This window comes from Chryseobacterium sp. FP211-J200 (assembly GCF_001643375.1).
Taxonomy (GTDB): Bacteria; Bacteroidota; Bacteroidia; order Flavobacteriales; family Weeksellaceae; genus Epilithonimonas; species Epilithonimonas ginsengisoli.
This window is the reverse complement of sequence record NZ_LSHB01000008.1, coordinates 1-57,671: the sequence shown is the minus strand read 5'-3', so window position 1 is coordinate 57,671 and position 57,671 is coordinate 1. Positions and strand designations below refer to the sequence as shown.

At 38.4% G+C, this 57,671-nt stretch carries 43 protein-coding genes (1 of these 43 running past the window's edge); 20 read left to right on the top strand and 23 right to left on the bottom strand.

Features of this window, described 5'->3' with window-relative positions; genetic code table 11:
* The 13 genes from fabF to AXA65_RS02625 all read right to left on the bottom strand — a co-directional run.
* Positions 1 to 173 carry the start of a beta-ketoacyl-ACP synthase II gene (gene fabF / locus AXA65_RS02685; protein WP_063968592.1) on the bottom strand. It extends 1,063 nt beyond the left edge of the window, so the window shows 173 of its 1,236 coding nt (coding positions 1-173); it begins with the start codon at positions 171 to 173; its stop codon lies beyond the left edge, outside the window.
* A 253-nt stretch (positions 174 to 426) separates the two neighbouring features.
* Complete coding sequence (locus AXA65_RS02680) at positions 427 to 1,020, bottom strand: TetR/AcrR family transcriptional regulator (protein WP_063968591.1); 594 nt, start codon at positions 1,018 to 1,020, stop codon at positions 427 to 429.
* Positions 1,021 to 1,153: 133 nt separating this feature from the next.
* Entirely contained in the window at positions 1,154 to 2,770 is a 1,617-nt protein-coding gene (locus tag AXA65_RS02675; RefSeq protein ID WP_086048050.1) for a T9SS type A sorting domain-containing protein, read from the bottom strand.
* A gap of 186 nt (positions 2,771 to 2,956) precedes the next feature.
* Positions 2,957 to 4,054, bottom strand: coding sequence for a tetratricopeptide repeat protein (locus AXA65_RS02670; RefSeq protein WP_063968589.1), 1,098 nt, complete (start codon positions 4,052 to 4,054; stop codon positions 2,957 to 2,959).
* A complete protein-coding gene (locus AXA65_RS02665) occupies positions 4,051 to 4,281 on the bottom strand; it encodes a helix-turn-helix domain-containing protein (protein ID WP_086048049.1) in 231 nt (76 codons plus the stop codon). Before AXA65_RS02665 ends, AXA65_RS02670 begins: the two co-directional genes overlap by 4 nt.
* Positions 4,233 to 5,552, bottom strand: a complete 1,320-nt coding sequence (locus AXA65_RS02660) for a hypothetical protein (protein WP_063968588.1) — start codon at positions 5,550 to 5,552, stop codon at positions 4,233 to 4,235. The genes AXA65_RS02665 and AXA65_RS02660 overlap by 49 nt, the downstream gene beginning before the upstream one ends.
* Positions 5,553 to 5,672: 120 nt before the next feature.
* Positions 5,673 to 6,416 (bottom strand): T9SS type A sorting domain-containing protein, encoded by a 744-nt coding sequence (locus AXA65_RS02655; protein WP_165596556.1) that lies wholly within the window; start codon positions 6,414 to 6,416, stop codon positions 5,673 to 5,675.
* Positions 6,370 to 7,383 carry a tetratricopeptide repeat protein gene (locus AXA65_RS02650; RefSeq protein ID WP_131797746.1) on the bottom strand — a complete coding sequence of 338 codons (1,014 nt, stop codon included), beginning with the start codon at positions 7,381 to 7,383 and terminating at the stop codon, positions 6,370 to 6,372. Before AXA65_RS02650 ends, AXA65_RS02655 begins: the two co-directional genes overlap by 47 nt.
* Positions 7,361 to 8,620: a helix-turn-helix domain-containing protein gene (locus AXA65_RS02645; protein ID WP_063968585.1), complete on the bottom strand. Its 1,260-nt coding sequence runs from the start codon at positions 8,618 to 8,620 to the stop codon at positions 7,361 to 7,363. Before AXA65_RS02645 ends, AXA65_RS02650 begins: the two co-directional genes overlap by 23 nt.
* A gap of 388 nt (positions 8,621 to 9,008) precedes the next feature.
* Positions 9,009 to 10,376: a TolC family protein gene (locus AXA65_RS02640; RefSeq protein WP_228391609.1), complete on the bottom strand. Its 1,368-nt coding sequence runs from the start codon at positions 10,374 to 10,376 to the stop codon at positions 9,009 to 9,011.
* 181 nt (positions 10,377 to 10,557) lie between these two features.
* Positions 10,558 to 13,752: an efflux RND transporter permease subunit gene (locus AXA65_RS02635; RefSeq protein ID WP_063968584.1), complete on the bottom strand. Its 3,195-nt coding sequence runs from the start codon at positions 13,750 to 13,752 to the stop codon at positions 10,558 to 10,560.
* 86 nt (positions 13,753 to 13,838) lie between these two features.
* Positions 13,839 to 14,921: an efflux RND transporter periplasmic adaptor subunit gene (locus tag AXA65_RS02630; RefSeq protein ID WP_063968583.1), complete on the bottom strand. Its 1,083-nt coding sequence runs from the start codon at positions 14,919 to 14,921 to the stop codon at positions 13,839 to 13,841.
* A gap of 154 nt (positions 14,922 to 15,075) precedes the next feature.
* Positions 15,076 to 15,453 (bottom strand): hypothetical protein, encoded by a 378-nt coding sequence (locus AXA65_RS02625; protein ID WP_063968582.1) that lies wholly within the window; start codon positions 15,451 to 15,453, stop codon positions 15,076 to 15,078.
* 141 nt (positions 15,454 to 15,594) lie between these two features.
* Here AXA65_RS02625 and AXA65_RS02620 point away from each other — a divergent pair, with 141 nt between their 5' ends.
* Positions 15,595 to 16,206: a 4'-phosphopantetheinyl transferase family protein gene (locus AXA65_RS02620; RefSeq protein WP_063968581.1), complete on the top strand. Its 612-nt coding sequence runs from the start codon at positions 15,595 to 15,597 to the stop codon at positions 16,204 to 16,206.
* Here the strand turns inward: AXA65_RS02620 and AXA65_RS02615 are convergent.
* The 3 genes from AXA65_RS02615 to porU form a co-directional block, all read right to left on the bottom strand.
* The gene (locus AXA65_RS02615) at positions 16,182 to 18,437 is read right to left on the bottom strand and encodes an FUSC family protein (protein WP_063968580.1); all 2,256 of its coding nucleotides are present in this window, start codon (positions 18,435 to 18,437) and stop codon (positions 16,182 to 16,184) included. The genes AXA65_RS02620 and AXA65_RS02615 overlap by 25 nt on opposite strands.
* A gap of 155 nt (positions 18,438 to 18,592) precedes the next feature.
* Positions 18,593 to 19,723, bottom strand: coding sequence for a type IX secretion system outer membrane channel protein PorV (porV, locus tag AXA65_RS02610; protein WP_034975625.1), 1,131 nt, complete (start codon positions 19,721 to 19,723; stop codon positions 18,593 to 18,595).
* Positions 19,724 to 19,767: 44 nt separating this feature from the next.
* Positions 19,768 to 23,694 (bottom strand): type IX secretion system sortase PorU, encoded by a 3,927-nt coding sequence (gene porU, locus AXA65_RS02605; RefSeq protein WP_063968579.1) that lies wholly within the window; start codon positions 23,692 to 23,694, stop codon positions 19,768 to 19,770.
* Positions 23,695 to 23,854: 160 nt separating this feature from the next.
* On the opposite strand from porU, the gene gldJ reads away from it, so the two are divergent.
* Positions 23,855 to 25,465 (top strand): gliding motility lipoprotein GldJ, encoded by a 1,611-nt coding sequence (gene gldJ / locus AXA65_RS02600; protein ID WP_063968578.1) that lies wholly within the window; start codon positions 23,855 to 23,857, stop codon positions 25,463 to 25,465.
* Positions 25,466 to 25,549: 84 nt separating this feature from the next.
* Positions 25,550 to 26,821: a UDP-N-acetylmuramoyl-tripeptide--D-alanyl-D-alanine ligase gene (locus AXA65_RS02595; RefSeq protein ID WP_063968577.1), complete on the top strand. Its 1,272-nt coding sequence runs from the start codon at positions 25,550 to 25,552 to the stop codon at positions 26,819 to 26,821.
* Between the two features lie 21 nt (positions 26,822 to 26,842).
* Here AXA65_RS02595 and AXA65_RS02590 read toward each other — a convergent pair whose 3' ends face one another.
* Positions 26,843 to 27,454, bottom strand: a complete 612-nt coding sequence (locus tag AXA65_RS02590) for an NUDIX hydrolase (RefSeq protein WP_063968576.1) — start codon at positions 27,452 to 27,454, stop codon at positions 26,843 to 26,845.
* 37 nt (positions 27,455 to 27,491) lie between these two features.
* Between AXA65_RS02590 and AXA65_RS02585 the strand changes: the two genes are divergently transcribed.
* A complete protein-coding gene (locus AXA65_RS02585) occupies positions 27,492 to 27,878 on the top strand; it encodes a hypothetical protein (protein ID WP_063968575.1) in 387 nt (128 codons plus the stop codon).
* Here the strand turns inward: AXA65_RS02585 and AXA65_RS02580 are convergent.
* From AXA65_RS02580 to AXA65_RS02570, 3 genes are read right to left on the bottom strand one after another with little or no spacing between them, the layout of a single operon-like run.
* A complete protein-coding gene (locus AXA65_RS02580) occupies positions 27,875 to 28,933 on the bottom strand; it encodes an anhydro-N-acetylmuramic acid kinase (RefSeq protein ID WP_086048047.1) in 1,059 nt (352 codons plus the stop codon). The two genes, AXA65_RS02585 and AXA65_RS02580, sit on opposite strands and share 4 nt — an antisense overlap.
* A 54-nt stretch (positions 28,934 to 28,987) precedes the next feature.
* Positions 28,988 to 29,584 carry an LPS export ABC transporter periplasmic protein LptC gene (gene lptC / locus AXA65_RS02575; protein WP_063968574.1) on the bottom strand — a complete coding sequence of 199 codons (597 nt, stop codon included), beginning with the start codon at positions 29,582 to 29,584 and terminating at the stop codon, positions 28,988 to 28,990.
* A 20-nt stretch (positions 29,585 to 29,604) separates the two neighbouring features.
* Positions 29,605 to 30,891: a hypothetical protein gene (locus AXA65_RS02570; RefSeq protein ID WP_063968573.1), complete on the bottom strand. Its 1,287-nt coding sequence runs from the start codon at positions 30,889 to 30,891 to the stop codon at positions 29,605 to 29,607.
* 334 nt (positions 30,892 to 31,225) lie between these two features.
* Between AXA65_RS02570 and AXA65_RS02565 the strand changes: the two genes are divergently transcribed.
* The 9 genes from AXA65_RS02565 (at position 31,226) to AXA65_RS02525 (ending at position 41,120) form a co-directional block, all read left to right on the top strand.
* Positions 31,226 to 32,332: an ATP-binding protein gene (locus tag AXA65_RS02565; protein WP_063968572.1), complete on the top strand. Its 1,107-nt coding sequence runs from the start codon at positions 31,226 to 31,228 to the stop codon at positions 32,330 to 32,332.
* A 62-nt stretch (positions 32,333 to 32,394) separates the two neighbouring features.
* Positions 32,395 to 33,069 carry a hypothetical protein gene (locus tag AXA65_RS02560; protein WP_131797745.1) on the top strand — a complete coding sequence of 225 codons (675 nt, stop codon included), beginning with the start codon at positions 32,395 to 32,397 and terminating at the stop codon, positions 33,067 to 33,069.
* A 399-nt stretch (positions 33,070 to 33,468) separates the two neighbouring features.
* On the top strand, positions 33,469 to 34,101 hold the full coding sequence (locus tag AXA65_RS02555; RefSeq protein ID WP_063968570.1) for a TetR/AcrR family transcriptional regulator: 633 nt from the start codon (positions 33,469 to 33,471) through the stop codon (positions 34,099 to 34,101).
* A 34-nt stretch (positions 34,102 to 34,135) separates the two neighbouring features.
* Positions 34,136 to 35,437, top strand: coding sequence for a TolC family protein (locus AXA65_RS02550; RefSeq protein ID WP_063968657.1), 1,302 nt, complete (start codon positions 34,136 to 34,138; stop codon positions 35,435 to 35,437).
* Positions 35,438 to 35,508: 71 nt separating this feature from the next.
* A complete protein-coding gene (locus tag AXA65_RS02545; RefSeq protein ID WP_063968569.1) occupies positions 35,509 to 36,627 on the top strand; it encodes an HlyD family secretion protein in 1,119 nt (372 codons plus the stop codon).
* Positions 36,628 to 36,630: 3 nt separating this feature from the next.
* The gene (locus AXA65_RS02540; protein ID WP_063968568.1) at positions 36,631 to 38,211 is read left to right on the top strand and encodes a DHA2 family efflux MFS transporter permease subunit; all 1,581 of its coding nucleotides are present in this window, start codon (positions 36,631 to 36,633) and stop codon (positions 38,209 to 38,211) included.
* Positions 38,212 to 38,349: 138 nt separating this feature from the next.
* Entirely contained in the window at positions 38,350 to 39,369 is a 1,020-nt protein-coding gene (locus AXA65_RS02535; RefSeq protein WP_086048045.1) for a Dyp-type peroxidase, read from the top strand.
* A 94-nt stretch (positions 39,370 to 39,463) separates the two neighbouring features.
* Positions 39,464 to 40,267 carry a family 1 encapsulin nanocompartment shell protein gene (locus AXA65_RS02530; protein ID WP_063968567.1) on the top strand — a complete coding sequence of 268 codons (804 nt, stop codon included), beginning with the start codon at positions 39,464 to 39,466 and terminating at the stop codon, positions 40,265 to 40,267.
* Positions 40,268 to 40,556: 289 nt separating this feature from the next.
* Positions 40,557 to 41,120, top strand: a complete 564-nt coding sequence (locus AXA65_RS02525; protein WP_117590496.1) for a sugar O-acetyltransferase — start codon at positions 40,557 to 40,559, stop codon at positions 41,118 to 41,120.
* Positions 41,121 to 41,265: 145 nt separating this feature from the next.
* Here AXA65_RS02525 and ligA read toward each other — a convergent pair whose 3' ends face one another.
* The gene (ligA, locus tag AXA65_RS02520; protein WP_063968566.1) at positions 41,266 to 43,266 is read right to left on the bottom strand and encodes an NAD-dependent DNA ligase LigA; all 2,001 of its coding nucleotides are present in this window, start codon (positions 43,264 to 43,266) and stop codon (positions 41,266 to 41,268) included.
* Between the two features lie 125 nt (positions 43,267 to 43,391).
* Here ligA and AXA65_RS02515 point away from each other — a divergent pair, with 125 nt between their 5' ends.
* The 4 genes from AXA65_RS02515 (at position 43,392) to AXA65_RS02500 (ending at position 47,980) form a co-directional block, all read left to right on the top strand.
* Complete coding sequence (locus AXA65_RS02515; protein ID WP_063968565.1) at positions 43,392 to 44,540, top strand: CHAP domain-containing protein; 1,149 nt, start codon at positions 43,392 to 43,394, stop codon at positions 44,538 to 44,540.
* A gap of 94 nt (positions 44,541 to 44,634) precedes the next feature.
* Positions 44,635 to 46,197, top strand: coding sequence for a M20/M25/M40 family metallo-hydrolase (locus AXA65_RS02510; RefSeq protein ID WP_063968564.1), 1,563 nt, complete (start codon positions 44,635 to 44,637; stop codon positions 46,195 to 46,197).
* Between the two features lie 123 nt (positions 46,198 to 46,320).
* Positions 46,321 to 47,067, top strand: coding sequence for a glycerophosphodiester phosphodiesterase family protein (locus AXA65_RS02505; protein ID WP_063968563.1), 747 nt, complete (start codon positions 46,321 to 46,323; stop codon positions 47,065 to 47,067).
* Positions 47,068 to 47,266: 199 nt separating this feature from the next.
* The gene (locus tag AXA65_RS02500; protein WP_063968562.1) at positions 47,267 to 47,980 is read left to right on the top strand and encodes a 3-ketoacyl-ACP reductase; all 714 of its coding nucleotides are present in this window, start codon (positions 47,267 to 47,269) and stop codon (positions 47,978 to 47,980) included.
* A gap of 60 nt (positions 47,981 to 48,040) precedes the next feature.
* On the opposite strand, the gene AXA65_RS02495 is transcribed toward AXA65_RS02500, so the two are convergent.
* Positions 48,041 to 49,486 (bottom strand): FAD-dependent oxidoreductase, encoded by a 1,446-nt coding sequence (locus AXA65_RS02495; protein ID WP_063968561.1) that lies wholly within the window; start codon positions 49,484 to 49,486, stop codon positions 48,041 to 48,043.
* Positions 49,487 to 49,583: 97 nt separating this feature from the next.
* Positions 49,584 to 51,707 (bottom strand): Tex family protein, encoded by a 2,124-nt coding sequence (locus AXA65_RS02490; RefSeq protein WP_063968560.1) that lies wholly within the window; start codon positions 51,705 to 51,707, stop codon positions 49,584 to 49,586.
* A 259-nt stretch (positions 51,708 to 51,966) separates the two neighbouring features.
* On the opposite strand from AXA65_RS02490, the gene AXA65_RS02485 reads away from it, so the two are divergent.
* From AXA65_RS02485 to cas9, 3 genes are all read left to right on the top strand, one after another.
* Complete coding sequence (locus AXA65_RS02485; RefSeq protein ID WP_063968559.1) at positions 51,967 to 52,236, top strand: helix-turn-helix domain-containing protein; 270 nt, start codon at positions 51,967 to 51,969, stop codon at positions 52,234 to 52,236.
* Positions 52,237 to 52,457: 221 nt separating this feature from the next.
* Positions 52,458 to 53,099, top strand: coding sequence for a DUF6266 family protein (locus tag AXA65_RS02480; protein WP_063968558.1), 642 nt, complete (start codon positions 52,458 to 52,460; stop codon positions 53,097 to 53,099).
* Positions 53,100 to 53,322: 223 nt separating this feature from the next.
* Positions 53,323 to 57,663 carry a type II CRISPR RNA-guided endonuclease Cas9 gene (cas9, locus tag AXA65_RS02475; RefSeq protein WP_063968557.1) on the top strand — a complete coding sequence of 1,447 codons (4,341 nt, stop codon included), beginning with the start codon at positions 53,323 to 53,325 and terminating at the stop codon, positions 57,661 to 57,663.
* The last annotated feature ends 8 nt before the right edge of the window (positions 57,664 to 57,671 follow it).

Genomic DNA, 57,671 nt, shown 5'->3' with positions numbered 1-57,671 from the left:
TCAGGCGTGAAGTTTTTGACCTCAGCCGCAAACTGAACTTTGAATTTTTCAGGATCGAAGTGCGTGATAGTTGCAGCACCACTTTCTCCTGCTAAACTGTTTTTCCAAAAAGTGTCGACGTCATTTCCCAAAGGCGTTACGGCTCCCATTCCGGTAATTACAACTCGTTTCATTTATCTAATTTTAAATTTTAAATATTTAGAGAAGACTTTCATTTAAGAAAATTATCTTCTTGTATTCCTGTCATGATCTATGTTCCTTAATTATTATGTTAGGAATAAGAATCCGCAAATTTACACATTTGATTTCCTAATTTCAGTTTTAAATAGATTTGATGTTCCTGTGACGATCAATTCTGTTTTGTCGGCGTTCCAGACTTCGATTTATCATTAAGTACCAATCGGTATATTTTATTTAAAAAAATTTTTATTTGATCAATTCGGTATCAATGATTTTTTCGATTCTTTCCAAAGCCTGAAGGAGGTGAGATTGGCTATCTGTGGATTTGGAAAGCAGGATTCCGCCTTCTATCAGCATTATAAAAAGATAGGAATATTCGGAAATGTTTGTAGAATCCTTGATTTCATTTTTCGATTTACCTTCTTCCAAGATCTCAACTAATTTATCTGACCAGCCTTTGAAGCTTTTGACAACTTCTGCTTTCAGGAAAGGCATTGTGTCGTCTGCTTCGATAGCGGTGTTCATTATCGGGCAACCACCACGTGAAAAATTGTTGTCCCAGGAATTTCTGTAATAATCTAAAAAGGCCATCAATTTTTGACGGCTTGTCATTCCGGAATTCAAATTTTCATTAATTTCTTGTTGAAGACGTTTTGCATTGAAGCGGTAAACTTCTTTCGCAACTTCATCTTTGTTATCAAAATTGCCGTATATGCAACCTTTCGTCAAACCTGTCGCTTCAGAAATATGAGCCAGAGACGTTCCTGCATAACCTTTCTTGTTGAAAAGTTCTGCTGTACTTTCGATGATGAACTGTCTGGTTTTTTCTGCTTTTGACATTTTACAACTCAATTGACTTTGCAAATATAGATTATTTATATACCAGTCGGTATATTTTTAAGTGAATCTGATTTTATATAAAAAACCCGACAATCGAAATCGCCGGGTTTAAACTTAATAAAATGAAAAATTCTTACTTTTTGATAATTTTGAAGCTTTCAGTTTTTTTGTCTGATGTCACTTTCATAATGTAATTCCCTTTCGGAAGGAAGGATAAATCCAGTTTTGCTTCCTGTTTATCTAATGTTGTACTGTAAACGGATTTACCTGTCAGATCCAAAACTTCGACTTTGTTGATTTTCGTTTTTGAATTAAGATGAATGAAATCTTTAACTGGATTTGGCGCAACAATCGTTTTTGAAAGTTTAGTTTCATCCACTGCCATTACATTGTACTGCAGATCTATCACAATATCAGAATTGGTATAAGGACTCATCATTACGACGTAATAAGTTGTTCCAGATGTGATATTGATAGATTTCGTTTGGCTCATTTGGTTACAACCATTGCTGCTTTGCATTACAAAACTAAGGTCTTTAATAGCGATATTTTTATTTGGCGCAGTATAGAATCCAATGGTCTGGAATCCACCTTCGTTTGGCGTTTTAAAGGTTGCAGTAGCGGTACCGTCATCAGTTGCAGTGAATTTGTAAAACACATTCGGATACCATCCGCCACTCATATCACAACCTGTTTCCAGGAAGTCTGCCGTGTCGGTTTCTGCAGTAGCATTGATCAATGGAACTGCCACATCTGTGTAAGGCTGCTCGAACAGGTTGACATCTATCGCATCGGCGATCTCGTCATTTGTAGGCGCGCCGCTCAAGCAGTTGAATTTGTAGGAGAAATCACTTTTGGACTCTTCTGCTCCGAAAACCAAAATGTAATAAGGTGAGGTCCCATCATTATGGAAAGTGACTTCACTCAAGGTTCCGCAGGCATCATCATTGAAAGCGACAGGAAATAGATCAGCGCAGACACCTTTGTAAACAATGATCCTGCTATCAAAAACAGCATTGGTATCACACAAACTGAAAGTGACATCTGACTGATTGTCTATGTCAGAATATTTGTACCAAACACCATAAGAACCGTTAGGGTCAAGTCCTCCAAATGGAGCCAATTCATCTTTTACAGTTGCATTCACGGTAGAACCGTTGCCTGTAGCACCACAGTTTAACAGAACTGCATTCCAGCATTCAGAATTAGGAGCAGCTGTAGATGAGCCTTCCAAAAGAAAATTGGTAACACCAGCTCCCATAGAATACGAATATTCGTCATCGAAAGTAAAACGCACACTAAAAGCTGCATTTTTATATGCCGTTACATTGATCGGCGCAATGGTAATGGGTGCTTGGTCCTGATTGTAAAGGGCAACTTGCTGCCAACTTGAACCATCGTAAACTTCCACAGCAAGTGTACCACCTTCTCCGGCACGGTTGAGCCCATACTCATAGGAAAGCCAAACCGTATCATATCCGCCTACACTCCAAGTAGGTGAGGTGAGCACAGCCTTGTTTCCGAGTTCTCCTGTAATATCGTCATTGAATACCGCAGCTGGTTTTGTGAAAACAGATGAACCTGGCAATACCATTTCTCCGTAGTACCAGTTATATTCTCCCAAGAGAATTTCTTTTTCCCAACCAGTTGGTGGATTTGCTTGTGGGAAAGTGGTCGTGTAGATGGTTTGGTTTTGACCATGAAGCGCGATCATGAACATACTTAGGGCAAAGAATAAAAGTCTTTTCATTGATAAATAAATTAAAGTTAGAAATTGAAAGTAGATTGCAATTTAGTCACAGTATTTATCAATTAAAATGAAAGAATGCTCAGATTTCAGAAATATTTCAAGAATTTGATATTATTAATAATGATTTATGTAATTGATAATTAAATAATTATAATTTATTCTGATGTTTTTAATGGAAAACTATATTTACTGGTCTTTCATCCTTTTTTTCATGTTTTTGATTCTTAAAACAATAAAAATAATGGACAAGAGAAGTATGATAATGACAATGATCCCTGCAATCAAAGATTTGGAATATATTTTTTCCTGTTTGTTTTTGGAAGCATCTTTTATAATGTGGTTGATCGAACCTGCTTCCGTTTTGCTAAATTCCAATTGGCTTTTTTTATAAAGCTGGTCGTATAATTCGTAGTTTTTGGTGTCCTTTAGTTTGAGGTAATTGTAAGCCAAAAATTTATAAATGTCATTCAGAAGATGTTTCAGGTTTCCTTCTTTAGCTCTGCGTAATTGCTGAAGAAGAACTTTGTTTGATCTGGCATAATTCCCATGTAGCGTATCAACTCTTGCCAGGCCTGTGACCGCAAATATATTATTTCGCACGTCACTATTCTTTTCCGAATTTGAAATAGCAAGTTTGAGACTGCTTTCTGCCTCGGTCAATTGATTGATTTCCAATTCACAATAACCTTTTTGACTGTAGGCCAGTCCTAGATTTGTATTAGAATATTCATTTTTGATGGATTCATGATAAGCTTTGATTGCCTGGTCAAAATAATTGATGGCGTAGGCACAGTCCAATTCTTTTTGATACATAGAAGCTTTGGTGAAAAATAAATTGCCCTTCAAATAACTCAGAGAATCGGGTAGTGGTTTGGTTTTGATCGTCTGTTCCGCTTCGTCTATGTATTTCCAAGCTTTGTCTTGGATATTCAGCCGTTGATAGTGGTAGCCGAGATAGGCATATATTCTGATCTTATAACTTTGGTCTGACAGTTTTTCTGAAAGATCTTTGGCTTCCAATGCGTACTGTAGACTGCTTTCATAATTGGCCAGTAAAGCATCAGCTTGTGCCAAGATCAGTAATGCATTGATCTTCTGCGGACTATTTTCGTTAGCATCGTCATATAGTTTTTTAGCGATTTGCTTTGCCTTCGCCGGATCTTTGAAGATAAGGTGATTGCCTTCCCGTATCAATTTGGCAGCATCATTCTTTTGTCCTAGGTCAAAATAGAACAGGAAGATGAAGAGAAAGCTTAATAAAGATCTGGTCAGGTTGTTTCTCATCGATTTTTTTCACGTTTCAAAAAGTTGATAAACGATGCCGGAGAAAGTCCCGTTACAGAACGAAAAGCAGCCACAAATGTGTTGTGTGAGGCAAATCCGCATTCCTCTGCAAGGGAAGTCACTTTGTAGTTTCTGTATTTTTGTTCGGTCTTCAGTTTTATCAAAATGTAGTTGATCCTCAAATCATTGATGTACGAATTGAAGTTTTTCCCTTTGTTTTTGTTAATGACCTCGGAAAGATATTTGGTGTTGGTTTCTGTTTAGATAAAGTCGTTAATGATATTTTATGATTGAGATAATTGTCCGAGTTCTCAAATTTAGCCAATTTTTTAAGTAAGATCTGTTCTGCTTTCTCAGGAATGAAAGCTTGTTTTTCTTTGGTATCTTCTTCAATGTCAGTTTTTTGTTCAGGATTGATTTCCTTAATGACCTCAAGATATTTTTTATAATCTGACCTCGTTTTGAAGTAATAATAAATGATTGGAATTAGCAGGAGCATGATTACTAAAATAGTAATCAGTAAACTCTTCGTCCAGAAAGAATTAGGATTATTGTTGCTTTTATCTTCCTGTTGTTCAATATGTTGAATGACGTAATTTTCTGCCGGATCCTTGTTTTGATTGATCTTCAGTTCCAGAGAATCGACCTTGTTTTTGTATAATTCGTGCTGTTCGATATTTCCTGATTTCAGATATTCCCCGGAAAGTAATGCGAAACGTTGTTTTTGTGTCTGTACATCGGATTCCTGTTCTCGCAATAATATTTGTTCCGCATATCTCCAGTCTGATCTGGACGAGGCAACTTCGGCCAAGCCTAAACTACTTTGTGCAAACAAAATATCATTGGCTTTTGGAATTTTTGAAAAATAAAATTGAGCCGAATCTAATTTTTTTTCAAAGATAAAATTATGTCCCAATCCTATGTAATTGAGGTAGCGATTTGCTATTTTAAGATCAGACAATCCGTTCAGGCCATTTTTAAAGAAGCGATTGGATTTCTCAAAGTCTTTCTTCTCAGATTGATAAAGTCCATTCTCGTAATTGTAGATCTCTGAAAGTTGTCTGCTGGGATCGCTGATTGCAGCAAATGCTTTGTTAGCCTTGTCGAAATGAATCTCTGCCAGATCCAATATTTGAAGTTCCCGATAGATCTTTGCAAGAAAAAAATTAACTTTGACATTCCAAGTCGCTTTGTCGGTTGTATTTTCATTGAGTGATTCTATGGTGTACAAATTGGTAAGAGAAGATCTGTAATTCGCATTGAAATGGTCGATCTGGCTCAGAAGAAACAATGCCTCTGCCTTTTTATCAGCATCGGTATTATTTTCATAGACCAATTTTGCGATCTTCTCGGAGCGTTTTGGCTGGCTGTAGAGTAGTTCTGAAGCGGTCGCCAACAAGCCGTCTGCTTCTACCGCACTTTGAGCCGAAACTGTTGAGAAGCAAAAGATAACTACGATGATTTTTAAGCGAACAATTATCTGATCAATGAAAGCCAAATTGGGTAATTTGAATGTAAAATTAGTCAGAAATTAAGTTTTTTGAAAATAAATTTTGTTTAAACAAAAAAAGCCCGGAAATCGAAATTCCCGGGCTTCACCTTAAATAAAATGAAGAAATTATTTTTTGATGATCTTAAATGTTTCTGTGGTCTTGTCTGATGTTACTTTCAAGATGTAAACACCGCTTGCAAAAGTTGAAAGGTTCAACTGTACATTTTTAGCCTTAGCATTTTGAGAAAGGATATTTTTACCAGACAGTTCAAACATCTCAACTTTGGAAACATCAGATTTTCCTGCGATGTTCAAGACATCTTTTACCGGATTCGGATAATAGGTAAATTCTGCCTTGTTGATATCCGAAAAACCTAGTTGGTTATAAACTGTGATCGCGAAAACTTCACTTTCACATTGGCCATTATTTTGGCTAACATAGTAGGTCGTGTTATTTACCAAAGGTGTAGTCGCTGGGATCACTGTTCCGTTTTGGTTAGAATACCAGGTCAGGTTGGTTCCGGAAACTTCTAGGTTTTCCAAAGTCTCTCCTGATGTGAAATACTGTGTTGCTTCACCCGTAGGTGCGTCTGGACCAGGAATGATGGTCACGTCTACTTTTACTCTTTCAGATTTACATTCGCTGTCGCCTTTGTTGAATTTCCAATTGTAGAAGAAATAGTAGTTGGAATTGGCACCGCCATTGTTGATCGTTCCGCCTGTGATCTGTCCTACAGTTCCTAATGCATAAGGGAAACCTGTGTGCTGTGTAGATAATTCTCTCACCAGTGATGGGCTAGACTCTACAACCAATCTGTAATTGTCACCAGCTTTTTTGTTTCGATTCGAAGATCTTTTCTTTGTACTCATTCCTTTTTTTAATGATCTCATTGATGGATTCCATGTTCTCATGATCAAATTTTGAATGTGCCGATTCGTACAAATCTTGATATTTCAAATGGTTTTCAAAATCATCAAGCGCGATAAAATTATTGGACAAAAGTTTGTAGATCTTGGTTTCCATTTCACGCTGCTTTATTTCCTTTGACAGCTTCAAAGCATAAAACAAAGTATCATTGGACATTTTGAAGTTGTTTCTATCAGCTTCGATCTCAGAAAGTCCGATCAGCGCATTGCATTCCAAAGATTTCGCACCATTTTTTCTGGCGTCAGCAAGTCCTCTATTAAAACTGACTTCCGCAGAATCTTTATTAATGGAAAGATAGCAATAGCCTTTTTGGTTGTACGCTTGTCCCAAATTCGCTACCGCAAAACCATTGCCTTTATCCTTTTTGAAGGCAGCGATCGCTTTATTGAAATGTTTGATGGCATAGCCGCAGTCCAAACTTCTTTTGTAGAGAAAACCTTTCAAAAGATTGATGTTCCCGATCAGATATTTCATAGAATCCGGCAGGGAAATAGTTTGCGTGAGTTTGTCTGCTTTGTCCAGATATTTCCACGCTTCTTCCCGCATTTCGATTCTGGTGTATTGATTTCCGATGAGTCCCAAAGTTCTGATCTGATTGGCATTGTCCTTCGTTTTTTCGGATAATTCATTGGCTTTGATAGCAAAATCGATGGATTTTTTGAAATCATTCATAGCCGCAAATCCATTCGCGATCAGGACGTAGGAAGAGATCTTGTAAGAATCGGAAATATCTTTCTTCTTTAAAATTTCTTCTCCAATTTGAACCGTCTTTTTCGGGTCTTTGAACATGAATGTATTCGCAACGCCGATCAAACTGTCAATTTTCTTATTGCTTTGTGCAAAAGACAATTGTGCAGAAATCATCAAACTGATCATCATAAAAAACCTACGCATTCCCATCTTGTTCATTTTTTATTAGTTTGATGTACGAAGCCGGCGAATGTCCCGTCACCTGCTTGAAAACGGTAGAAAACAAACTGTGCGAAGAGAAACCCGCTTCCTCGGCCAGGTGACTGACCTTGTACTTCAGATAAATCGGGTTGGTCTTTAGTTTATTAATGATGTAATTGATTCTCAGTTCATTGATGTAGGTGTGAAAATTTTTATTTTTATAAGTGTTGATGATTTCCGACAGATATTTGGTATTTGTATTAAGGCTTTCTGCAAGTTGATTCAATGACGTCGATGGATCGGTGTAATTTCCATTGGCTTCAAAATTTTCCAACTTTTCCAAAAGAAATTGAATCGTTTTGTCTGGGATCACGATTTTGCCTGCATTTTCCGGCGCTTTGTTTTCATCGATGAATCTTTGTTTTTCCTCAGCTTCCATCAGCGCTTTTTCGATGTTGCTCTTCTTTAGTTTAAATCTCCGATTCAATAAAAAAACTAATAGCAGAACCGTAAAAATGATGGTCAGAATTAGATAGATGATTCTTTTTTGATATTCTGATTTCGAAGCCAATATCTCGTCCTGTTTCTGGTCGATCTTCGTCAGGAATGAGATTCTTGCATTTTCCTTTACCAGACTCATGGAATCTTGCAACGCATTTTGAAGCTGGGAATAAGTCCGATAATTCTCCCAATCTTTTGAAGCTTTAAAATGTTCTGTCGCAAACTCGTAAATTTCTCCTTTTAGCCAAACGTCCTGAACCTTTTGATTGATTGGCTTCAAAAACTCCAAATAATCTATGTTTTTGTCCGACTCTTTTCTGTCTGACTGGATCTTAGCCTTCGCATAAAAGTAATAAGGCTCATACTTCTGAATTTTATTTAAATAATATTGCGCGGAATCCATTTTCCCAAGATCAGAGTAGGCGAGTGCGTAATAGAAATTGGTCAGTTCATTATTGCTCTTCTGTTTTTCTGATTGTTTTAAAGACTTGATGCTCTGTTTCCAATTTGATCTGGCGTAAGAATCGATTGCTTTTTCATAATAGTTTGGTGTCTTTTCTTTTTCATCATTAATGAGATAAAGCTGAGAAGACTCGATTCCCAATTCATTGCAAAGTCTCTCCAATAAAGCATTGATTTGGTTATCATTTTCAGCACGGCTTGATTTTTTCGAAAGTTCCAATGCCTGGAATAATTTTTCTGTCGCAGAAGTGTAGTTGCCTATCAAGATATCACTTTCCGTCGAGAGGATCAAAGCTCTGATCTTGTCATTTTCAGATGAACTATTCTTTAAAAGGAACTCAGCTATTACCGCAGATTCTTTTGGTTTTTTATAAAGCAGATTCTTGGATTCGGTGAATAATGATTCCGCATCGCGCGTATTTTGTGCTTTGATGAAAATGCTAAGGATTATAAAAAAATACTAAACTTGCCTTCAATTTGATGGGGTTGCAACATGTAAAGTTATACAAATTTTCAGATAATGTATGTTTATATCTCAAGTCGCATCAGAAATTAATTAAAATAAAAAAATGCTCCGAAATAAAATTCCGAAAGCATTTCAAATATAATTAGTTAGTGTAAATAGATTTTAGAATTAGAAGAAAGTCTTTATTCTTTCATCTTTTTCTTGTCTATTTCTACTATTTCCAGCCGCCGCCCAAGCTTTTGTAAATATTGACAACCGTGCTCAGCTGTCTTTCCTTAGCTTCGATGAGTTCCATTTTGGCATCAAGTGCATCACGCTGATTCATCAAGACTTCCAGATAATCGGCACGAGAATTTCTGAACAATTGGTTCGCGATTCCAATTCCGTCATCCAAAGCTTTTGATTCCTGAGCTTTCAGTTCATAATATTTATCCAGGTTTTTGATTTTCGACATTTGATTCGCAACATCGATGTAAGCACTCAGAATCGTTTTGTCATATTCATACAAAGCCTGGATTTGTTTAGCATCAGCTGTTTTAAATCGTGATTGAATGGCTGTTTTGTTGATCAATGGTCCAGCTAATTCACCAACCAAATTATAAGCAATAGATTCCGGCAACTTGACCAAATATGATGGATTGAAAGCTTCCAAACCAAGTGTCGCATTGATTTCCAGACTTGGATAGAATTCTTTTCGCGCTGCTTCCACGTCCAGTTTTGCCGCTTCCAGTTCTAATTCAGCTTGCTTAATGTCAGGACGATTCGCCAATAACTGTGACGGAATTCCTGTGTAAACCGTTTGTGGAACGATAGACATAAAACTTTCCTTAGTTCTGACAATCGGTTGCGGATAACGACCTAGCAAAACATTGATCTGGTTTTCCTTTTCCGTGATCTGTTGTTTCAGGTCATACTCCGTCGCATTGGATTTTGCCAACTCAGCCTCGAATTTTTTAACAGCCAGTTCAGTTGCAGCCATCGCTTGCTTTTGGATTTTCGCCACTTCCAAAGCTTTTTTCTGCAATTCCATATATTGATGAATGATATCGAGTTGGTTATCAAGAGACAATAATTCGTAATAATTGTCTGCGACTTCGGAGATCAGACTTGACAGGACGAAGTTCTTGCCTTCAACGGTTGAGAGATAATGTGCAACAGCGGCTTTTTTCTCAGTTCTGAGTTTGCCCCAGATATCGATTTCCCAATTTGCCATCAATCCACCTTCGAAGTTTCCCAAATTCTCTGGAACTTCCTTTCCATCAGTGATTTCTGTGGAAGCATCGCCGGCTCCGGTACTCGTGTATCTTCCTACTTTTTCCACACCTGCGCCAAGTTTTGCCGCAACAGTCGGACTCAGTTTTCCGTTTTTGTACATCACATCGCTTTTCGCAATCTCGATTTCCTGAAGCGTAATCATCAGTTCCTGATTGTTTTTCAGCGCTTCATCGATGAGATTGACAAGATTCGGATCTGTGAAAAACTGTTTCCAAGGTGTGATTCCGGAATTATTTTCAGCAACATTCTGATTGTCAAAATTCTGAGGAATCGTTTCTTTCACCTGGTCCGGGATTTTGGTCGCCATCGGTGCTTTACATCCAATTAATATTAATGAAATGAATGCGGTTGTTATGATATTTTTGGGCAGCTTTATCCGCCTTCCGCTCCCAATCTTTTTGTTCCACTTTGTTTCACAAAAAGGATTTCCGCTCAAGTCGGGCTGCAGCAATTCTATATTTTCAAAAGACGTTTTCATATGCTGTCTTCTATTTGTCTTCAAATTTTCCATCGTGTTGGTAAGGTTCAGTGTTTTCTGTCAAAGGATTTTCCTCTTCGTAATAAGTCAGTTTGGATTTCGAAGCCAGGTTGGCAAAAATGTAGTACAATCCCGGGATAATCATCAATCCGAAAATAGTCCCTATCAGCATTCCGCCTGCTGCTGCAGTTCCGATTGTTCTGTTTCCCACCGCTCCCGGTCCTGTTGCCAAAGCCAAAGGAATCAATCCTGCAATGAAGGCGAACGATGTCATCAAAATTGGTCGGAATCTCAAAGATGCGCCTTGCAACGCTGCTTCTTTTGTCGAAAGTCCTTCTTCTGCTTTTTTCTGAACAGCAAATTCTACAATCAAAACAGCATTTTTTCCGAGTAATCCGATGAGCATGACCATGGCAACTTGCGCGTAAATATTATTTTCCAATCCGAAAAGACTTAGACATAAAAATGCGCCGAAGATTCCCGTTGGTAAAGACAAAATAATTGGCAATGGCAAAATGAAACTTTCGTATTGTGCGGAAAGAATTAGATAAACAAATCCGAGACAAACCAAGAAAATGTAGATAGCCTCATTGCCTCTAGAGACTTCATCTTTGGAAATCCCTGCCCAATCGATCCCGAAACCTCTTGGCAATGTTTTGTCTGCCACTTCTTGAATCGCTTTGATGGCATCTCCGGAACTGTAACCCGGCGCCGGCGTTCCGCTGACCTCGGAAGAGTTGTACATATTATGTCTTGTGATCTCAGACAATCCATATACTTTTTCAAGATGCATAAAATCGGAGTATGGAACCATTTGGTCTTTGTCATTTTTCACATAAAGTTTCATAATGTCATTTGGCAAAGCGCGATATTGCGGACTTGCCTGAACGATCACTTTGTAAGGTCTGTCGAAGCGGATGAAACTGGTCTCGTAATTGGAACCGATCAAAGTTGAGAGATTGTCCATTGCTTTTTCAATTGTTACGCCTTTTTGTTCAGCCAGATCATTATCCATTTTCAACATATATTGAGGGAAACTCGCTGAGTAGAAACTGAAAGCCGACCCCAATTCTGGACGTTTTTTCAATTCCTTCACAAAATCATTACTTACAGTTTCCATTTTGTGATAATCGCCACTTCCGGCTTTGTCCAACAATCTAAGTTCAAAACCACCTGCAGCTCCGTAACCAGGAATCGACGGCGGTTGGAAGAATTCGATATTAGCGCCAGGGATTTCCTTAGCTTTTCGTTCTAATTGCTCGATGATCTCGGTCGCAGATTCTTTCCTGTCGTCCCAACTTTTTAAATTGATCAAACACGTTCCGGAATTGGATCCGGTTCCTTCGGTCAAGATCTCGTAGCCAGCCAAAGATGAAACAGAAGAAACGCCGTCGATATCTTCAGAAGCTTTCTGCAATTGCAATGCGATCTGATTGGTTCTTTCAAGCGTGGAACCAGGAGGTGTTTGGATGATGGCGTAGATCATTCCCTGGTCTTCACTTGGGATAAAGCCTGTTGGTAATTTATTACTCAAAAAGAAAGTTCCAATACAAAAAAGTGCGAGTAATGGAAGTGTGATCATTTTTCTGGTCACCACTTTAGTAAGCAAGCCGTGATATTTGTTTGCACCAACAGTAAAGATGTTTATAAAACCATCCAAAAATCTTGTCAAAGGCGTTTTCTTTTTCTCTTTGCCATGGTTATTTTTCAGGATCAAGGCACATAAAGCTGGCGTTAAAGTTAAAGCAACAACTCCCGACAAAATGATGGATGAAACCATCGTAATAGAAAACTGACGGTAGAAAACGCCGACCGGACCAGACATAAACGCCACGGGAATAAATACCGAAGCCATTACCAATGTGATCGCAATGATCGCCCCGCTGATTTCGTGCATCGCTTCTTCCGTTGCCTTGAGTGGCGAGAGGTGCTTTTCCTCCATCTTGGCATGGACGGCTTCTATCACGACAATCGCATCATCAACCACAATCCCGATAGCCATTACTAGGGCGAAAAGTGAAATTAAATTTAATGTTATTCCGAAAGCGGACATGATAGCAAATGTTCCTATCAAAGAAACTGGAACCGCAATCGTCGGTATCAAAGTCGAACGCCAATCTCCCAAGAATAGGAAAACGACAATGGCAACCAGAATAAATGCTTCAAACAAAGTGTGGATCACCTTTTCTATCGATGCGTCCAAGAATCGGGAAACGTCATAACTGATCTCGTAATGCATTCCTTTTGGGAAGCTTGTTTTCTGAAGGTCAGCCATCAAGGTTTTTACATTCTTGATCACATCGCTTGCGTTGGAGCCGTAAGATTGTTTCAGTGTGATCGCGGCAGACGGTTTTCCGTTCAAAGTAGAGTAGATGTCATACATTGATGATCCAAATTCCACATCAGCAACATCTTTCAGCCTTACAAATTCGCCATAGGTTTTGGCTTTCAGAATGATATTTCCATAATCTTTTTCGTTGTTGAAACGGCCTGGATATTTCAAAATATATTCAAAAGACTGAGAGCGTTTTCCGGAACTTTCACCTGTTTTTCCCGGCGATGCTTCCAAACTTTGCGCATTCAAAGCTTCCATCACTTCGTCAGCCGAAATGTCGTAGGCTGTCATTCGGTCAGGTTTCAGCCAAATACGCATCGCATATTCTCTGGTTCCCAGGATATCGGCATTACCTACACCATTCACCCTTCTGAGTTCGGACATCACATTGATATCGGCATAATTGAACAGGAATTTCTGATCAGCTTTTGGGTCGTCACTGTAAAGGTTGATGTACATTAGCATGTTCGGTTCCTCACGGGTGATCTTTACACCTTCACGAACTACCAAAGGCGGAAGTTTGTTGACTACAGAGGATACTCGGTTTTGAACGTTTACTGCTGCCACATTCGGGTCCGTTCCCAGATCGAATACAACTTGGATAGAAGCTTCACCGTCATTTCCGGCATCGGAAGTCATATATTTCATTCCGGGAACGCCATTCAGTCCACGTTCCAAAGGGATTACCACAGATTTGATCAGCAACTCGTTGTTAGCTCCAGGATATTCTGCCGTGATATTCACTTTTGGCGGTGAAATAGAAGGGAATTGCGCTACGGGAAGTTTTACCAAAGATAAGATCCCTAAAAATACGATGATCAAAGAGATCACGATTGACAGAACTGGTCTGCGAATGAATTTCTTAAACATAAAGAATTATTTTTTTAGACAATAGATGATGGACTAAAAGATCATAGACAGAGAGCCACAATCATTGATCAGTCCTCATTTATATCTTAGTTTGCCTGTAATCTTAAAGAACCCAAGACTTTCTTCGGATCCTGGAATTTGGTTTCCACTTTTTGGTCGTCTTTCACTTTTTGAACACCTTCGAGCAGGATCTTATCGTTGATATCAAGACCTTCAGATACCACATAAAGGTCAGGAAGTTCATAGGCGATCTTGATGTTTTTGGAATGTGCTTTTCCATTTTTATCTACTACGAAAACATAGATCTGATCCTGAATTTCGTATGTTGCTTTTTGTGGAATGATGAGTGCATTTTTCAATGGAATGGTCATCTGGACTTTTCCAGTTTCGCCATTTCTCAGCAATTGATTTGGATTGGGGAATTTGGCTCGGAAAGCAATGTTCCCAGTTTCGTTGTCAAACTCACCTTCGATATTTGCTATTTTTCCTTTTTCAGGGAGTAGTTCGCCATTCGCCATCAGTAGGGAAACCTGGTCAGCACCTCTGTCTGCAGAATGGGTCTGATAGCTGATGTATTCCGGCTCGGAAACATTGAAGTAGGCGTAGATGCCGGTATTGTCGGAAAGACTGGTCAAAAGGTCACCTTCATCTATCAGACTTCCGAGCTTCAAAGGAATTCTATTGATGTAACCTGAGAAAGGTGCTTTCACATTGGTGAAGTTGAGGTGGATCTGTGCCAGTCTCATTTCTGCATTTGCAGCGTCCAGTTTTGCTTTTGACATGGCTCTTTCGTTTTTGGAAACGATGTTGTTGCTTGCCAATGTGCTGGAGTTTTGCAGTTCGATCTTGGCTTGTTCTACTTCCGCTTGGGCTTTCAGAAGCTCAGCCTGATAGATCTGAGGCATGATTCTGAACAAGGTTTGCCCAGCTTGAACATATTGACCTTCATCTACAAAAATTTTTTCAAGGAAACCTTTTTCCTGAGCGCGGATCTCTATATTTTTCAGGGATTGGATCTGTGCGACATAATCTTTGGTGACTACAGTGTCCATTTTTACAGGACTTGTCACGGGATAAATGGCAGATTCTTCTTTTTCTTCTTTTTTGTCTTTACAACTAAAGATAATCAGCAAGGCGCTGAGAGCAACAGAAAATGTGACTCTTTTCATTTTTGATAAGTTTTATTTTTTTAATTAAGGATTGAATCAATGACCAAAAAGACCATTGAGTTCATTAAGATGTTGGATACGGGAAAATCTCAAAAACAACAAGGGATGTTACCACTTTGGAGTAAGGGTAATCATGTTTTTGAGGAAGTGAAATTTAAATACGTATAGAACGCAGCAGAATGAACCTTTTTACCGAATAGATGATTCTTTCCGGCTCATGAAATTTCTGTTTTGCGCGTTTGAAATATAAATGTAAAATAAACCCCAAACCGAAAACAGTTAGAACTGCAATTGTATTGAAGGCGCTTGAAAAACCCATATCAAATTCCTCCGGAGAGTCCAGAGAATCGCTGATCTGCTGCAAAGAGGTTTTCTCCAAAGAATGATTGCGATGGTGCTTTTTGGCAAATGAGAATAATTGAAATGATATATTCTGACTTCCAAAATCTGGCTGGAAATCAAGAGATTGCTTATTCTCTACCGTAAACAGTAGAAAAATGCACATCAGTAAATATATAATACCATTTCTCATTTTGATACTGCAAATTTACTTGCTTAAATGTTAACAACATCTTAAATCTGAAAATTTAAGGAATTTTTAAGTTGGAGACTCTGTTGGTTTATTTTTGGTGGTCGTTTTGTTTTTATTAAATTAGCAAAACAATAAAATCCGATGCCACTTTACAAAGATTTTTCCGACGATGTTGCCACGATTCTCATTTGGGAATTCGATAAGGATGAAGAATTGGATCCGGAACTATTGCTGGAACCGGAAAATCAAAACAAGATCTTGAACTACCATCCAAACAAGATCGCTGAGGTTTTGATGGTCAGAAAAATGCTGAAGTCGGTGCTCCCCAATCACAAGATCCTTTACAAAGAAGATGGTGAACCTTATCTTTTTCCTAATGATCTTCAGATTTCCGTGAGTCATTCTTTTCCGTTGGCAGGTTTGGCGATTTCAAAAAATAAGATTGGGATCGATATCGAAAAACGGAAAGAGAAGATCAAAAATATCCGACACAAGTTTGTACTTCATGAGAATAACTTCATCGATGATGCGGAAGAAGTGGATTTCCTGACGGCGATTTGGTGTGTGAAGGAGGCGCTTTACAAGATCCATCACAGCAAACATTGGTCTTTGAAAAAGCATTATGATGTTTTGCCATTCAATCTAAGAGATGAACTTTCTGTAAAATGCAGAGTTTATGATGATGAGAACGAAGATTTCTTCAAAGCAAAGATCAATTTCTTCGATAATTACTGTTTCGCAGTCGTGGATTGATAGATCAGATATTCCTCGATGATCTTTCTTTGGTCTTTCGCAACGTCATAGATCAGCTCCAAAAGTTCTCTGATGTTTTTGATCTCTGTCAAATGACTCACGGTGAAAGTTCGTTCATCGGAAATAGAATGGTTTTCCAATTCCGCTTTTCGTTTTTCTAAAAGGTCAAAAACTTGATCTTCAGGCTTGATGTGACTTTCGATTCTGGTTTTTTCGTCCAGATCTTGGTGAAAGAGTAGGGAAGATGTTCTCAACAATTCTGCGGAGATCTTGATCTTCCAATTTTGAAAATCAATTTCTGGAAAGTCGTGACCAGATTTTGCATATTGAGATAATGAAGCGGTGTACGCTGTAATCAAATGCGTAGTGGTAACGAATTGGTGGACCGTTTCCAATTTTCTCTGCTGATTTTTCGGATCCGAGATCATTCTTTGGAAATTGTCTGAGAGATTCGCAAGGTCGATGATCGCATTTTTTCTGCTTATTCTGAAATCCTGGTCGTGCTGTTCTTTTTTCATAAAATGATCCATGATCAATCGGAAATAATCCAGATTGCTTTTGGAAGATTTTTTCATTAAGTCCAAGTTTTGGGTATGTTCCCAAACCGGCAAGATAAAGTAGGCCACCAGAAAAGTGACTGCGCCACCAATCAACGTATCCAAAATTCTATCTTTAAAAATGACATTGACGTTTCCAGGTCTTAAGAAATTGAAAGACAGAAAGATATAAATCGTCATGAACAGAACTGCCCAGAAATATTTTGATTTCAACAAACTGAAACACAGAATCATACTTAGTAAAAGAATAACGAGAATAGCACCTGGTTCTTTTACGAAATAAAGAATAATATAAGCGATGATGCCACCAGCGATTGTTCCAAAAAGCCGTAGAAGATTCCGGTGTTTTGTGGTGGAATAAGCAGGTTTTAAAATAGCAATGATTGTGATGAGAATCCAGTAAGAATGCCCTATTCCAAGAATCGCAAACCTTGAAACGATGTAACCGATCAATAAGGCAATCGTCACTCTGATTGCGTGTCGGAAATGTCCAGAATTAAGTGAGAAATTGGAAAACAAAACCTTGAGATTCATTTTTTCCTCTTTCGGTAAAAACTTGGAATAGTCCAATCCTGAGGATAAACTTTTAGCGAGTTTTTTATCTTGGGAATGAACGGTCAGAATCGTTTTTACCTCGTCTGTAATTTCAGTAATTCTCATGAGAACCTGACGCATCATCATAAAATCCTCCAAGGTTTCTGAGGAGAATCTTTGTGATCGGTGGTCGAAGAAGTCGTCGTAGATCTTCTTCAATTCATTATCAAAATTGGTGATCTGTCTGAAGGCTAAACCACTTTGAAGCGAAATCCCAAGGTTGGTCAATTCATCTGCCATGACCAAGAGATAGTCGTGGATCTTATGAAGTAGCGTAGTGTCCCCGAAAACCTGATTCATCCTTTTGTAATCATTTTCGGAAGTCAGAAGCTTATCAAACAGATCGAAAGAGTTAAGGAACATCAACATCAGAATTCTACTTTGGGTTGTAGATTCGTTGACGATCTGTCTGGTCTTAAAAACGATTTCCCTAGTGTCTTCCTGATGGTTTTTGATCTTGATCTGTTGAGATATCAATTGATTCAGTAACTCATTGAAATCTGGATTTTTCGTGTAGTATTTAGCTTTAATTCTGAGATAATCCGCTAATTCCAAATAGTTTTCTCCAACCACCTGACTCGCCAACTTGTAAGGCTGGAGCGTGGAAACAATCATAAAAATGACGAAGAACCAAACACAGCCAAGAAAAAAGATAAATGAACTTTTAAGAACGTCTTCTCCTGTCAAATGTCCATCAATAAAGATACTCAGCACAACCAGCGCAATGGATCCGAAAGTGGCGAGCCTCAATCCATAAACACCGATCATCGAAAAGAAAAATCCGAAAATGAGAATCTCCAGATAAACGGCAATCGGAAATTCCTTGACCAAACTTGCAAAGAGGGCAATTAGAAAGAAAGAAAAAATGGACAGTATCAATGTATTTCTTCTTCGGATAAACGGCCCTTGCTGATCCGTCAACCCGACAAAACTAGTTCCTAGTGGGAACAGAAAATATTCCTTAAGCAAACCAAATTGCGCCAAGATGATACTTGGGATCACTATTGCCAGAGCGATCCTTGCTCCGGAATAGATGTATTGGCTAGTTAGAAATTTTTTGAGTTCGGAACTGTAGTTCATATTTGCAAATTTACAGAAAGTATCAGGGAAATTGCACCATGTAAAAAGTACAATATATTAAGTTTGATGAAAATTTTAAAATAATTAATAAAAAAAATGCCAAAGCAAAAAGCCCTGGCAAAATTTATTTGAAAGAATTATAAAATCAATATTGATTAATAATCCTGTGCGTTATAAGTTTCGCTACCGATGTTCCAAGTCAAACCAAATCTCAAGGTATTATCCAAGGCAGAGTTGATCTTAGAAGTATTGATCAGGTAAGAAAGATCCAATCCAAAAGAAGCATATTTGAATCCAACACCAACGGTTGCATATTGTCTAGCTCCTTGTTCTGGTGCTTCTGTGAAATAACCAGCTCTCAAGGCGAAAGTCTCATCATAAGAATATTCTGCTGCGCCACTGAACATGATACTTTTCTTATTACCAAAAGATTTTCCAATCCCTTCGATCACACCAACGTTTGGTACATCTCCTGTAGTCTCGTCTGGTCCTGGAACCAAAATTTTGGAAGCTTCACCACTTAGACTGAAACGATTTTGGTCATCTATCAATAGGTCATAACCTAAACCTAATCTTGCCATTGTAGGAAGATAAGATCTGGATTCCTCGTCACCTGTATAATCCAATCTAGGTCCTAAGTTTTGTACAGCCCAACCAGCTTTCACTCTACCTTCGTAGCCACTGATGCTCTCGTGTTTTGGAGACATGTAGTAACCAGAAACGTCTACTGCAAAAGTGTTGGCAGGCTTCAAAGTACTGTTGGAGTTGAATCCACCACCAATGTCTGATCTGATGAATCTACCAGTCACAGCCATGGAGTAGTTGTCTGTCAACTTCAAACCGTAAGCAACGTCGATCGAGAATTCATTTGGTTTTGCGGTACCACCTTGGATCACCTCGTTTCCAACGAAATCTGTCAGATCCACATCTCCCATGTTGAAATAGTAAATACTGGCACTCAAAGTAGAACGCTCATCATCGCCCAAGAATGTGTAGTAAGATCCGTAAAGTAAGAATACATCACTCGTCAATTTACTCATATAAGGTGTATAGTTGACCCCAAATCCTGAAGAAACTTTGGCGAAAGGATATTTCGCAGCGTTCCAGAATTGAGAGAATACATCTGTAGATGTAACAACCCCTTGATCTCCCATACCACCTGATCTAGCATCTGGAGAGATCCTCAGGAATGGAGCACCGGTAAGCACCGGCTGAATGTTTTGAGAAAAAGCAAGGGCAGAAGCGCCGATTCCTAATCCTAAAAATAATCTTTTTGTTAAATTCATTTTTGTTCTTTTAAGGTAAAGTTTACCGATATATTATGTGTTTGTTATTTTAATAAAACCATTTTCTCAACTGCTGTTGCGCTTCCGGAACATTTCTCTTGATTTTGGCTGCGTGCAAATATCTTAAAAATATATGTACCTTTTGCTACCGTATCACCAAAATCATCTTTTCCGTCCCATTCAATAGCTTGTCTTGGTGTTCTAAAGCCCTGTAGGAAAGGTTCTGCCGTAATACTTGTTGACAATGTTCTCACTATTTTTCCAGTGATGGTATAGATCTGAACATTTACATCCAGGATATCATCACAATTATGCTCAAATTGAACATAGGTTTTGTTTGTAAAAGGATTTGGCCAGTTGAGAAGTCTATTCACCGTTAGCTTTTTCTCGGATTCGTCTTTTACTACAAAGTTTAACGTGGATGAAGTAGAATTATTGTTGATGTCCCAAACTTTAAAGACCAATTGATGCTCGCCAGGCGTCAAACTTTTTAAAGGGAAAGTAACAGAGCCTTTTTGGTAATCTTTAAGGTCCGTAAAACTACAGCCGTTGCCATCTCCAGAAGCGAAATAATCGTTCACGGAAGTGGTATTGATAATGTCGCCATCCAAAACGAAAGTGATGTCATGCCCAATCCCAGCACCTGTGGAGTTGATTCCAAAATTATCTTTAACACAAGCCAAAAGCATAGGGTTTTGATCGGTGATACCTCCGTTCGCGAAGTTTGTATTATTCATATATAAATTGACACCAGGTGCTTCATTATCATTGATGCCATCTGGGTTGATGTCACCCACAGATTGAACTTGATTTGTAAAGACATCAAAACTTTTGTTATCAGCATAAGCCAGGATTCTTCCACTACCGACTTCATAATTGATGTCTTTCGGAACATAGAACTCTACGGTATAATTTCCATTGACAACAGTTCCAGAAGCCTTCACAATGGCGCTTGGTTCTTCATCGTATGTCAGTTTGGGATTTAGATCCGATATATTGTCATTGTTAAGCGTGGTTTTCTTAATTTTTTTATCAAAGATATTGATGGCCACGCGTCCATTGAAAGAGTTGTCCAGCGTTCCATCAGCTTTTTTAACATGACCTTTCACTTTAACAAAATCTAGCGCTCTTATCTTTCCTGGAACAGGCGTTTCTATATTGTCGATCTGTAATAATCTTTTTGGTCTGCTCAGTTTCATTGCAGGATCTCCCAAGAAGTTTACCCTAAGGTGGTCGATGGCGGAACTTCCAGAATTGTGGAGAGCATTGTATTCTTTTTTCGCTTTTAGATGGGCATCACCAAGATTATGAAAATCATCATCATATAATTTGAAGAGGTTGTCCGTAAAAAGCGAAGTGAACTTTCTACCATAATCTACAGAAATAGCGCGGCTGGAAGTGATCATGGTTGCGGCACCGCCTGTTGTAAGTTTCATAAGTTGCTCACCGACAGAGTTGGTACTAGGTTCATCCCAGAGGGTGAATTCACAAGTGATCGTTGAAACCAAAGGAAATCTGCTGTAAACGGATGTGAAATTATTAAAGCCTTGAACCTCCGTGGAAGTCAAAACCCTTTCCTGTGCCCATCCATTGATACCACCATGCCCGAAATAGAATAGATAAAGGCTATTGCCCATGTCATTCGTGATCGCTTGGTTGACCTGTGGGAATCTCTGTCCACCAGCACTGGTAACGGCAGGGAATGCATCAAGATATAATTTACGGATATTGTACTCAGGTTTATCTGAATTGGTCTCAAAATTCAGCTTGATGCTATTGTCTACAAGATTGTGAAATGGTTTTCCGACACTACCTGGTCCATCACCGTCAGCATCATCATCAGCTACGAAATCAAGTTTCATTCTCCATTCTCCGAAAGGGCTGGATTGTCCTGGTAAAGCATTGTGATAGGCCAAGGTCTTATCGACCAATGTTTTTGCCTCTTGTGCATTGTCGGCTGGTAATCTTCCAATAGGGAGGTCTGGCAAGATCTGATAAACATCAGTAACAGTTTGGGGTTTAGTCATCACAAAATAATCATCTGTGACGTAGGAACCCTTTACATCAGCACTATTCTCACTCTGGTAACTTGGAATGATATCTGTATTGTTTGCAACGCGGTTTTTGAAGTCATAAGAAGTGTCTCCCAACAACAGGACATATTTTAGAGAACCTGCAGGGGTATTTAGTTTCGTGACAAAATCTCTTACAGCAGTGATGTCTTTGCTACCACTACTAAATTCATTGTATATTTTATTGATATCTACAACCTGAACTTTGTAGCCGTTTTTGGATTGATGATAAGTGGCCAGTCGTTGAGCCTGACCTGTAAAAGAGGGTTGAGTAATGATAAGATAATCAACATTTGTAAGAGATGACAGGTCCTGATTGTCTATTCTGCCCACAAAACCTGGTTCAAAGGCCGAAGCATTTTTAAATGCCGCGAACTCATTATTGAAAGTATTGCTGTTGGCTGTATATCCAAAACTGAATACCGAATTTTGGGCATTTTTGTTGACCACTTTTTTTGCATTGGTAACATCCGAAACGTCCCATACTTGTTCTATTCCAGAAGCATTTGAGATAGAAAATCCATAAAGTTCGCCCGTGCCTTCCATGATAGAGAAGTCCCTGAAATTCATTTGGGTATTGTTAAAATTCAGATCTTCTTTGTATTGTACTTCGGCATAATCAAAATAAAACGAGGCATTAGGATTACCACTGATATCAGTCGTATAATTGAACTTTAAACTGTTGCCACTTTGTTCGAATACCGTCTCATTGTATATGATTGGAACATAATTTTCAGCGGTGGAAGAGAGCGAGGTTTGATTTGACTTACCATTGAAGCTGGTCGTGATCTTCCCTGATTGTGCATTATAACCGATCACCCTTGTCCTGAACATTATTGGGTCATCGGATCTGATTGGACTTCTGGTATTGAAAACAATCTCCCTGTTGTTAGGGATGGCATCTCCGGTCCATATTCTTCCAAGCTTTATAAGATTGAATTTTTCTTCATTGATGAATTGATAATCGTCATATCTTGTGATCAACTCTTGAGGTAGGCTGCTGTCAACGGTCTGGACTCTCTTGCCAGCACCAATGTCGAAATTGATGAAATAATAGGAGAAATCCTCGTAGATATTTATAGTATTTTCAGATTTATCGCCTCTATATTCTGTTCTTTTATTGCCATTTCCATTAGCAAAATTAAAAAGATTGTAACCATTGGGGCCTTGTGCGTAGAAGAGCGCATAGTCACTGTCATTCCAAACACCATCTTCCTCTCCGATCACTTGTATCGCATCCTCCTGCAATGCACTGTATCGGCTATCCTGATTCACCTCCGGCAACATCAATCCACCATTGCCATAGATTCTGAAGTTTTTTGGATTGATACTGGAAACATTGATCCCATTTTGTTGCAAAAATTGCTTTGTGATCTTGAAGATTCCGGACTTATCTACTTTTATTTTGTAAAAGGTCCCAGATTTCAAAGGATTCTCAGTACTTCCGTTTTTATTAGTTCTCTTGTAGAGGTCAGCTATTTTTTTTGAGGTCGGACTGATATTAAAGGAAATGAGTTTGTAGATCTTGTTCTTATCGGTTTTTACAGTTTCTACAGTTACATTGGCATTTTCGGCATTTTCAGTTTCATTGAAGAAATAATTGATGCTCGTCTTAGGTGAAGATGAAAGGGAGTTGATCTTCAGATCCTTGATGTCTTTTGCTGGCAACTCTTCCCAAACAAACTGGTCCAGTTTTACCTGATACGTCGTTTTGATACTTAGGTTTACAAAAATACTGTTGGCATCTACTTGATAATTGTGATTGGTAAAAAAAGGGTAGGTCAGTTTCTCTGTCCCATAATCCATTTCTTTGTAGCCGTCCCAGCTAAGACCGATCTTTTGTGCCTGTCCGAATATAGAGAAAAAGAAAAGAGCTAAAATATAAAATTTGAATTTCATCAAGGTTATTTTAATTAAGATTACAAAATAAACGATTTTTTTAAAAAAATGGTATATAATAAAATTAATTTAATTGCGTTTTATCAAAAAAAGGCAAACAATATTTGATTAATCAAAGAATTTATTTTTTCTTTGTACTTTGAAAATTTCTATATCTATTATGAAAAAAATCAGGCTGTTTTCTATAATTACTCTAAGCACAACGTTGTTTTTGGTAAGTTGTGGAGGAGGAGGAAACTCGAAGAAAGGTGGTGGTACAAAAGGTTTTGTGAGTAAGACCGGTTGGAAGCCAAACGAAAAAGACGGGTGGTTCTTTTCTGGTAAGCAACAAAAGCAAAAAGGATGGCCAGGAATGGTTTATGTGGAAGGAGGTACTTTTACCATGGGATTGGTGGAAGATAACGTGATGCATGACTGGAATAACACACCAAGAAGGATGCAGGTGAGTTCTTTCTTTATCGGTGATACAGAGATTACCAACTCAGAATATAGAGAATATACAACTTGGCTCAAGTTCGTGTTCCCATCTTCTGATCCGGGCTTCAAACATATCTATACAGGATCTTTACCAGATACTTTGGTTTGGAACAACAAGCTTTCCCGTAATGATTACGCAGAAACTTATTTCAGATCTCCAGAATATGACTATTATCCAGTAGTAGGTGTTTCTTGGTTGCAGGCTACAAAATACTGCGACTGGTTGACAGAAAGGGCCAATGAAAGAGCGCTTATGAAACAAGGCGTTATTTCCAAGGATATCTACTCTGCAGACAAAGGGGCTACAGCAGGCTCAACTTTCAATATGGATAAATTCAAGTCCAATGATGCAGAGCTTGATGCTTACGTTGACAAAGAAAAACTGAAGAAAAGAAGCGGCATCAAGACTTCTAATGAAAAAATTGCAGCAGCCAATAGAAACGCAGCGTCTGGTGTTGTAGAAAAATTCAGACTTCCAACAGAGGTTGAATGGGAATTTGCAGCGCTTGGTCTTCAGAAAGAAAGAGAGTACAACAATTATTTAGGTAAAAATACTCAGCTAGATAAAATCAAAGGCACCAAAGGTAGAAACAGAGGAATGTATCTTGAGAACTTCAAGATGGGTAGAGGAGATTACTCTGGTGTTGCCGGTTGGAAAAATGATGGTTCGCCTACAACTGCAGATGTGAAACAATATCCATCCAACGATCTTGGGATCTACGGAATGTATGGTAACGTTGCAGAATGGGTAGCAGATATCTACAGACCAATGATCGATGAGGAGTTCAGTGACTTCAATTATTTCAGAGGTAATGTGGTCGTTCAGTCTGTGAAGAATGCAGATGGAACTTACAAAAAAGTAGGTAACGTGGACATCAAATATGATACACTTGCAGACGGTCGTTTGGTGTACAAAGGTTTACCAGGTGAGTTTGAGAAAAAAGTGGTTGAGGATAACAGAAACTACAGAGATGGTGATTACCAGTCTTCATTGGATGCTGGCGGAACTGCGCCAAGCGATAGTACAGAGTTCAATATGTACAACTCGGTAAAACCGACATTCGTTGTTAATAAAGATGGGAATGTGGTCCTACAAAAAGAAAAGACCAAAGCTACTTCTCAGATCAATGATTACAGTAGAGTGGTGAAAGGTGGTTCTTGGTTGGATTCTGCATATTGGTTGGATCCGGGACAAAGAAGATTCAAAAACCAAATGAAAGGTTATGGATGGGTTGGTTTCCGTGTAGCACAGGATGCTAAGAACAACGGCAAAGCAGGACGTACAAAAAGATAATCAATCACAGTTATTATATAAAAACAGCAGAATTTTCTGCTGTTTTTTTTATTTCAGATCGGCTCATTTGTTTATTTTTGAATTATGAATATTAGAGAGTTTTATCCCATCTATTTACAAAGCAAGAATGTTGTCATCGACAGCAGAAAGGTTGAATCAGGAAGCTTATTCTTCGCATTCTCAGGAGAAAGTTACAATGCAGCAGAAACAGCAAAGGAAGCGATAGAAAAAGGTGCTTTGGCAGTGATCGTTGAAGATGAAAAGTATTCTGATCCAGAGAATAACATTTTCTTTGTGCCTTCTACTTTGGTATTTCTCCAACAGTTATCCATCTTGCATCGGGACCAGCTCAATATTCCGATCATAGGTCTTACGGGGAGCAATGGTAAAACGACGACCAAAGAATTGATCAGTACGGTCTTATCAAGCAAATTCAAAACGCAATATACTTTTGGTAATCTGAATAATCACATCGGTGTTCCATTGACATTACTTTCCATCCGAGAAGAACATGAGATCGCAGTTATCGAGATGGGTGCCAATCATCAAAAAGAAATAGAAATGCTTTGCGAAATAGCAAAACCGAACATCGGTTACATCACCAATTTCGGGAAAGCGCATCTGGAAGGTTTCGGTGGTTACGAAGGCGTGATCAAAGGAAAATCAGAGTTGTACAATTACTTGATGAAGAATGGTCAGAAAATATTGGTCAATGAAAATGATCCGATCCAAAACGAAAAGACCAAAGAATACAGTTCTAAAATAACCTTTGGGACACCTAATTCTGAGTATAGTTTTGAACCAATTTATAAAGAAAATTTTGTTGGCGTTGAATACAAGGAAGTCCAAATATTCTCCAATCTCACCGGCAAATATAATTACGATAATATCTCGGCAGCAGTCGCTTTGGGACTTTATTTTAATCTAAACATTGAAGAAATAAAATCGGCAATCGAAAATTACTTCCCTTCAAACATGCGTTCACAGGTTCAGAAGAAGGGCGAAAAAACTTTGGTTTTGGATACCTACAACGCCAATCCAAGCAGTATGTTGGTCTCTCTGGAAAATTTTAAGTCGTTCGAAGGTTCCAAGACGATCATCATCGGAGATATGTTGGAATTAGGCGATGAGAGTTTGAAAGAACATCAAAACATCATCGATTTTGCCAAGTCGTGCGGGTTTGATGAGATCATCACGGTCGGTCCACATTTCAAAGCGGTCCATCAATCGGTAAACGCATTTCTCAATACATCAGAATTGATTGAAAGATTGCAGCTCGTTCCGATCACAAAAGATAATATTCTACTCAAAGCATCACGTGGAATAGCGCTTGAAAAGATCATCGATTTTTTATAGGATAAAGGAGAACCTCAATTGTTATTGAGGTTTTTTGTTTTCGAAATCATTAAGGATCAGTTTGATATTTTGAAAGGTGGAAGGCAAGATCTCGCTTTCGATTTCTCTCTCGTTTTTCCAGCCCACTTCGGTGATACCTTCTTCTATTTGTGGTTTCGGAGTTCCCGTTCCAGCGTAGAACATTTCAAACCAATAGGTCGTTTTTAGAACTTTTTGCCCATCTCTTTCCGTATAGATATGATAGGTTGAATTGATGAAATCCTTCAGTTCCAGGTCAAAGATGCCACATTCTTCTTCCACTTCTCTCACAGCGGCAAGTTCCCTGGATTCTCCTTTTTCAATTTTACCTTTCGGCAAGTCCCATTTCCCTAAACGATGGATGAAGAGGATCTTATTTTCAGGATCAAGGACAATTCCGCCTGCCGCTTCGATGTTTCTGAAAAAACCTTTGAAATCCGCCCACAATTGGTCAACGTCATGATGGTAGATATTCAAGCCTTGTGATGGTGTATTCGTCAGCAGGTCGATGGCAAATTCAAAGCTATGCGTTCCATCGTAATTCAATGTTTTCGGGCTGTCCTGAGGCTCCTGACTCAAAACTATTTTTTTTTCATTGATAAAAACTTTATACATTTGTAAGGCTTTTGATATTAATACAAAAATATAAAAAATGAATTTAGAAGGACGAAAAATTATAGTAAATAAATCTTCATCAGAATTAGCAGGAATGCTGAAGAATCCTGAGGATTACAAGGATCTGATGCCAGAAGGCCTTCAAAGCTTTGAAGCGAGAGAAGATGGTTTCAAATTCGGATTGAAGGGAATGCCAGAAATTGCTTTGAAAATAGATAATGTGTCTGATAAAGAGGTGGTTCTGAAATCTGCAAGCTCAAGTCTGGATTTCGCTCTGACAGGTTCTATGAATCCTTTGAACGAAAAACAAACCGAAGTACAGTTGTTATTCGAAGGGAAATTCAATCCTTTTATCAAAATGATGGTGGAAAAACCGCTTCAGAATTTCATCAATTCTCTGACAGATAAGATAGAGCAACTCTAATCAGCAACCAATCCGGACGAATGGTCGTGCAGACTTCCGGTTGCTGAAGACAAAATATTGTGGAGGTTCAATGACCTCAAAACACCCATAAAGGCGAAGATCAAAGCTTCTTTATATTCAATGGTTTCTTTTGTTGGAATATGAATGTCGGTTTTGGTCTTTGCTTTTATTTTTTCGATAAGATAGCTGTTGTAAGTTCCGCCGCCGGTGATCAGCACATTTTTAATGCCAAATTCCTCAAATATTTTTGCGATCTGAACTGCAGCATGTTCGGTGAAGGTTGCCAAAAGATCTTCTGATTTTTGATCATTGATCAGAGGCAAAATCTGAGCATTGACCCATTCGATTCCCAAAGATTTCGGTGCCTTTTCTTGATAGAATTCTAATTGATCCAGTTCATTCAGAAGTTCATAATCAATATTTCCAGATCTTGCGAAATCGCCGTTCTCATCATATTTCTTTCCAAGTTTCAGAGCCAGATCATTCAGAATAATATTGAGTGGACAAATGTCGAAAGCAATTCTCTTTCCATCTCGCTTCAAAGAAATGTTGGAAAATCCACCGAGATTTAAGCACGCATCAAACTCCGAGAACAACAATTCATCGCCAATTGGGACCAATGGTGCGCCGTTTCCGCCAAGCAGAACATCTTGACTTCGGAAATCATAGATAACGGTTTTGTTGGTTTTAATTTTAATGGCTCGTCCATCACCGATCTGCAATGTGAATTTATTTTTTGGCTGATGAAAAACCGTGTGTCCGTGGGAAGAAATTAAATCTAATTCCCTGATATTATTTTTAGAAATAAATTCCTGAGTCTTTTCGCCAAGATAGAATCCGTATTCGGAATTCAGTTCCAATAATTTTTCGCTGGAAAAGTGAATGGCATTTTTCAGATCATCTTCCCAATCAACTGAGTAGGCGATGGTCTCGCATTTCAAAATTTCGAAATCCCAATCCGAATTTCTATTAATGAATTTCACATAGCAAATGTCCAAACCATCAAGACTGGTTCCCGACATCAATCCTATCGCGTAAAAGTTTTGATTTTCCACTTTGTAAATTTAATTATAAAAGCGAACAGCCCGAAACCATTTGCCAAAAGGTGATTACTTGCTGGTTGCCGGTAAATTGGTAGAGTTGAAACTCCCGGAATTGTTGAAGAAGGTGTACTCGGAGAAGTCATCTTTGGCGACCATTCCGTGTGCGCCAACCAAGATATTCCCGTCTTTGTCAGAAACGAAAACGGTATCTTTGGTGTACATTTTTTTGTTTCTCTTGTCCCAATTGATGGTCTCCGTCACAAATGTTTGGCCTTCTGTCGTGATGATCTTCACTCTTCCCTTAGCAAAATAGAAATCTTTTTTGATGTTGTTTTTTCCATATTTTGCCCAGATCTTACCAGGAACTTTTGGATTTTTTTTATCGAAAAATTCCAGATAGATTCCTTTTTTTGCTTCTATATAGGGAGAATCTACAAGTTCGTAACTTTCCAGAAGCGGTGCTTTGAACCTGACATTCACACGTCCGGAATCTTTCTGCAGGATGTCTGCATCGTAGATGACCTGCGAGGCGAAATTGGTCTTCTTATTCCTGTTGATCTTTGTGAGGTCTTCTTCGCAGGACTGCATAAGAAAAAACATCAGCAACAAAAGTAATTGTTGTGATGTTTTTAAGTTGAATATTTTGAAACAATAATCCTTCATAGATTATTTATTTTCATTGCTTAGTTGTAAAGTCGTTTGTTGAACCATTTGTCGGCAAAGTTAACTCCAATTCTCAAGTTCACAAAATTTTGTCGGATCATATTGTTATCCAGTGTTCCTCTTTTCCCAACTTCCAGTCCAAGGTCCAAACTGCTCATACGGTTGATCACACTTTTTTGGAAAGGCAAGGTCACACCTGCAGTGATCGCGTATTTGTTGATATTCGTACCGTTGATCTGCAGACCACCTTTCTCATAATACGCTCCATATCTGTAGATGATCCTGGAGAAGTAAGAACGGAAGTTGTTGAAGTTTGGTAGGTACCAGCCACCGACAGAGTATTTGTAAGAGTCTTGGTAAGAAAAAGGCTTCCCAAGGAAATTGATGCTTTCTCCTTTTTTGTAATCGAACTGAGTTCCTAAGAACCATTTTGTGTCCTTACCATAACCAAGACCTAAAGATCCTTCTTGTGGTAGGAATTTTTTATCAAAATTGGTGTTTTGTTCTATGATGGTCTCGTAAGCTTTTGTATCACCAACTAGGTAATAATACGTACTGTTCGTATAAGTATTTTTCAGATTTCCACTGTTCCCAATGGTGTAAGTTGCACCTACGGTTAACTTATGGTCGTTGGCCAATTTTTTCTGATAGGTGGTTCCCAAAGTAAAGTTGAATGCCTTAACTCTATAACTGCTGGCATAACCACTTACAAGTTCAGCACCTGTAAATGCCACTTCTTCTATGTCAGATAATTTTCCGAAAAAGAAATTAGATCTCAAACCTAAGGCAAATGCCGGTGTGATCTGATATGAAACAGCTGCCTGGATCGTGTTGAGAGAACCTTCGCCACGGAAGTTGTGCGCTTCATTGATTACTTGACCATTGACGTTACTTAATTCCTCATTTGTTACAATATCATAACTTTTTGAGCTGTAGGGCTGAAAGCCCATCCCAAATTTTACTTTTTTCGAAATAGGGAAAGCAATACTGATGTTCGAAAGATATGTCGAGTGTTTATCACCTTTAAGATTGTTAAAATCTGACCTGTAATAATTATTTTCGTTCGTACCTTCTACTTTAAGACTTGTAATTTCCAAATTGGTATTCGCAGCAGGGTTTTTGAAATTGAAACTGTTGTTAAAATCCCAAACATACGCTGTAGAGATACCTCCCATCGCATTAATGTCAACTGTATTATCATATTTTACATCTCCAATCCCATAAGCGCCGTAAGGTGAGTTTCCAATACTTTGCGCATTCAGGAAATATCCTGCAACCAATGATGATAAAACAAAAATTCTTTTCATATGTAGATATTGATTGTTTTTTTAAAGGTCATATGGCATCGCAGTTCGTACATCCGTGTTTTGATAACTTGAATTTTGGCGATGTTATCCTTTAAAATTTCAATCCGCAAATATCTTAATTAATAATGAATTGCAAAAATATATTTCGGTTAAAGTTTGTTAAGTAATTTCGATGGATGGTAGTTATTTTACGACTGATCGTCACTATTGTTAGATTTTTGCAATCCGAGATACAGTTTCGCATGATCAAAAACGAGATGTAAAATCTGCAAAATTTGAAAAACTTCCACCTTCCACCATCTCTCATCCTGACTAAAATATTATCTTTGTCGTCATGAAATGGGAACAGATCATTGGGCAACAGGCTCTCAAAAATGTTTTACAGGATAGCATTCATAATTCCAGAGTTGGTCATGCACAGCTTTTCTTAGGAGAAGAGGGTTACGGCGTTCTGCCTTTGGCTTTGGCGATGGCTCAGGAGATCTTTGAAAAAGAAAATCCATCCTCTGTCCACAAGGTCGAGAATCTAAATCACCTCGATCTGCATTTCAGTTTTCCCGTTTTTTCGGAAAAGAATCTTTCGCTCAGTAAAAGGTATTTTGACCAATGGCGTGAAATGATCTTAGAAAATCCATATTCTTCTTTTGATGATTGGACGAGTTTTCTGGAATCCGAGAACAAACAATTTTTCATTTCTGCAGATGAAGCCGAGGATATTGGTCAACGTTTTATGCTCAAAAGTTTTGAAGGCGGAAGCAAAATCCTTATTGTTTGGCGAGCCGACAAGATGAACGATTCTGCAGCCAACAAGATCCTGAAATTCCTGGAAGAACCACCAAAGAATACTTACATTATTCTCTGTGCGCCGAGTGCCAATGATATTCTGCCAACCATTTTGTCAAGATGTCAGATCGTAAATGTTCCGAGGATCGATAACGATGATATTCTGCAAAGTCTTCCGAATAAAGAAACAGCAAAGGAAATTGGTTATCAAGCTCAAGGCGACTGGAATTTGGCGAGATTTCTATCAGAAAATAATGTCGGCGCTTCGGAGTTTGAGACTTTTTTTATTCAATGGGTACGAAATGCATTTCAAGCCAAAAAAAAACCTGAGGTTTTGCGGGAAATCGTAAAATGGGCGCACCAGATTGCAGAATGGAACCGCGAAAAACAGATCAAATTCCTTAATTATTGTATCGAGATCTTCCGTTTGGCAATGCTTCAGAATTACGGTAACGATAATTTGGTTTACAAAAAACTTTCGGAAGGCAACTTCAACTGGTCAGCATTTTCAAAATTCATTCATGGCGCAAACATTGTTTCAATCGTGGAAGAGATTACAGATGCGTCTTATCATATTTCCAGAAATGCCAACTCCAAAATCGTTTTGACAGATATGGGAATCAAGTTGACAAGGTATATTCACAAAGCTTCGAGCTAATGATAGCTTGAACTTACAGATTATTTATATTTGATTTTTGGATCCAAACTTATTTCACACAAATGAAAAAAATATTATTTCTATCAGTCATTTTATCATTAATGAGCTCTTGCAACGGACAAGAAAAGAAAGAAGTCAAAAGTACAGTTGATACTTCCAAACAAGTGACGAAACGAGAAACAATAAAATTGGATAAAATAGCATTGAACAAAAGTGTTGATGATATTCTGAAAGGTTTTAATCTGAGCAAGGACGACAATCATAATACGATGTACAATCTGAATTTGGATTACGAAGAATTTTCATTTTCGCCTGATCATGATTTCAAATTCAATGATCTGAATATCGGAAAGATCAGCAGTCTGATCATCTACTATTTGAAAAATAACAATGCTGCATTTGTTTACGAACTGGAATTGGAAAATAACAGCAATTCTGATGCATTGATAACCGAATTCAATAACAATTTTGGGAAACAGAGCTTTTACAAAAAGCTTGAAAATACAAAGCAGCATCCCATTTTTCTGGATGAGAATGGCGAGCAGGAGACGCGTCACATGACAGAGGAATTGATCAAATGGAAAGATGATCAGAATAATTTGACCTACTTTGTGACCCTCAGAAAAAATATTGATACCAAAGAAAATAAATTGCATGTCATTGCAATCAGCAACAGCAGTAAAAAATTTGACGAGTGGATAGACTTTAGAAGTTTGGATATGGCTTTTCCGAAATAAAATGACATTTAGTTTTTAACTTTGTTAATCACTTTTATTGATTTTCTCTGAGCTTTCAATTTTTCGTTTTTGTCAAATTGATTGACATCTGTACTTCTTTTGTTACTCAACTTATTTCGATTTCAAAATTTCTCTTACTTTTTTTTCTGGTAAATCATGATATTTGATTGGGAAATCAGTCTGTAAAACTTGGATGTGTTTTACGATTAAAATCTTTTCTAGAAATTCTTTCGTTTTCTAATTCAGTGATTTATATTTTTTCGAACGCACTTCGTTCCTGATTGTTTGTTTCCGTCTGACTATAGAAACAGTCAATAATTCATTCATAAAAATTCAATCAAACAAATGTTTGATTGAATGTTTTTTTTGATTTAACTTTGCAGCGCTAAAATCAAGACTATGCCAACAAAAGAAGAACACATCATGATGGTTGCGGAAAAACTCTTCGCTGCCAAGGGGTATAATGGCACTTCGGTGAGAGACATCGCAGCAAAAGCAAAAGTAAATGTCTCGATGATCTCTTATTATTTCGGTTCCAAAGAAAATCTGATGGAAGAGCTTTTCAAATGGAGAATGGAAGAAGGTCTCAACTTCGCAAAGAATATCGTAGAAAATAATGACCTTACAGAGATCGAAAAGATAGATGCATTCATCGATAATTTTGTGAATCGTGTTCAGAGACTGAGAGATTTCTTTTTGTTGGTCCACACGCAACAGGTCATCAGTCAGAACAAGAAGATTCAGAATTTTCTAAAAGCTTCGAAGATCAATTATATAGAGATCAATGAACAGATAGTAGAAATAGGTTTGGAAAAAGGGGTTTTCACAAAAAGACCATCCTACCATTTTTTGCAATGCACGATCTCCGGAACCATCTTCAATGCGATGCATGGTATTAAGATCTATAAAGAATATCTCAAAAAGCACAATCCCGATTTTGATGAGAAACAATATGAAAGCCATTACTTTCAGGAAGCTGCTGCTCATGTAAAAACTATTGTGAGAGCTTTGATCGGTTATCAGGAAAATTAAACTACACTCAATTATAATAACAATAATGCAAACAATGAATCAATTTTTAACAGCAATTATTCTTGTCGGAACTTTCTGTTTCTTTTCTGCTCAGGAAAAACGAACCATTAGTCTGGAAGAAGCGGTTAAATTAGGGATCGAGAACAGCAAAAATCTAAAAATAGACCGCGCTCAGATCGAAGAATCCACAGCCAACCTTTTGGCAGCGAAGAACAAACAATTACCGGAACTGACGGTTTCTGGAAGTTATTTGTATCTACCACTGGAACCACACGTTGATCTTAAGCTCCAGGGAATGTCTGGCGGCGGACCAAAAGTGAGTAACGTACTTTACGGTTCTGCAAACGTTTCAGTGCCGATCTACTCAGGTGGAAGAATCAAATACGGGATCAAATCTGCAGAATATCTTGTAGAAGCCTCCAAGCTGAATACGGAAAACGATAAGAATGCAATTGCCTACAACATTTCTCAGGCGTATAACAACCTGTTCAAAGCAAATGAAGTGGTAAAACTTCTGAAGGAAAATCTGACTTCGTCTCAAAGGAGAGATCAGTCTTTTATTAAGTTGGAAAACAATGGCGTGATCGCAAGAAATGACCGTTTGAAGGCACAACTTCAAACTTCGAATATCGAATTGCAATTGATGGAAGCTGAGAACAATTACAGCATCGCCAACATCAATATGGATCTTTTGTTAGGACTTCCTGACAACACAGAGATCGAAGTGGATTCCAATTACATCGGTGAAGATGACCTTACAAAACCGGATGATTATTATTTGAACTTGGCTAGAGAAAACAGAAATGATCTCAAGGCTTTGGATTACCAAAGAAAAGCAGCAGCGCTTGGAAGCAAGTCGGCAAAAGCGGAAAATCTTCCTTCTATTGCTTTCACTGGTGGTTACGTAGCGGCAGATGTTCCGAAACTTTTAACTATCTATAATGCTGTGAATGTAGGTGTTGGATTGCAATACAACCTTTCCAACATCTGGAAAAAGAATTCTAGTTACATCCAATCCAAAGCGAAAGAGCAGGAATTGGCAGCTAACAACGAATTGCTTAATGACAACGTAACTCTGGAAGTGAGACGCGATTATCAGAATGACCTTTACGCCCACAAGAAGATCGATGTCTATCAAAGAGCTTTGGAACAGGCAGAGGAAAATTACAGAATTACACTTAACAAATACAATGCAGGATTGGAAACCATCACCAACCTTCTGGATGCCGACACAGCGAAGATCACAGCTAACGTCAACGTTGTCACTTCAAAAGCAGACGCAGCATTGGCTCACAAAAAATTATTACAAACTACAGGAACAATTAATAATAATTGATAAAGGATCAATGATCATTGATAAAAAAGAACTCTAAACTTAGAACATAAAAAACTTTAAATAAAAAAATAATGGCACAAGACAATATAAAATTCGAGCAGGGAGAAGTTCCGGTAAAAAAGAAAAAAAGTCCGGTTTTCTACATCGTTCTTACAGTTGCAGTTTTGGCAGCGGCTTTCTTCGGTTTCAGACAATACCAATACGGACAGGCTCACGAGGAGACCGATGATGCACAGATCGCAGCAGACGTTAGTCCAGTGATCTCCAAGATATCAGGTTACATTTCTGAGGTTAAAGTAAAAGACAATCAATTTGTTAAAAAAGGAGATACATTGATTATCCTTGATAACAGAGATCAGACGATGGCAGTTTCTCAGGCAGAAGCGGCTTTGGGAACAGCTCAAAGTAACGTTGCTTCCGCACACGCAGGTTCAGAGGCAGCAGCTTCCGGGATCAACAACTCCAGAGCAGCAGTTCAAACAGCAAACGCACAGATCGAAGCAGCAAAAGTGAACGTTTGGAGAACAGAGCAGGATATGAAAAGATATACTGAATTGGTAAAAGACCACACGATCACGCAACAACAATACGAGCAGGCTTCTGCAGCTTATCAGACCGCTCAGAAACAACTTCAGGTCTTGGTTGATCAGAAAAATCAGGCGAGTGTTCAGACTGGCGTGGTGACTTCTCAATCAAACGCAACTTATCAGAATATTGGAATCGCTAATTCTACCTTGAAACAAAGACAAGTGGAAGTGGAAACTGCTAAATTGAACCTTTCCTACACAGTCATTACAGCGAAAGAAAGTGGTTATGTCTCCAAAATTCCAGTTCAGGCAGGTCAGTTTATTCAGGCAGGTTCTCAATTGTTCAGTGTAGTATTGAGCAATCAGAAATGGGTGGTTGCCAACTTCAAAGAAACGCAGGTGGAGAAAATGGTAGAAGGTCAAAAAGTAGAGATCGAGATCGATGCTTATCCTGACCAGAAATTCCAGGGAACGATCAGTTCATTCTCTCCGGCAACAGGTTCTGCATTCGCATTGCTTCCTCCGGACAACGCTAGTGGAAACTTCGTAAAAGTAGTTCAGAGACTTCCGGTGAAGATCACGTTTGACAACCTCAATGAAGATATTATGAAGAAACTACGTGTTGGAATGAACGTTCAAACGACAGTTTCCCTTAAAAACTAAACAATGCAAGACGATTCATTAGTAGAATATGGATTCCGCAGAACCATTATTACTATCACCGCCATTATGTGCGCCCTTCTGGAGATCGTGGATTCCACGATTGTGAATGTGGCCCTAAATGAGATGAAAGGTAATCTTGGTGCCACACTTTCCGAAGTGGGTTGGGTCATCACCGCTTACGCCATTGGTAACGTGATTATCGTTCCGATGACCAGCTGGTTGTCTCAGCAGTTCGGAAGACGAAATTATTTTGCGGCTTCCATCATTATATTCACGATTTTCTCTTTTCTCTGTGGTAATGCCACCAACATTTGGGAACTGGTTTTTTTCCGATTGATGCAGGGAATTGGTGGTGGAGCACTTTTGGTGACTTCGCAAACGATCATTACAGAATCCTATCCGGTCGAGAAGAGAAGTATGGCTCAGGCGATCTATGGTCTGGGAGTGATCATCGGTCCAACTTTAGGTCCGCCTTTGGGAGGTTACATTGTTGATAATTACAGCTGGCCTTATATTTTTTACATCAATATTCCTTTGGGGATCATCGCCACATTATTGACGATACAGTTTGTGAAAAGTCCAAGGTATTCCGAGAAGCGTTCGATTTCCGATGTCGATTGGGCAGGGATTGGATTGTTGGCAGCCTTTGTAGGTTCATTGCAATACATTTTGGAAAGAGGCCACGAGGACGATTGGTTCGAAAGTAAAGCCATCGTTTTCTTGACGATCACAGCAGTTGTAGGATTTATCTTATTCATTTGGCGCGAACTCACCTTCAAATATCCGATTGTGGAACTTAGGGTGTTGAAGAACGGAAACCTGAGGATCGGAACCATCATGTCCTTCGTTTTAGGATTTGGTTTGTACGGTTCTACGTTCATCGTTCCGCTTTACACGCAAAGTATTCTTGGCTGGACAGCATTGCAATCAGGAGCATTAATGATTCCTGCAGCTTTGACGACCGCTTTTATGATGCCGATCATTGGGCAATTGCTTACAAGAGGTGTCAAACAACAAATTTTGGTAGCCTTAGGATTATTGATCTTCTTCATCTACAGTTTTTGGGGATATAAAATTATTACGCCAGACACAGGCAAAGATGCGTTCTTCTGGATGCTGATCGTCCGCGGAATGGGACTGGGACTGTTATTCATTCCAATCACCTCATTGTCATTAAGTACATTGAAAGGGCCGGAAATCGGTCAAGGTGCGGCATTTACTGGAATGATGCGTCAGTTAGGAGGTTCATTCGGGATTGCTGCGATCACCACTTTCATCGCCAACAAAAGTGAACTTTACAGAAGCACGCTCGTCGCCCATCTGGATGTCAACGACCTGGATGTTCAACAAAGGGTTGCTGGTCTCAAAGCTAGTTTTATAGCGAAAGGAATGGCGCCGGACAAAGCACTCCAGTCGGCTTATCAGATTCTGGATTATGGCGTCACGAAACAGGCAACGGTGCTATCTTATATGGACGTTTTCCTTTATTTGGGATTGATGTTCCTCATCTGTATTCCGTTCGTACTATTCGTAAGAGAACGCAAAGGCAAAGGCGAGAAGATCGACCTGAGTGCGGTTCATTAATATTTATTTTTTAGTTGTTTGTAAAAAACTCGGAACCTTCAGTGGTTTTGAGTTTTTTTATTTTAAACTATAAATCGTCATAATTCATTGATTTTTTCCTAAATTAGCCACTGTTAATAACCGAATCAAAATAGACACATGAGACAGGGATCACAGGATGTACTCAGCAATCACGGAACAAACACCATTTTTACGGTTTGGAATTTTAAGGAAGGTGCACCAATCAAAGAAGCTTTTCAGCGCATCTGTGCTTTGGTAATCAACCTTAACCATTCTGCTTATGTCCGTTTTCCGGATGATAACGCCAGCTGCATCATGGGGATTGGTTACAGTGCATGGCATTGGCTGGATTTGCCCAAACCATTACCGAAAGAGCTGGAGGAATTTGAACCTATTGTTGGAAGCCGTTATACTGCCGTTTCTACCAAAGGCGATTTGCATTTTCACCTGAAAGGATCCAACTCAAGCATCTGTTATGATATGGCAGCAGATATTGCCAAAGTACTTTCTCCGGTGGCAGATTGCGTGGAAGAAGTCCACGGATTCCGTTATTGGGATGGCCGTTCCATTCTCGGTTTTGTAGACGGAACAGAAAATCCTGAAAGCAATTTGCGCGAATATTTTGGTTTAATTGGTGAGGAGGATGAGGTTTACAAAGGAGGCAGTTATCTTTTTGTCCAAAAGTATATTCATGATTTGGCGGCATTTAAGGCACTTCCGGTAGAAGAACAAGAAAAAGTTTTTGGCCGCTACAAAGACAGCGATGTAGAAATGACGGATGACATCAAACCTCAAAATTCACATTCTGCATTGGCCAATGTGGGTGATGATTTCAAAATTATCCGCGATAACCTTCCGTTTGGTAATATGTCAACCAACGAGATGGGAACGTACTTCATTGCTTATGCAAGTACTTTCAACACGGTAAAACTGATGCTTAACAATATGTTTATTGGCAATCCTCCAGGCAATTATGACCGTTTGCTGGATTTTAGCACCGCAAAAACCGGCAGCCTGTTTTTTGTTCCGACGATGGATATGTTGGATGATTTTTCCTCTGGAGATGAAGAAACGACATCAACTGAAAATCATCCGGAAGCCGTGGATACCGTACTGCCAAAAAATGACGGCTCTTTGGGAATTGGCTCTTTAAAATAAGTAAGCTTTGGCAAAGTTAAAACGATAGAAACATCAGAGTAACGATGCCTTTATATTGATCAAATTTTACACATTATATAAAAAACTAAACGATATGAATAATTTACACCGTAAGTTGGCTCCCATTTCCGAAGGAGCGTGGGCGCAAATCGAAGAAGAAGCGGTACGCACACTCAAAAGATATCTTGCCGCAAGAAAAGTGGTAGATGTTGATGGGCCTAATGGTTTTGATCTTTCTGCCGTTGGCACCGGGCATATTCAGCCAGTTGAGTCACCAGGCGAAGGGGTGAAGGCGGCTGTACGCAAAGTAAACCCAGTGGTCGAGTTCCGGGTTCCTTTTGAACTGAGCCGGGAAGCTATAGATGATGTCGAACGCGGTTCCGAAGACTCAGACTGGCAGCCGTTAAAAGACGCTGCAGAAAAAATAGCTTTTGCAGAGGACCGCGCCATTTTTGAAGGTTATGCCGCGGCAGGCATTCAGGGGATTCGTGAAGGTAGCAGCAATCAGTCGCTCAAACTGCCTGCAAGCATCAAAAATTATCCCGACACAATTGCCCGTGCATTAAGTGAACTGAAGTTTGCCGGAGTCAATGGGCCTTATGTCTTGGTTCTTGGAGCTGATGCTTATACGGCGGCCAGTGGCGGGAGCGATGAAGGTTATCCAATGCTGCACCACCTGCAGGAACTGATTGATGGCGAAATTATATGGGCACCGGCAATCAAAGGTGGTTTTGTAATCTCTACCCGTGGTGGTGATTTTAAGCTCACTCTTGGCCAGGACATTTCCATCGGTTATCTAAGCCATACTGATACTTCGGTGAAGCTCTATCTTCAGGAGAGTTTCACCTTCCAGTTTTACACTTCGGAGGCTGTCGTGGTGCTGGATCCTGCAGAGTAACTTTTTAATAAATCAATTGATAGAAAACTCAGGATTGTAGCAGTTCTGGGTTTTTGTATTACATGCCTATAAAAATTATAGAGATGAACATTAATGACATACCGAAAAATAGAAGTATAATATTCACAATATTCCCGCTAATGAGTCACATTTTACAGATTTAAATTTGAGCATCTGCGCCATCGGAATAATCTGCGAGAATTGAAAATAATCAGAATCCTTTTTAATGAAGAATAGGTGTTGACCTGAAAATGTCTTATGATCTCTAAAAAATTATTATTACAAATAGATGATGAATAACCTCACTGAAAAAGAGAAAATGATCTCAGGCGAATTATATGATGCAGGCGATGCAGCTTTGGTAGAGGAAAGACAAAGAAGCAAAGATCTGTGCTTCCGTTACAATCAGATTCAGCCTTCTAAAATGAAGGAGCGAAAAGGCATCATCAAAACGCTTTTCGGCAAAGTAGGGAAGATGTTTCTGATAGAGCAGCCATTCTACTGCGATTACGGTTATAACATAGAAATCGGAGAAAATTTTTATGCCAACGTGAATGTTGTGATTTTGGATTGCGCGAAAGTAACTTTCGGAGATAATGTTTTCATCGCACCAAACTGTGGATTCTATACCGTTAATCATCCTCTTGATACAGAAACCAGAAACAAAGGTTTGGAATATGCGCTTCCAATTACAGTTGGTAATAACGTTTGGATTGGTGCAGGATGTAGCATTCTTCCGGGCGTTACAATTGGCGATAATGCAGTCATCGGCGCTGGAAGTGTGGTGGTAAAAGATATTCCTGCTAATGTTTTAGCCGTGGGAAATCCTTGTAAAGTCATCAAAGAAATTTAGAAATCAACCACAAAAGTCACAAAAGTTTTACAATTAAAATAAAATCTAAGATTTTAAAAACTTAATGTCCTTTCTATAGTTTCAAAATTAAGTTAAAAAACTTAAGTTTTTTCTTGTGTCTTTTTTAGTTTGATGTTTTTAAGTTTTATCCGATCAAATCCAAAAACTGCTGTTCGTCCAGAATGGTAATCGTCCCGATGTCCTGCGCTTTTTTTAGTTTGCTTCCCGCTTTTTCACCAACCACCAAGTAGTTAAGGTTTTTAGAAACGGCAGAAATATTTTTTCCGTTGTGTTTTTCCACCATTTCTTCCGCAGATTCTCTTGTGAATAGTGATAGTTTTCCGGTAAACAAAAAGGTTTTTCCATCTAAAGCATTGGATAAAACTTCGTTGGTATTTTCACCTTTTTCAAGCTGAACGCCGTAAGATTTTAATCTTTCAAGCATCAGAATATTTTCAGGGTTATGGAAGAAATCAACTATACTCACTGCGATTTTCATCCCTATATCTTCTACCTGACATAATTCTTCTGCGGTTGCTTTTTTCAAATCGTCAATCGTGTTGAAGTTCTTCACCAATTTTTTGGCAACCGTTTCTCCAACATGTTTGATGCCGATTCCAAACAGCACTTTTTCAAACGGAATTTCTTTCGATTTTTCGATTCCGTCAATAATATTCTGTGCAGATTTTTCAGCCATTCTTTCCAAAGGAAGAATTTGTTCTTTCGTTAGTGCATAGAAATCTGCTGGATTTTCAATCAGTTTTTCTTTATAAAGCTGTTCGATGGTTTCACTTCCCAAATTATCAATATTCAAAGCCTTTCTCGAAACATAATGAATCATTCTACCGACAACCTGAGGCGGACAATGCAAATCATTCGGACAAAAATGAATCGCCTGGTCTTCCAGTTTTATCAATTCAGTTCCGCATTCCGGACAGTTTTTGATGTATTCTATTTCTTTGCTTTCTGACGTTCTTTTTTCTGTGTTGACGCCAACAATTTTCGGTATAATTTCACCACCTTTTTCTACATACACAAAATCGTGCTCGTGCAAACCGAGTTTTTTAATAATGTCCTCGTTGTGAAGAGATGCACGTTTTACCGTTGTTCCGGCTAATAAAACAGGTTTTAAATTGGCAACAGGGGTAATCGCTCCCGTTCTTCCAACCTGATAAGAAACACTTTGTAATTCGGTTTCTACTTTTTCGGCTTTAAATTTATATGCCATCGCCCAACGGGGAGACTTTGCCGTATAACCGAGTTGTCTTTGTTGTTTTAATGAATTGACCTTTAAGACAATTCCATCGATTTCAAAAGGGAGATGATGTCTTTCCGTATCCCAAAAGTTGATAAATTCTTTTATTTCTTCTAAATTTTTGCAGAGTTTAACCTGTTCAGAAATGGTAAAGCCCCAATCGTGTGTTTTGTGAAGCAGTTCCCAATGGCTTTCTGCAGAAGTTTCCTGAGCAACAAACTGATATAAAACTGAAGACAATCTTCGTTTTCTCACTTCACCGCTGTCCTGCATTTTCAAACTTCCGCTTGCAGTATTTCTTGGATTCATAAACAAATCAAGGCCTTCTTCCTCACGCTGTTTGTTGATTTTATCGAAATTTTTTCTTGTCAAATAAATCTCACCACGCATAAAAAAACGCTCGGGGAAATCTCCGGTCAGTTTTACAGGAATATCTGAAATGGTTTTAACGTTGGAAGTGATTTCATCGCCCTGAAAACCGTCGCCACGAGTGACAGCCTGAACTAATTTTCCGTTTTCATACAAAATAGAAATCGAGGCACCGTCATATTTTAATTCTGCAACAAATTCCACAGGTTCATCGATGGTTTTTATAATGCGTTTTTCCCAGTCTGCCAAATCATCAAAATCATAAGAATTATCCAAAGAATACATTCTGAACTGATGCTGAATGGTCGGGAAAATCTTCGTCACACCACCACCAACACGTACTGTAGGTGAATTGTCATCATGAAATTCGGGATATTTGGCTTCTAGATCCTGAAGTTCTTTTAATAGTAAATCAAATTCAAGGTCAGAAATGCTGGGCTCATCCATCAGATAATAGTTTTCATTATGCTGATTGAGTTCTTTACGGAGCTGTTCTATCTTTTGCTGAATGTTTTCGGACATCGGGAATCAATTTTTACAAATGTAGTAATAAGAATAAAAGTTCAAAAGTGAATTTTAACGAAACTTGTTTTTAATAATGACCAAAAGAATATTTTGTTAATTTTACCGAAAGCATATCATTTAAAATGAAGAAAAAAATATTTGCAGTTGCAGTTTTTCTAATAATTATATTGTCAGTTAACTGGTCGGTGAAGAAATTTAATCTTAATCAGAATTTTGAGGTTGGTCAAAAATTAGATAGCTTGAATGGCGTTGTGGTTTATTACAATGGTGGCGTTAATAACGTGGAGGAAAGGAATACGACAAAAGATGGCTATAATCTTGGTCTCAAATACCAATGTGTAGAATTTGTGAAACGCTATTATTACGAATATTTTCATCACAAAATGCCCGATAATTATGGCAACGCCAAAGACTTTTTTGATGAAAAACTAAAAGACGGGGAAAAGAATGAGAAGCGAGGATTATTGCAATTTCAGAATTCAAGTCATTTAAAACCTCAGGAAAATGATTTGATAATTTTCAGTGGAAGTCTATTCAATCGTTATGGCCACGTTGCGATTATCTCCAAAGTTTCTGACAATGAAATAGAAATTATTCAGCAAAATCCAGGACCATTTAGTCCACCCAGAGAAACTTTTCTTCTCGAAGTTAAAAATGGAAAATGGGAAATCAAAAACAATCGCGTTCTTGGCTGGCTCAGAAAAGAAAAGACTGAAATTGAACCAACCGAAAAAGCAGAACCCAATATATTTTCATCAAAATATCTTGAGATAAAAGATGCCTTAGTTGATTCTAATAATTTGATTCTTAGTAAAGTAGGTTTCGAAAAATTATCTAAATTAAAAACAGATTCAACAAAAACAGACCTTTGGGAATGTGGAAACCCATTTGAATGGCTCGACAGACCTTGGATGGAGAAGACCTATGGGAAATACAATGAGAAAGCGGGTAATTTCTCAAACTTCAATGGTGAAATCACAACGATTTACAAAAAAGGAATTGAATATTCTACCAACAAGCACATCGTCCTTTTTGACTGGGCAGAAGCGGAAAGTCACACATTTAGTATTCCGTCGCACCATATTATTTTAGATAAAAGCACCACGCTAAAAGATTTCAGAAAACTGTTTCCTCAATTGGAGGCAGAACAAATGAGTAATAAGGATGTACGCTTTAGAATCCCTATTGATAAAGATTCGGACGATGCATTTCTATTTTATTTTGAAGACGGTAAGCTTCAGAATTTTAGTTTGTGGTGGCTTTTGTGTTAAATGTTCTTTATTGGCAAAAATCGTGGTATGAAGTCATTCTTTGATTCTATTTTCTTCCGATTTTACTATCTTTATCGACATCAAATAAAAAGATATGAAGCGAAACACTTTGTTCACGATGTCTGCTGTTTTCTTTGCAGCCCAATTTTCCAACGCTCAAACCAAATCAACAGAAAAGCTCAATCCAATTGTCGAAAGTTTTGTAAATGAAGCTAATAATAATTCCCAATTGGAAGATATGGCTTTCGAACTTTTGGACGGCATAGGACCAAGATTGGTTGGAACGCCGGAGATGTTGGCCGCCAATAATTACACCGCCGATAAACTAAAATCTTGGGGCATCGAAGCGAACCTTCAACAATTTGGAACTTGGAAAGGTTGGCAGCGTGGAACAACACACGTGGATATGGTCTATCCAAGAACAAAAACTTTGTCCGCAACACAATTAGCCTGGAGTCCGGCAACAAAAAAAGCCGTTGAAGCAGAAGTAGTTATTCTTCCCAAAGTCTCATCCAAAGCGGAATTTGACCAATGGTTACCATCAGCAAAAGGAAAGATTGTTTTGATGGCGCAATATCAGAAAATTGGCCGTTCTGATGATCAAATCAAGGAATTTGCGACGCCTGAACTATATGAGAAACTGAAAGCCGAAAAACAAAAGGCGATAAAAGATTTTCAAGAATACATCAAAAATATTGGTTACGATAACAACACGTTGCCAGAAGCTTTGGAAAAAGCGGGCGCATCCGGAATTGCAATTTCCAATTGGACGGGAATTCACAGTACCAATCGTGTTTTCGGAGCTAAGACCAAGAAGATTCCAATGTTCGATATCGATTTGGAAGATTACGGAATGCTTTACAGAATGGCGGAGAAAGGCGCAAAACCAAGAATTAAAATTGATGCTCAATCCAAAGTTCTTCCAGAAGCAAAATCCTTCAACACCATCGGAATGATAAAAGGTTCTGAGAAACCAAACGAATATGTCATTCTTTCTGCTCACCTCGATTCTTGGGATGGCGCGCAAGGTGCGACGGACAACGGAACCGGAACTTTGACGATGCTCGAGACAATGCGAATCCTCAAAAAATATTATCCAAATAACAAACGAACCATCATCGTTGGACTTTGGGGAAGCGAGGAGCAAGGACTGAATGGCTCACGTGGTTTCGTGGCAGACAATCCTGAAATCATCAAAGGCGTACAGGCGGTTTTCAATCAAGACAACGGAACGGGTAGAGTGGTGGACATCAGCGGACAAGGTTTCAAAGATTCGTATGCTTACATTGGAAAATGGCTGGACGCGGTTCCTAAAAAAGTGAAAGACAACATCAAAACCAACTTCCCAGGAATGCCTGGTGGAGGCGGTTCCGACCACGCTTCTTTCGTTTCAGCTGGCGTTCCGGGATTCTCTTTGAGTTCGCTTAACTGGGGTTATTTCGGTTACACTTGGCACACGACCAAAGATACTTATGACAAAATTGTTTTTGATGAACTGAAGAACAATGTAATTCTGACAGCCACTTTAGCTTATATGGCTTCCGAAGACCCAGAGTTCACAAGTCGTGAAAAAAGAGTAATGCCAAATGACGAAAAAGGCGAACCGATGAAATGGCCGGTTGCACGTGAGCCGAAGAGAACGAGCAACGACGAATAATTTTATTAATTAAAGAAAGAAATTCAAAAATATTTTCTCTCGCAGATTATGCTGATTACTCAGATTTTATTTAATATAATCTGCTTGATTTGCCAAATCAGCGAGAGTTTTAAAAAGTTTAAAATGAACAAACTGATTCTAGGATTAACGATTTTAAGTTCCATATTAATGAATGCCCAAACCCAAATCATCGCTCACAGAGGCTATTGGCAGACCAATCCGCTAACGACGGAAAACTCTTTGAAGGCTTTAGAAAATGCTCAGAAATTGAAAATCTACGGCGCGGAGTTCGATGTGAGAATGACCAAAGATGGCTTTCTCGTCATCAACCATGATGAGCACCACGGGAAAATGGAAGTTTCTGAAACGGATTTTAAAGAATTAGCAAAACTGAAACTTTCCAATGGCGAGAAGTTTCCAACGTTGAAAGATTATTTGAAACAAGGCAAAAAAGATGCTTCTTTAAAACTGATTGTTGAAATCAAGCCAGCAAAAACACCAGAACTTGAGAACGAGATTGTGAAGAAAACCATTCAAACCATCAAGGATTTGAAGCTGGAATCTCAAAGTGAATTCATTTCTTTTAGTTTGAATGTTTGTAAAGAAATTAAAAAAGCAGGACCGAATTTCAAAGTGCAATATCTGGAAGGCAATCTTTCGCCTCAACAAATAAAAGCAGAAGGATTGGACGGCATCGATTATCATTACAGCGTATTCGAGAAAAATCCAACGTGGATTTCAGAAGCTAATTCGTTAGGATTAATTACCAATTCCTGGACTGTGAACGACCTCGAAGTTTATAAAAAACTGAAAGAACAAGGACTGAAATTCGTTACGACAAATGTTCCGCACCAGTTGAAAGAGAAATAAGGAATTTTATTTTTAATGGACTTCGAGAGCCTCAGTGTGACAACGCTTTTACAAATTATTTGTTTCGAGTTTTGTCAGTCTGAGGCTCTCGAAGACATATATTATAGACGTACCAAATGATAAGATTTCATTAAATCTAATTGCAATGTTTCTTTTCTAAACAATCGTTTGGTAAATTTGCACCTTCAAAATAATTACAATGAATTTAAAAGGAAAAAACGCCATCATCACTGGTGGCGGAAGAGGCCTTGGGAAAGCGGTTGCGCAGACCCTGGCCAATGAAGGCGTGAACGTCGGCATCACAGGAAGAAACGAAAATTATCTTAAAATAGCAGCAAATGAACTGAAAGCAACTGGCGTGAAAGTAGCCTACGCCGTTTTCAGTGTGGACAATGAATTGGAAGTGAAAGCAGGAATCGAGTCGCTTGCAGAGCAACTTGGCGGCGTGGATATTTTGGTCAACAACGCTGGAATCGGTGACTTTGGAAGCATCGAGGAAATGCCTTCGGAGACGTGGGAACAAGTTATTAAAACCAATCTTTTCGGCGTATATTACGTTACGAAAGCAGTTTACCCTTTCTTAAAAGAAAAAGGCCAAGGTGATATAGTAAACGTAGCTTCCACAGCAGGTTTGAAAGGTGGTCCGAATATGTCAGCTTACGCCGCATCGAAAGCTGCGGTGGTTTCATTATCACAATCGATGATGGCAGAATGGAGAAAGGAAAACATCCGTGTCATCACTTTGACGCCAAGCACGATTGCTTCGGATATGAGCATCAACGGCGGTTTGACGGACGGAAATCCAGACAAAGTGCTTCAGCCAGAAGATTTTGCAGAATGGGTAAGAGATATCCTGAAAATGAACAGACGCGCATTGATTGCAAACGGTTCAATTTTCTCTACGAATCCTTAAGCTTAACAATTATAAAGCAAAAGCGGTTTTACAACAATGTAGAACCGCTTTTTTATTGGATTAATCTTTCCTTTTCAGGACTTTCCCTCGTGGCTCATTGCCTTCATAAAGCGCTATTTCGGAATGAAGGAATTGTGCAGCCGCGGCGGAATCTTCAACTTTGACAGAACTTCTCTGTATCATTTCTGATTCGAAATCAGATAGGACATTTTTTCTGATGCCGTCGGTTCGCCATTGCGACAATGGTCTGCATTTTTTTGATATTTCACGAGCTAAGGATAACGCATCCAGCAAAGCCTGATTGGCACCTTGCCCCTTGAAAGGACTCATCGGATGTGCGGCATCACCAATCAATGTGGCGTTTCCGAAGTTTTTCATTAATTCTGGTGTGAGCAACGCACGGTCATAAACGGGATATCCGGAAATCTGATTTGCCAAAGTGGCGTTGATGATTTCAGGAACTGGCGAATGCCAGTTTGTTCGTCGGATAGCTTCTTGTTTAAGGGCTTCCGAACCTTTGTTGCTGAGGTTTTTTGCTTCGTCCTCAGACATCGGAAAACTGAGTTGCCACATTATTGAATCGGCATCAAATGGCATCATATAGATCCGTTCGTTTCCGTTCGCCGTCTGAAAAACCGTCGCTGAATCCAACAGATGATGGTCATTAATTTCGAGAGCACTCAACGGACAAATGCCTAAAATGACAATGCAATCCAGATAGCGCAAAGGCGAAATTTCTTCACCAATTAAAATATGACGAACAGCACTTCGAATACCGTCTGCACCAACGATTATGTCAGCTTTTTCAATCTTTGATTCGCCGTTGACTTGAAAGTAAAGTTCAATTTTACCGTCTTGATTTTCATTAAAATCGATTAATTGATGTCCCCATTTGATGTTTTCATTGCCACCCAATTGTTCGATGAATGTGGAACGGAGCGATTGTCTGGCAATATGGATATTGGATTTTTTCGGGGATTGTTTTTCGGAATTTTGAAGCCACTTTCGCATTCCCCATTCGGCCACTACTTTTCCATCAGGCGTGTGAACCAAATGTCTTGTCGAAACCACGCCTTTTTCCAACTTCGAAATTCCGAAACCTTCAATCGCTTTGCTGGCTTGTTGTAAGGTAAGGCCATAACCTTGCGAGCGTTCATCAAAACTTTTGTCGCGCTCATAAATGGTAAAAGGAATACCACGGTGTAAACAAGCAACAACCAAAGCAACACCACCAATCCCAGCACCAATGATGGCGACGTGAGGAAGGTTCTCTGTATCTGGAATCGGGAAGCTGTCAGCCGAAGTCAATCCTGAGCCAGAACAGGTTGGGCAAACATACCAATGCGCTTCCGGACGGGTAGGAGGTGTTCCTTCGCCATTGGTTTTTTCAAAATGTTCCAGTTCCGATTGATAGCGAAGTTTCACACTTTTCTTGATTCTCCGCTTTTTCTTTCCGAGACCTTGGCATTCTGTGCAGATGGTAAAACAAGGTGTTTTAGTTTGCATTTCTATATGGTTTCTTACAGTTGTAAAACAGGTTTAATATTGTTTCACCGTTTGCTTCAATTTACTTAATGTATTTTTTCATTAATGAAACTTCTGATTAAATGATCATCGTCAACTGGATCCTTTTCCTCGACTCATCTACTTCCACCACTTTCACCTGAACGTGCTGATGAAGCTTCACTACTTCATTCACATCCGATACAAAACCGTCTTTCAACTGTGAGATGTGTACGAGTCCGCTTTCTTTGATTCCTAAATCTACAAAACATCCGAAGGCGGTAATGTTGTTCACAATGCCTGGAAGGATCATTCCAGGGTTGAGGTTTTTAATGGATTTTACATTCGGGTCAAACTCGAATACCTTTGCTGCCTTTCTTGGGTCCAATCCTGGTTTTTCCAGTTCTTTCAAGATGTCTTTGATTCCCAATATTCCAATTTCATTGGTGATATATTTTTCTGGGTTGATGAGCGCGATTTTTTCTTTATTTGAAATCAAGTCTTCTGTTTTGAGACCAAGGTCTTTCGCCATTTTCTCAATCGTCTTGTAAGCTTCCGGATGCACCGCTGAATTATCCAACGGATTTTTAGCATTTTTAATTCTTACGAATGCGGCCGCTTGCTGATAAGCTTTTTCGCCGAGTCTAGGAACTTTTTTGAGTTCTTTTCTCTCTGTGAAGGCACCGTTTTCTGTCCGGTAGTTCACGATGTTCTCAGCCATTTTTTCTCCGATTCCGGAAACGTAGCTTAATAGAGATTTGCTGGCTGTATTAAGATTTATGCCGACTGAGTTTACAGAACGGATAACGGTATTGTCCAATTCCTCTTTTAGTTTGGTCTGGTCCACATCGTGCTGGTATTGCCCCACACCAATCGACTTGGCATCAATCTTTACTAGTTCTGCCAAAGGGTCGGCCAATCTCCGTCCAATAGAAACCGCACCTCTTACGGTCACGTCATAATTTGGGAACTCATCTCTGGCAATTTTGCTTGCCGAATAGATGGACGCGCCTGCTTCTGACACCACAAAAACCTGAATTGGTTTATCAAAGGCAATTTTCTTGATGAAGAATTCCGTTTCTCGTCCTGCCGTTCCGTTTCCGATAGAAATGGCCTGAATGTTATAGGCATTCACCATCGAGCGGATCTTCTTCATCGCCATCCCAGTTTCGTTCTGTGGTGCGTGTGGATAGATGGTTTCGTTGTTTAGCAGGTCGCCCTTTTCATCCAGACAAACCACTTTGCAACCTGTCCTGAATCCTGGGTCGATTGCCAATATCCTTTTTTCTCCCAACGGCGATGCCAACAGCAATTGCTGAAGATTCTCCGAGAAAACCTCGATGGCTTTGATGTCTGCTTTTTCCTTCGCTTCCTGCAAAGCTTCGTTGGAAATGGCGGGTTCCAAGAGTCGTTTGTAAGAATCTGCAATGACTAGTTCTATTTGTTTGGTCGTGGAATTGTTGCTTTTGATGACGGTATTTTCCATTAGTTCTACTGCTTCTTCTTTATCAATATCGACAGAGACCTTCACAAAACCTTCATTCTCTGCGCGGAGCATTGCCAATAATCTGTGGCTTGGGATTCGGTTCAGCGCTTCCTGCCATTCAAAATATTGGGAGAATTTCTGAGCTGCCTCATCCTCTTTTTTAGCTTTTACGACTTTCGAAGTGATAATCGCTTTTCGTTGAAAAAGTCTTCGCAGGTTTTTACGGATGTAAAGATTTTCATTGATCCATTCTGCTATGATGTCTCTCGCGCCTTGCAAGGCTTCAGATTCATCAGCTACCTCTTTGCTGAGGTATTTGGAAGCCAAGAATTCTACATCGTCATTCCGCTGGCTCATAATGATCTTCGCCAAAGGTTCCAGGCCTTTTTCTCTTGCGGTGTCGGCTTTGGTCTTCTTGCGTTTTTTGTAGGGCAGATAGAGGTCTTCGAGCTCCTGAAGGTCAAAGCTTTGTTCTATTTTTTGTTTAAGTTCGGAAGTTAAAGCATTTTGTTCATCTATGGACTTTAGAATGCTTTCTTTCCGTTTGGTGATCTCGTCAAACTGCTTGTTCAGCTTGAAGATATTTTCAATCGCCACCTCGTCCAGATTACCGGTTCTGTCTTTTCTGTAGCGGGCAATGAAGGGAATGGTACAATCTTCTGCAAGAAGCTGAAGGGTGCTGTCTATGCTTTTGGAGGATATATTAAGCTGTTTCTGTATAAAGTCTGAAGAAGTCATTTCTAAGTTTTGAAAAGCGAAAATAGTGTTTTGTAATGAGAACTGAGGATTGCATCATATTCAAATTTTTAAAATAGGACCTATGAAATTGGTAGAGACTGAAAAGCGTTTCGCTTCCATTGTTAAAAGTGTTTTTTTAAGAAATTAAAAATATATTTAATTATCATTATCAAGTTTGTAAAGCATTGAATTTTTGTGACTTATCTGTGTTTTTGTGTGGATTTTTTTACTAATTTAATCCCGTTAAAAATCACACATTATGAAAAACAAGAACAATTTTTCACTGGAGGACCTATTGCTTTACGTTGGTAATTCATTCCAAGAATTGACTGATTTGCTAAAAGAACGTCTTCCCATACCCGTCAATCATCAAGAGACGGACTACAAAGATGCAGCTGATGCAAAAATTGAACTAAAAGTAAGTGACAGTACGCTCTACCGCTGGCGAAAAGAAGGTGTGATAGATTTTATCATCAAGAAAGGGAAGATCTATTATGATATCTCCTCTGTACTCAGGAAGAAGAAGTGATGCTTCGGGTCATCTTCGGCTCTCCTTCGGATCGGCTTCGGAAAAAACATCTTTTTTCCGAAGAAGACCCGAAGAAAACGGGTAGCTGATCCGAAGGAATGACATCGGAACCAGTCATTTTCCTTCAAATCAAGTCAAAGTCGGTCAAAACCTGTCAGAGGTGTACAGGCTGTTGTTTTGTGTTATAACTTCGTTTTGTTAAACAATTAAAAATTATAATTATGGCAACATTCAACAAAGGAATTCTGGGTGGATTCTCGGGCAAAGTCGGGACGGTAGTAGGAGCTAACTGGCGTGGTAAGGATATTATGCGAAGTCTTCCAAAACCATCCCTGAAAGAACCTACCGAGAAACAGCTTTTGCAACAAGCCAGGTTTAAACTGGCGGTGGCTTTCTTGCAACCACTTAAAACCATCTTGTCCCAATATTTTGGGTCGAGTAGTGGGGTGAAATCCAGAGTGAATCTGGCAACTTCGTACACCATCAATGAAGCGATGCAGGTTGTGGCAGGCATCCCGGAACTGGTGCACAACAAGGTGCTGATCACCAAAGGTGAACTGACAGGCTTTCAGAATGCCATTCTGAATACGCAAGCAGGTGGTGTTCTAGACCTGGAATGGGAAGATAACAGTGCACAGGGCAATGCCTCGGCATCAGACCAAGTAAGTCTGGTAAGCTACTGCAAGGAACTGAACGATTTTCAAATCTTTGAAGATATTGTGGTGCGCTCCGACCTGATGGCGAGTGTCACACTCCCTAACTTCTGCATTGGGAAGACCATAGAGGTCTGGGCTTTCCTCAACACGGAGAAGCAGACCTTTGCGAGTAACAGTTTTTATCTTGGCGAGCACAGGGTGCTTTAGAATGAAGAATCCACTTGAGAGAGTGGATTTTTTTTTGGTCTTTCTTAAAAATAAAAAAGGCGAGTTGCCCCGCCTTGAATGTTTTCACAACGGAATAATCCTTATTGTGAATTGCTTTCGGATACAAATGTAAATATTAATTATTTAATCACTTTACGGTTTTCCGCATTTATATGAATTAATTTCTATTTAATTTTAGGAATTTCAAATAAACTATATAGCTATGGTAAAAAATATACTTGGATTGGACTTGGGAACGAACTCGATTGGTTGGGCATTGATAGAAATCAATCACGAAAAAGGATTAGTAAAAATATTAGGTTTAGGTTCTCGCATATTACCGATGGATGCAGGAGAAATTGGTGATTTTGAGCGAAGTGGGAAAATCAAAAGCTCTGCCGCTCAAAGAACCGAAAAGAGAGGTCCAAGACGATTAAATGAACGATATTTATTAAGAAGGGATAGGTTACACTTAGTTTTGGATTTGTTAGATGCGCTTCCTAAACATTACAAACTTGAGATAGATTTTACTAATAAGAATGATGAAAAGTGTGGGCAATTCAAGAAAAATAAAGAACCTAAGTTAGCTTACTTAACAAAGCAAATCGGAGAAAAGGCGAAATTTCTTTTCAAAGAGAGCTACCAAGAAATGCTTGATAGAATTGGTATAGAAAATAAAAAGAAAAGTAGAATTCCTTATGATTGGACTTTATATTTTTTAAGGCAAAAAGCTTTATCTGAAAAAATTAGTTTAGAAGAGTTGGCGTGGGTACTATTGAGTTACAACCAAAAGCGTGGGTATGAAAAAACTGAAGTTGAAGATAAGTCAACCAAAGATGGCGAAATATTAGAAGAACTGGATTTGAGGGTGAAAGATGTTTTACCTAAAGTTGATAATGATGGAAAACAATTTTACGAAGTTCATTTAGATGGTAATGATAATTTTATTTACCAAGAGTACTCAGCAATTCAAATGACTTTTAAAGATGATTTAAAAGAAATAAGAAAAATATCTAAAGTTGACGAACAAGGTAATATCGACGACGCAAAAACTGAATTTACAATAGTTGATATTTACCCTTTAGAAATAAAAAGTGTCGATTACGAAAATAAAGATGGCAAACACATATACACCTTAACTTACCAGAATGGTTGGAAAGAAACCAAACCACCTAAAAATAATTATACCTTTCAATATAAAAATGCTTTAGGCAAAGAATATGATTATATCGTGGAAACACTGTATGATTTTAAAGGAAAAATTAAAGCGCAGTTAGGTAAAGAGAGAAAACTGAGAGAACCTGATTTAAGTGATAACTCCAGTGATTGGACCTTGCTTAAAAAGAAAACAGAAAAAGAAGCTTTGGCTTATAATTATGACAATGGATATATAGATGCGCAAACGAAAGAGCCTAAAAAATATATCAGCACAATAATTTACAATGTTTTAAAAAAAGATGCTCAATCTGGAAACCGTACAAAGATTATTGGTGGTATGTTTCAAGTTGTTGACAGAGATTTCTATCGTGAGGAGTTGAAACAAATTATTTCTACTCAAAAACAATTTCACATAAATTTAGAGGATAAAGCTGTATTTGAACAATGTGTGAAAACACTTTATCCAAAAAATAAAAATCATCAGGAATCGCTTTTGAAAAATAAAGACGCAATCCAACACTTGTTGGTGGAAGATATTCTAATGTACCAAAGACCGTTGAAGAGTAAGAAATCGGAAATTGCCAATTGTAAATATGAGGTTCGATATTGGAAAAACATTGAAGACAAAAATGGTAATCCGATAAAAGAAGTTGATATAGAAACCGGAGAAATAAAAGTAAAAAAAGAACCAGTCTACATCAAAGTAGTTTCAGCTTCTCATCCATATTTTCAAGAGTTTAGAATTTGGGATAAACTGCATAGTTTGAAATTAATTCAACTTGAAAAAGAAGTTGATGGCAAGAAATTAACTAACCAAGATATAACAAAAGAATACTTCAAAAGCGAAAAAGAATATCAGGAACTATTTGAAGAACTGAACAATAGAAAATCATTAAACCAAGAACAGTTTCTTTCTTATTGTAAAAGAAAGTTTAAAATTGATTACAAAGCAAAAGACAGTAATTATGCTTGGAATTTCCCTGAAGATGAAGAAATCAAAGGAAATGAAACACGTGTAAGCATTGCCACTCGTTTTAAACGTTGTGGTTTCACAGAATATACTGATTTTCTCACTCAACAAAAAGAATTAGAGTTATGGCATTATTTATATTCTGTCACATATAAAGAGCGAACTGAAAATGAGAATAAAAGTGTATCTACTTTTTTCAATAATTATTTTGATGGGTTTGATATTACTGAAGAAATAAAAGAAAAGGTTATCAACGATTTTGCAAATTATCCAAAATTCGCCTCGAAATATTGCGCTTATTCTGAAAAAGCATTGAAGAAGTTTTTGCCATTAATTCGTTTAGATACAAGAGAAAATAAAGATAGCTGGACAAGTGAGCAATGGTATCAAAACTGGCAAGAACATTTAGGAATTAGAAAAGAGAAGATTTTAAGGAAATTAAAAGAAATGGATTTCACAGCAGATAGTATTGATTACGCTAAAGTTATCAATACCAATGTTGATTTACAAAAAGGAGAAATTCCTTTTCCTAAAGGTCTTTTCAATGTATTTCGTGATTTTGAACAAGGAGAAGATTTTAATAGACTGAATCTAACGCAAGCTTCTTATCTGATTTACGGTCGTCACTCTGAATTGGCACAAGCAAAATACTGGACATCGCCAGATGATATTAGAAAACAACTCCATCAAGAATTAAAACAACATTCACTTAATAATCCAGTGGCAGAGAAAGTTCTTTTGGAAATGATGCAAGTGGTTGCTGATTTATGGGATTATTATGGAAAAGGAGAAAAAGATTTCTTTTCAAGAATTCATTTAGAAGTTGGTAGAGAATTAAAAAAATCTGCCAAAGAAAAAGAATCAGAATCAAAACGGATGTCCGGTAATAAATCACAAAATAAAAGATTACGCCAATTATTAGAAGAGTATTTAGCAAACAGTTCTTACAATGCCAATCCTAAAAACTTCGACCATTTTGAACGCTTAAGAATTGTAGAAGAAGGTGCCGAGCATACCAAAAATAATGACAAAAAATTCTTTGATGAAAATGATGAGTTAAAAGAAAAAAATATTACCAAAAAAGATATTGAAGATATTCTGAAAAAGCCATTTATTACAAAAGAAGATTTTGATAAATATAAACTTTGGATAGAACAAGGCTATCGTTCGCCATATTCAGGACAAATGATTAAACTCACTGAATTGTTTGATGGTAATAAATTCAATGTTGACCATATCTTTCCACAAGCTTCCATTACCAATAATTCATTGAGTAATAAAGTTGTTGTTGAGGTTGCTTTAAACAAATTGAAAAGTGATAAAACTGCCAGAGCTTTTATACAAGCTCAAAATGGACAATCGCATTTAGGTATTCCTGTCTGTACAGAAGAAGATTTTTTAAGCATAGTGAAAACTCAGTTTTCAGGTACAAAAAAAATGATTTTACTGTCGAAAGAAATTCCTAAAGGATTTACGAGTAGCCAATTAAATAACGCACGTCATATTGCAAGAAAAGCAATGGAACTTTTAAGCCATATTGTGAGAGAACCGGGAGAAGTAGAATTCCGCTCAAAAAATGTACTTCCGGTTACAGGAATGGTAACTACAGAACTAAAAAAAGCTTGGAAACTAGACCAAGTCTGGACAGAGTTAGTTGCTCCGAGATTTATTCGTTTAAATGAATTGACTCAATCAAGTTTGTTTGGAAGCTGGCAAATTTCTAAAAATGGACAAAAATATTTTGATTGTAATTTGGACAACATCATCCGCGAAAAAGATGAATCTTATGATATAAAACGAATTGACCATAGACATCACGCATTAGACGCATTGGTTGTTGCGTTGTGTACGGAAGATCACGTTAATTATATCAATAATATTAATGCGAATGCCAAGTCTGATAATTTTGGAAAACAGAAGCAAATTGAAAAATACAGACAGACGTTAAAACGAAAAATCAAATTCACCAAAAGAGATGATGAGCAAGATGAGAATAACTGGTATTATATGTTACCGGGGGAAATTCGCCAAAGAGAAGCAGAAAATTCAAAAAGAGATTCTGTTGCTGAAATGATGTATCATTATAAAGATTTTGAATCTTTTGGTCAAGACTACAAAAAAATGGCTTTAACTGCATTGCAAAATACAATTGTTACTTTCAAACAAAATCTTCGGGTAATCAATAAATCAGTTAACAGATACAATAATTCTCCCAACAAAAATAAGTTTGAAAAACAGAATGTTGAAAATGGGCAAAAACAAAATTGGGCGATTCGCAGGAGTTTGGGAAAAGATACCTTTTATGGAAAACAAACAATAGACGGAGAAGAAAAAATTGTAATAAGAAAGGCTTTAGATACATCTTTCAATAATGAGAAAATTAGAACAATTTCAGATTCATTAGGGTTTACAAAAAATATATTAATTAACCCGTAGTGCATTAT

Excerpts from the sequence above, each read along its gene's own strand:
- AXA65_RS02680 (WP_063968591.1), bottom strand. The coding sequence starts at position 1,020 with ATGTCAAAAGCAGAAAAAACCAGACAGTTCATCATCGAAAGTACAGCA.
- AXA65_RS02675 (WP_086048050.1), bottom strand. The coding sequence starts at position 2,770 with ATGAAAAGACTTTTATTCTTTGCCCTAAGTATGTTCATGATCGCGCTT.
- AXA65_RS02670 (WP_063968589.1), bottom strand. The coding sequence starts at position 4,054 with ATGAGAAACAACCTGACCAGATCTTTATTAAGCTTTCTCTTCATCTTC.
- AXA65_RS02655 (WP_165596556.1), bottom strand. The coding sequence starts at position 6,416 with ATGAGTACAAAGAAAAGATCTTCGAATCGAAACAAAAAAGCTGGTGAC.
- AXA65_RS02650 (WP_131797746.1), bottom strand. The coding sequence starts at position 7,383 with ATGAACAAGATGGGAATGCGTAGGTTTTTTATGATGATCAGTTTGATG.
- AXA65_RS02640 (WP_228391609.1), bottom strand. The coding sequence starts at position 10,376 with ATGGCGACCAAAATCCCGGACCAGGTGAAAGAAACGATTCCTCAGAAT.
- AXA65_RS02635 (WP_063968584.1), bottom strand. The coding sequence starts at position 13,752 with ATGTTTAAGAAATTCATTCGCAGACCAGTTCTGTCAATCGTGATCTCT.
- AXA65_RS02630 (WP_063968583.1), bottom strand. The coding sequence starts at position 14,921 with ATGAAAAGAGTCACATTTTCTGTTGCTCTCAGCGCCTTGCTGATTATC.
- AXA65_RS02625 (WP_063968582.1), bottom strand. The coding sequence starts at position 15,453 with ATGAGAAATGGTATTATATATTTACTGATGTGCATTTTTCTACTGTTT.
- AXA65_RS02620 (WP_063968581.1), top strand. The coding sequence starts at position 15,595 with ATGCCACTTTACAAAGATTTTTCCGACGATGTTGCCACGATTCTCATT.
- AXA65_RS02615 (WP_063968580.1), bottom strand. The coding sequence starts at position 18,437 with ATGAACTACAGTTCCGAACTCAAAAAATTTCTAACTAGCCAATACATC.
- porV (WP_034975625.1), bottom strand. The coding sequence starts at position 19,723 with ATGAATTTAACAAAAAGATTATTTTTAGGATTAGGAATCGGCGCTTCT.
- porU (WP_063968579.1), bottom strand. The coding sequence starts at position 23,694 with ATGAAATTCAAATTTTATATTTTAGCTCTTTTCTTTTTCTCTATATTC.
- gldJ (WP_063968578.1), top strand. The coding sequence starts at position 23,855 with ATGAAAAAAATCAGGCTGTTTTCTATAATTACTCTAAGCACAACGTTG.
- AXA65_RS02595 (WP_063968577.1), top strand. The coding sequence starts at position 25,550 with ATGAATATTAGAGAGTTTTATCCCATCTATTTACAAAGCAAGAATGTT.
- AXA65_RS02590 (WP_063968576.1), bottom strand. The coding sequence starts at position 27,454 with ATGTATAAAGTTTTTATCAATGAAAAAAAAATAGTTTTGAGTCAGGAG.
- AXA65_RS02585 (WP_063968575.1), top strand. The coding sequence starts at position 27,492 with ATGAATTTAGAAGGACGAAAAATTATAGTAAATAAATCTTCATCAGAA.
- lptC (WP_063968574.1), bottom strand. The coding sequence starts at position 29,584 with ATGAAGGATTATTGTTTCAAAATATTCAACTTAAAAACATCACAACAA.
- AXA65_RS02570 (WP_063968573.1), bottom strand. The coding sequence starts at position 30,891 with ATGAAAAGAATTTTTGTTTTATCATCATTGGTTGCAGGATATTTCCTG.
- AXA65_RS02565 (WP_063968572.1), top strand. The coding sequence starts at position 31,226 with ATGAAATGGGAACAGATCATTGGGCAACAGGCTCTCAAAAATGTTTTA.
- AXA65_RS02560 (WP_131797745.1), top strand. The coding sequence starts at position 32,395 with ATGAAAAAAATATTATTTCTATCAGTCATTTTATCATTAATGAGCTCT.
- AXA65_RS02555 (WP_063968570.1), top strand. The coding sequence starts at position 33,469 with ATGCCAACAAAAGAAGAACACATCATGATGGTTGCGGAAAAACTCTTC.
- AXA65_RS02550 (WP_063968657.1), top strand. The coding sequence starts at position 34,136 with ATGAATCAATTTTTAACAGCAATTATTCTTGTCGGAACTTTCTGTTTC.
- AXA65_RS02545 (WP_063968569.1), top strand. The coding sequence starts at position 35,509 with ATGGCACAAGACAATATAAAATTCGAGCAGGGAGAAGTTCCGGTAAAA.
- AXA65_RS02540 (WP_063968568.1), top strand. The coding sequence starts at position 36,631 with ATGCAAGACGATTCATTAGTAGAATATGGATTCCGCAGAACCATTATT.
- AXA65_RS02535 (WP_086048045.1), top strand. The coding sequence starts at position 38,350 with ATGAGACAGGGATCACAGGATGTACTCAGCAATCACGGAACAAACACC.
- AXA65_RS02530 (WP_063968567.1), top strand. The coding sequence starts at position 39,464 with ATGAATAATTTACACCGTAAGTTGGCTCCCATTTCCGAAGGAGCGTGG.
- AXA65_RS02525 (WP_117590496.1), top strand. The coding sequence starts at position 40,557 with ATGATGAATAACCTCACTGAAAAAGAGAAAATGATCTCAGGCGAATTA.
- ligA (WP_063968566.1), bottom strand. The coding sequence starts at position 43,266 with ATGTCCGAAAACATTCAGCAAAAGATAGAACAGCTCCGTAAAGAACTC.
- AXA65_RS02515 (WP_063968565.1), top strand. The coding sequence starts at position 43,392 with ATGAAGAAAAAAATATTTGCAGTTGCAGTTTTTCTAATAATTATATTG.
- AXA65_RS02510 (WP_063968564.1), top strand. The coding sequence starts at position 44,635 with ATGAAGCGAAACACTTTGTTCACGATGTCTGCTGTTTTCTTTGCAGCC.
- AXA65_RS02505 (WP_063968563.1), top strand. The coding sequence starts at position 46,321 with ATGAACAAACTGATTCTAGGATTAACGATTTTAAGTTCCATATTAATG.
- AXA65_RS02500 (WP_063968562.1), top strand. The coding sequence starts at position 47,267 with ATGAATTTAAAAGGAAAAAACGCCATCATCACTGGTGGCGGAAGAGGC.
- AXA65_RS02495 (WP_063968561.1), bottom strand. The coding sequence starts at position 49,486 with ATGCAAACTAAAACACCTTGTTTTACCATCTGCACAGAATGCCAAGGT.
- AXA65_RS02490 (WP_063968560.1), bottom strand. The coding sequence starts at position 51,707 with ATGACTTCTTCAGACTTTATACAGAAACAGCTTAATATATCCTCCAAA.
- AXA65_RS02485 (WP_063968559.1), top strand. The coding sequence starts at position 51,967 with ATGAAAAACAAGAACAATTTTTCACTGGAGGACCTATTGCTTTACGTT.
- AXA65_RS02480 (WP_063968558.1), top strand. The coding sequence starts at position 52,458 with ATGGCAACATTCAACAAAGGAATTCTGGGTGGATTCTCGGGCAAAGTC.
- cas9 (WP_063968557.1), top strand. The coding sequence starts at position 53,323 with ATGGTAAAAAATATACTTGGATTGGACTTGGGAACGAACTCGATTGGT.